Below are 57,671 nucleotides of genomic sequence, written 5' to 3'. Positions count from 1 at the left end.
TGATTTCTGTATTGGTTTGCCGAATGGAGCTTACGGTTGCGTCGAAGGGGATGCCATTCTTTAAAATATGTTTGATTTCCCGATTATCCTGGAACGATTGCCTGATGACCATGATGGCGAGCAGGCAAAGCGGCAAAGAAACGAGGATGACGACAACTAGTGAGATGCTTTCACCGGTACTCACGAATCACCAACTTTCATGGATCATGATAGACGCCGCTTTCTAATATTTCTGGGCGTATTTAATACTATGAGAAGCATAGCATAACAGATACCATATGGAAATATTTCCAAGGTCTTATAATGGAATAGGTACTTTGGGAACTGTAATAGCAGCAAACGGTCTGTTTTGTTCCAAATAAAAAGGCTGTTCCGTAAGGTCATGTGACCTGGAACAGCTTTCTTGCTGATTTGCGAGCTTTTCAGCATGCCGTAAGGGCGGCTAAAGGAAGGTCGTCTTTTTTATAAAGCTTTGGGCGAGATGGTCGGCATTCAGATCCCTGTCGTTTTTCTTGTAGTTTTCAAGCACATCGATTACATAATCGTCATTGTTGGAACGAAAAATAAACTGCTCTTTGTTCTCGATATGTACATCATGGCCGCATTGCTTCAGGCACTCCTCGTAATCCTGAACCGTTGGCTGCGAATTTTCTTCCAAGTAGATGAGTCCGGTTAACAGCTTCGTTTCCGCGCCATGAACAACCTTGAAATAGACAGTATGTTCCTTTTTCATACAGGTTCATTCCTCCTTAGCTTCATAACGAATGCTTTGTTATTATATATTATGCTCTACAAGCAGCGCGGAAACATGCATATTGTGAAAGCTTCTTGAAAGTCTTGCGATTGCTGCATGCAGTAAAGGAAGGAACACTATGTGATCGAGGAGGGGATCAATGATGAGTATTCGACTCCAAACGGAGCTTTGTAAAATATTTCAGATACGCTATCCGCTGTTTCTAGCCGGGCTGGCAGGGGGGCCGTCCACGGTTAAGCTGGTGGCCGCTGTGTCGAATGCCGGCGGTCTTGGCACGCTGGGCGCCGCCTACATGGAGCCTGATGCGATTCGCGATGCGATTGAGGAAATTCGTAAGCTAACGGACAAACCGTTTGCCGTGAATCTATTTGCTGTTCAAATGTCCGATTGCAATGCGGGAATAGAGGGAGCCCAGCTTGAGCTGAACCGGGCCCGCGACGCGCTTAACATCCCTCACGCCGCTATGGAGCCTATTGAAACGCCGGATCGTTTTGCGGAGCAGATCGCGGTATTATTGGAGCAAAAGGTGCCTGTCATTAGTACGGCATTCGGCGTGCTGCCGGAACCGTTTATGCGTGAAGCCAAAGCGGCCGGCATAAAAGTGGTAACGATGGCCACTACCGTTCATGAGGCGCTCCTTGCCGAGCAGTCGGGCTGCGATGCGGTTGTTGCGCAAGGCAGCGAGGCAGGCGGACACCGGGGAACGTTTGATGTATCTATCCATCCGATGGGCGCGAATATCGGCACCTTTGCGCTGGTTCCGCAGGTGGTCGATCAAGTGAGAATTCCGGTTATAGCAGCAGGAGGCATAATGGACGGACGCGGCCTTGTTGCCGCCCTTGCTCTTGGCGCGCAGGGCGTACAGATGGGAACGCGGTTTCTGACAGCGGTTGAATCCGGCGCGCATGCCGCTTACAAGCAGGCATTGCTGGGAAGCACGGAAGAGAGCACTGTTATTACTAAAGTCTTCTCCGGTCGTCCAGCCCGAGGCGTCCGCAACGAATTTATTAGGCAATGGGACGCGAGCGGCTTAGAGCCGCTGCCTTTCCCTACGCAAAATACGGCGACAAGAGATATTAGAAGTGCAGCCGCCCAGCAAAGCAATGCGGACTATATGTCCCTTTGGGCGGGCCAGGCGACAAGGCTGCTCACCAATGGGCAAAGCGCAGAAGCTATCGTTGCGGAGACGATGGAGCAGGCTCGTACTTTGCTGCTGTAAACATAAAAGCTGCGCCGTCCTCAGACGCCGCAGCTTTATGACCCAATTAACTCCGGGCAGGAGACGGTTTTTGCGGATATGCCCGGATACTGTCATTATTGCAAACCGATTAAGTAGATTTAAGCGAACTAATCCGAGCTGTTCCGAAAAACAGGGCCATTTAAGTTGATTTTGTCGACTTAAATGGCCCTGTTTGTAATTGTTTTTCAGAAAAGCCCGATTAAGTCGATGATATCGAGCTAATCGGCGGTCAATCATTTTAAAAACGAAATTAGATGCTCAAAATCGAACTAACCGACTTATCGAGCTAATCGTGCCAATCGAGCCAATCGATCTAATTGAACTAATCGATCCAATCGAGCTTCTAAGCGCAATGGCGGATGCCGGTAGATCAATCCGAGCTAATGCCGCAACAATGATGCAAGCCGCTTACGCTTTTTTCGCGAGTATAAGCTTCTAAACCTGCGTAACCTTAATGAGGTTAGTGGCGCCTGCCTGGCCGATCGGAACGCCGGCAGAGAGGACAATGGTGTCGCCTGCTTCAATCAGTCCGGTCAGCTTGGCATTGCGCGTTGCGGATTCGAACATTTCATCGGTTGTCGTCACGCTATCGCCTTTAACCGGGATAACGCCGGAGAGCAAGCAAATTTTTGGCAGCACATTGTCATGCTGTGTAATCGCGATGATCGGTGCCTTCGGACGGTACTTGGATACCATGCGCGCAGTAAAGCCGCTTTCTGTCGAAGTCAGAATCGCTCTGGCGCTCAGCTCAAGCGAGGAGCTGACGACGCCTTGGCTGATAACCTCGGTAATGTTCGTGCTTTGCTGTGATCTCTTTTTATCGAACTGCTCATTGTAATCGATCATGGATTCCGCTTTTTTCGCGATGGAAGCCATTGTCCGTACGGATTGAACCGGATATTTGCCGGCAGCCGTCTCACCGGAGAGCATCACAACGTCTGCGCCTTGGATAACGGCATTAGCAACGTCGCTAACCTCTGCTCTCGTCGGACGCGGGTTCACCTGCATCGATTCCAGCATGTGCGTAGCAACGATAACCGGCTTGCCAACCAGGTTGCATTTGTTGATCATTTCACGCTGCATCATCGGTACGTCTTCAATCGGCACCTCTACGCCAAGATCTCCGCGCGCCACCATGATGCCGTCGGAAGCTTCGATGATCGCGTCGAGATTGCTCATGCCCTCTTCATTTTCGATTTTGGAAATGATTTGCACATGTCCCGCATTCGCTTCCTCAAGAATGTGGCGGATTTCCAAAATATCCTCAGCTTTTCTGACGAATGAAGCAGCAATGATCTCGACATTATGCTGCATGCCAAAATGGATATGCACCACGTCGCGCTCCGTTACGCCAGGAAGCGTCGTTTTAATACCTGGCAGGTTGACGCCCTTGCGCGGCTTCAATGTTCCGCCGCTAACGATTTTGCAGCGAATGTCATTTCCGTCTACGGCCAGCACCGTAAGATCAACGAGCCCGTCGTCAATCAGAATCCGGTCATTCGGCTTAACGACAAGCGGCAGCTCGGCATAATTCACCGGCAGACGAGCCGCATCGCCCAGCACATCCTCAGTCGTTAGAATCAGCTCTTCGCCGATAACCAGCTCGCAAGAAGCTTCCTTCAGCTTGCCGATCCGTACCTCAGGACCTTTAATGTCCATCATAATCGGCACGAATGTGTTAAGCTCCCGCGCGGCTTGCCGTATATTATTCATTCGCATGACATGATCTTCTAATTCGCCGTGAGCCATATTCAGTCTGCCAACAGTCATTCCTGCTTGGATCATTTCTTTAATCGTTGAAACGGAGTCGCAAGCGGGACCCATTGTACAAATAATTTTTGTTTTAAGCATGTTGCAGGCCTCCTCGTTTTTTTCATTGTAACGCGAAAGCTCGAAAGAGAATGAGAACTATAGTATAATGAATGTACTATAGTACAGTTTTGAGGGGCGTTCATAATGATTGCAATTTCGGATGTACATCAGGACAACGGAGCGGATTGGTATGAGGAGGGAGAGAGGCGCAAGCTAACCTTTCACCTCTCGCTTGTGACCTACGGGAAATGTGTCTATTGGGTAAACGAGGAGAAGATTATTTTGGAGAAAGGCGATCTGCTCCTTATACCAAGCCATATTCCGTACTATGGAAAAAGCATTCCAACAGTCGTGCACACGAAGTATGCAGCCAATTTTCGTAAAAGCGCTTCGGAGCGCGGACTGCCCCTCCTTCAGCTGCAGGAGCCGCTTAAGCAAAGACTCGGCTGCTTTGAGGTTATTCAGGAGCGGTTCAAGGGGATGTTGACTCAATATAAGGAGAGACCCGCCTATTTCGAGCTGATGGCGGAGGCGCTGCTGACGGAGGTCTTAATTTATTTGAATCAGGAGATGGACCGCGGCATGATCTCCTCCGAGAAGCATCGGCGAGTGGACAGCATGAGGCAGTATATATCGACCCATTACCGCGAGAAGGTGACCAAAGAGGAGCTGGGGGATGTCATCAGCACGACGCCGAATTACGCTGCGACCTTGTTCAAAGCCGTTACCAACCAGACGATCAGCGAATACGTGCACAATCAGCGGATGAAGACGGCCGTCTATATGCTGACCGAATCGCAGCTTATGATCAGCGAAATCGCTGACTATTTGGGTTATAACGACGTATCCTACTTCTACCGCATCTTCAAGCGCAGCACGGGAAGATCGCCTTCGGACTTTTTGCATGAGCGGTCTTCAACGGTTTAAAGCGGGACTTTGCTATATTGACTATTCGGAATATTCGGATTACAATTTATCCAGAAATAGGCATTGACCAAAGACATGATTACCTGTACGGGCTGTCCAGAGAGAGAGGCCATGGCTGAGAGCTTCTCCAGCAACCGATTGCGTAATTACCCCTTTGCAGCCGTGTTATTGAACCCGCAGTCTACTTATGCGGCTGTAAATAACACCGTTTCATCCCCGTTACCGGATGCTCAATAAGGATCTTGCTCCAGCTAATGGTCTGGCGGTTAGCCAGTTGCATAAGCAGCAGATCGAATGAGGGTGGAACCACGAGCTGAACGCACTCGTCCCTTTGTGGAGAGATGTGTTTTTTTGCGTTCTACTAATTCGATCGGAGGCTGCATGATGAGTATTGCGATTACATTACCGGATGGAACAGTTAAGGAGTATCAGAAAGGAACGACTGCGGGGCAAATCGCCGAATCCATCAGTGCGGGACTCGGAAAAAACGCAGTGGCGGGTAAAGTGGACGGCAAGCTTGTCGACTTGAGCTGCGCTATTCAAGCAAGCTGTCACGTAGAGATTGTAACGCTCGAAGGAGCGGAAGGGCTTCAGCTTTACCGCCACAGCACAGCTCATGTCATGGCGCAGTCCATTAAACGCGTTTATGGGGATAAGGCTGTGAAGCTGGGGATCGGCCCCGTCATTGAAGACGGCTTCTATTATGATATCGACATCGAGAAGCCGTTGTCGAGCGATGATCTTGCCGCAATTGAAGCAGAAATGAACAAGATCATTCAAGAAAACCTGCCCATTAAGCGCCGTGAAGTGAGCCGCGAGGAAGCGGGGGAGCTTTTCTCACAGCTGGAAGAGCCGCTTAAGCTGGAATTGATCCGCGATTTGCCGGAGGACGCCGTTATTACGCTGTATGAGCAAGGCGAGTTTACCGATCTTTGCCGGGGCCCGCATTTGCCGTCGACTGGGCGGATAAAAGCGTTCAAGCTGCAGCACGTCGCCGGTGCCTACTGGCGCGGAAATTCGGACAACAAAATGCTGCAGCGGATATACGGAACGTCCTTCCCTAAGAAGGCGCAGCTGGAGGAGCATCTGCATCTGCTCGAGGAAGCGAAGAAACGTGATCACCGCAAGCTGGGCAAGGAGCTGGAGCTGTTCATGTTCTCTGAGGAGGCGCCGGGCATGCCGTTCTACCTGCCTAACGGAATGACGATTCGTATGGAGCTGGAGAGCTTTGTCCGCGAGCTGCAGCGGCAGCGGGATTATGAGGAAGTACGGACGCCGTTCATGATGAACAACCGGCTGTGGGAGCAATCGGGGCATTGGGACCACTATAAAGAAAACATGTATTTTACTGAAGTTGACGATACGACTTATGCGCTAAAGCCGATGAACTGTCCGGGGCATATGCTTATTTTCAAAAATAGCCTGCACTCCTACCGGGAGCTGCCGATTCGGATTTCGGAATTCGGCCAGGTTCACCGGCACGAGTATTCGGGGGCGCTGAGCGGCATGATGCGCGTGCGTACATTTTGTCAGGATGACGCCCATTTATTTGTTCGGCCTGATCAGATTGAAGAGGAGATTAGCCGTACGATTGCTTTGATCGATCATATTTACGGCGTATTCGGCTTCGAATACAAGATCGAGCTGTCGACGAGGCCCGAGGATTCCATGGGCTCCGAGGAGCTGTGGAATCAAGCGGAGCAATCGCTGCGCAGCGTGCTGGACAGCCGCAGCATTCCATATCGCGTGAATGAAGGCGACGGCGCATTTTACGGCCCGAAAATCGACTTCCACATTCTTGATGCGCTCAAGCGCAGCTGGCAATGCGGCACGATCCAGCTTGATTTCCAAATGCCGGAGAAGTTCGATTTGGCCTACATTGGCGAGGATAACAAGAAGTATCGGCCCGTCGTTATTCACCGCGCCGTGTACGGCTCGATCGACCGGTTCATCGGTATTTTGACCGAGCATTTCTCGGGCGCTTTTCCGCTGTGGATGGCTCCCGTTCAGGTTAAGCTTCTGCCTGTCTCGGAGAAGTATATCGATTATGCCTTGCAAGTTAAGCAAGCGCTGGCCGAAGCGGGCATTCGCACGCAGGTGGATTCGCGAAATGAAAAGCTTGGCTATAAGATTCGCGAAGCGGGGCTTGCGAAGGTTCCCTACACGTTCGTGCTGGGCGAGAACGAGACAAATACAGGTACAGTCGCGCTGAGGAAAAGGGGCAAGGGTGACCTCGGATCGCTGGCTATCGGCGAAATAACACAGCGTATCAAGGATGAGATTCAGGCTAAGTTATAATTGCGGCAGAAAGACGAGAGAAGTGAGCTATGTCCATTGATGTAATGGCATAGCTCGCTTTTTTTTATTTTGTGAAAGGGAGGTTAGCCTTCTCGGACGGGCACAGCTTTGCTTTCTGGGATGAGCTATATTGCAATTCCGCTTCATAGAAGCCGGTTTTGAGCAGACATGCGAGTCTATCTTGCACTGTTGCTCTGTAGAGACTCTAAATCGGAACCTATCGGATCGAGAAGGCCGGCTATATTGCGAGTGTGCAGAATAGCTCATTTCGTTAGCCTGAAAAAACAAAAGATCGTGCATACGTGCAATATAGCTCACCGGCAGTAGGCAGCAAGCAACGGCAACCGGCAACCGGCAATGCCGGGGAGCGAGAATAATAGACAATCTGCGAAACACAAAGAGAAGCAGCATCATATGATGAAGGGAATAGACCAATTAACGGATGAGCGCTGCAGGAAATAGGATATCTTAGGAGGGACTGCGGATGGCTATGTATCGAAATGTCCACGAGCTAATTGGCAACACGCCTCTTGCCCGGCTTAGGGGTTATACGCTGCCAAAAGGCGTGCGGCTGTATGCGAAGCTTGAGTACAAAAATCCGGGGGGAAGCGTTAAGGACCGGCTTGGCATCGAGCTGCTGAATCATGCATTCGCAAGCGGGCAATTGCAGCCCGGAGGTACCATTATAGAGGCTACGGCCGGCAATACGGGGATAGGGCTTGCTTTGGCGGCAATCGGACGCGGCGTATCGACGATCTTTGTCGTGCCAGACAAGTTCAGTACCGAGAAGCAGCAGCTAATGAAAGCACTTGGCGCGCAAATCGTGAATACAAAGGCCGAGCTGGGCATAACGGGCGCGGTGCAGAAGGCGGAGGAGCTTGTTAAGGAAATACCGGGGGCCTATTCGCCTAGGCAATTCTCCAATGCGGTGAACCCGGTAACTTATTATAAAACGCTCGGCCCGGAGCTATGGCGTGATTTGAAAGGCGGGATCGACGTTTTTGTCGCCGGAGCCGGCTCGGGCGGCACCTTCATGGGAACGGCCCAATATTTGAAGGAACGCAATCCAAAGGTGAAGACGGTTATAGTCGAGCCGGAAGGCTCGATACTTGGCGGCGGAGCGCCTGGTCCGCACCTGACGGAAGGAATCGGCGTCGAGAAGCTGGCCCCGTTCATGGACAGCTCGTATTTCGATGCGATTCATACGATTAAGGATGAGCATGCTTTTGCCAGGGTGAAGGAGCTGGCGCAGCTTGAGGGCATGCTTGTCGGCAGCTCATCGGGCGCCGCGCTGCATGCTGCATTGCTCGAGGCGGAGGCCGCACCTCCAGGCAGCCGTATCGTTACTATTTTCCCGGATGGCAGCGACAGGTACTTGAGCAAACAGATTTACAACGGGGGTGCTTAAGATGAGGCGGAAAACAAAGCTTATTCATGGAGGAAATCCCTTTGATCCGCATACGGGGGCGGTCAGCGTTCCGATTTATCAGGTAAGCACCTATAAGCAGGACGATATCGGCGTTCATAAAGGCTATGAATATTCGCGCACCGGCAATCCGACGCGTCACGCACTGGAGCAGTATATTGCCGAGTTGGAGGAAGGTGCAAGAGGATTTGCTTTCAGCTCGGGAATGGCGGCTATCCACGCCGTCTTTTCGCTGCTGAGCACGGGGGATCATATTATTTTGACCGATGATGTGTACGGGGGAACGTACCGGATCGTCACGAAGGTATTGAACCGGCTCGGCATGGAAGCGACCTTCGTAGATACGACGAATCTGGAAGAAATCGATAAAGCGGTTCAGCCAAATACGAGGGCGCTGTTCGTAGAAACACCGACGAATCCGCTGCTTAAAGTTACGGATATTGCGGCAGTGGCCGGCTGGGCCAAGGCCAGGAACCTGCTGTTTATCGTCGATAATACGTTTAGCACGCCCTACTGGCAGACGCCGATTGCGCTTGGAGCCGATATTGTGCTGCATTCGGCAACGAAGTATCTTGGCGGCCATAGCGATGTAGTCGCCGGTCTGGCCGTGGTGAACAGCGATAAGCTGGGCGAGGAGCTTCATTTTGTGCAAAATGCAGTGGGCGCCGTGCTTGGACCTCATGATTCATGGCTGCTTATGCGCGGCTTAAAGACGCTTGGCCTCCGCATGGAAGCCCATGAGGAAAATGCCCAGGCAATCGTCTCCTATTTATATTTATCGGGAGTCCCGGGTATTAAGAGCATCCATTATCCCGGTTTGCCCTCCCATCCGCAGCATGAGCTGGCTAAACGGCAGGCACGCGGCTTCGGCGGCATTATTTCATTTGACGTAGGCAGTGCGGAGAGAGCTTCCGAAGTGCTCAAAAAGCTGAAATATTTTACGCTGGCCGAAAGCTTAGGAGCCGTGGAGAGCCTCATATCGGTACCCGCGAAAATGACGCATGCCTCGATCCCGCGCGAGAGGCGGGAGCAGCTTGGCATTACCGACGGCTTAATCCGCATTTCGGTCGGCATCGAGGATAGCGAGGATCTGGTAGAAGATCTGAAGCAGAGCTTAAAATCATGAAAGAATGGGCATTTATGGCTGAATAAGCTGGAGCGTGATCAAGCTCAAATCTCAATTTTGGAGAAACACGTCAATTACAAGCGAAATTTAATAAAATTGGGAAGGATTGTGAACGGTCAAGCTAGAATATTGGTACGTACAACAATATTGATGCTAGCCTCCTGGAAAGGTTAATTGGTACAAGATGATGAATAACGATAGAATCAAAGAAGCACATAACAAATGCCGGCTGCAGGGCCTTGATCCTGATGAGCTGCCTATTCATACAGAATGGTTTTCCGGTACGGAACTGGAAGCGCAGCGAAGCCATTATAAAGAAGCGATCGAGGTTATCGGTTTTTTTGTCGATAAATTTCTTTCCTCTGTATCCGGTGATCCTTTCTTCGTCGCGATTTCTGATAACGAGGGTTATATTCTGGAATTCAAAGGCGACGCTTCTATTATTAGCACAGTGCGTCAGCTGGGGATTACAGAGGGAGTGCGATTCTCGGAAGAGCTTGGTCCCAATGCGGTCGATTTCAGCTTACGGTACAATCAGCCTATTCAGCTCAAAGGCGAGGATCACTACCATAAGGTGCTGCATGGGCTTGCTTGCTACACCGCTCCATTCCACAAGGAGGATAACGGCGAGCTGCTGGGTACCATTTCGCTAATGACCAGCATCCAATTCGCCCATCCTCATTTGCTTGCTCTCTTATGTACAATCGTCGATTCCATTGAGCGGGAGCTTCTGTTACGCAGACATAATACCCAGCTGCAAATACTGAATCAGGTTCTTCTGGAAACCAATTATTATGGTGTCATTATTACAGATGCGCTGGGCAGTATTGTGGAAATAAATGAAAATAGCGCAGTAATACTCGGTAATGCCCAGTACGGTAAGTTCAGCTTCTTAGGCAAGAGCGTGTTTGAATTGAGTATGATTGGAGACTATTTTGAACGCGTTATTGTGCATAGGGAGCCGTGTGTAGGCGTAGAGGTAGCGATTAATGTAAGAAATTCGCAAAATTATTATATACTCGATGTGGTGCCTGTGTACGATAATGAGCATCGGCTCACCCGGGTGGTAGGCAGCCTGCGGGACATCACCGAAATGAAGATGACGGAGGAGCTGCTGCGGAATACCGAGAAATTAGGATTTGCAGGCCAGATCGCAGTCAGCATCGCGCACGAAATTCGCAATCCGATGACTACGGTCAAGGGTATGCTTCAATTGTGCAGCAAAACGACCAATCCTCTCCACTACAACGTCATGATGTCTGAGCTGGAGCGTATGAATGCGATTGTAGGCGAGTTTTTAATATTAGGAAGGCCGCAGGCGGTTGAATATAAAGAAGAGCAATGCGTGATCATTTTGCAAGAGGCCATCTCCGTGTTTGAAATGCAATTCGAAATGAACGGCATCCGGATTCATAGTGAATTTGGAGATATGAAGTTGATTCGATGCGACCGTGATCAAGTGAAGCAGGTATTCCTGAACATTTTGAAAAATGCGTTGGAGGCTCTGCCCTTCGGCGGCGAGGTGAACATTCGGCTGGATGTCGTTGATGGCTACCAGCGGATTCGGTTTACCGATAACGGCGTCGGAATGACGGATGAAGTACTGCAGCGCATCGGGCAGCCCTTTCATACGACAAGACCAGACGGAAACGGCCTCGGCATGATGATCGTGGATAAAATCGTTTCTTCGCATGAAGGCCGTCTGGCCATATCGAGCGAATTAGGCGTCGGGACGACGGTAGAAGTATTGTTCCCCGGCATATAAAGAATTAGAGACGACGGCCCTATGCGGTACTAAGCCGATGAGGGCAGCTGTTAAGCGTCTTAAATGAAAGCGCGCCATCGACTTCCGAGACGCGCTTTCTGCTGATTTCAAATCATTCAATTCACGGCTAGCTGCGCGTCGACCTTTGCGATCATGCTCATCGTTTGCTGCTCGTACGCGTATATTTTTTGCTTATGGTCGTTAATCTGCTTCATATAGGCGAGCATCCTCGTAAAGGAGCTTAAAGCCGCTGTCGAATCCCCCTTTTTAACCACTTGGTTTAAAATAGCGGCTTCGGTCGTAAACTGTTGTTTTGTACGGCTGATGGAGCTTTTTGATGCTTTGATTTTCACCTTAACCGGGTCGATCTCACTCAGAAGACCCCGCAGCTTCTTTATGGTCTTAGCGGCGTTTGCTTTTGCAGTCTTAAGCGCCGCTTCCTTGCTGCGAATATCCAGCTTGGCAAGCTGGACGGCCGCCTTTGCCGTTTCAACCTGCGGCTTAAGCAATCCGATCAGTGTCTTGTCCTTGAATGACTTCGCGATGCTCAGCTGCTGGTTCAACGAATCATAGAGGATGAATAAGGGCTCATATTTCTGTTTAGCCTGTGTTACGGCTGCCTCAAGCCTCCGCAGCTTCTCTGCGTCTACTTCTTTTATTCGCTTGCGCGTTGTGAGGATAGCTTCCTCATTCCGGTAGTGAAGATTGTCTATTCTCGTATCCCAGTCGGCCGACTGCTTCTGTATGGTTTGCAGTTCAGCGTATTGCGACGACAGCTTGGCAGCTGTCGCTTTATCCGCAGCTCCTTTCATTTTGTCAAAAGCGGTTTTGGCCGTAACGCTGAACTCGAACGAAGCGGCGGCAATGGCAGCGGGACTAACAAGCGCGAGTAAGAGGACGAGCCCGATTGCGGTTAATCTTGAAAGTGAACGCATGATTTATGAAGCCTCCTTTGGCATGGGCAAACAACGCAAAAAAAGCACCTGCAAGATAGGCGTCATACGCCATCTCTTACGGGTGCTTCCATCGTAAGCCGTGCTTATTTAACTGATTTCTACCAATATACAGGATGCTCCGGGCCGCAGTCAAGCCGTCCGGCGAGCTACAAGGCTAACGATCTGGCATACTCTTCCGGCGTTTTGCCGATAATGGATTTGAAGTCCTTAATGAAATGCGATTGATCATAGTAGCCGAGATCGGCAGACAGCTTAAGCAGGTCATTATGGCTGCCGGAATCCATGGCCTCAGCCGCATTTTGCAGCCGATACAGCTTGATGACCCACTTAGGGCTAATTCCGACGTACTGGCTAAATAAGCGCTGGATCTTCCTTTTGTTTATATCGAATAAGCCGCAGAGCTGCTCCACCTTGGTCAGATCAGGATCTTCGAGAATACGCGCGATCATTTGATTAATGACATTAATCGCTTCATCCTGTTCGGGAAGGCGCTGCAACAATAACGATTCCGTCAGCGCGATCATGCCGGCCGGCTTAGTTTCGGACTTAAGCTGCTGCTCGTAGCCTACTGCATCTATACCGAAAACAGACTCAACAGATAGGGCTTGATCCGTAAGCGTGGAGAGCGGTGATTTAATAAAGGGATAGAACCCTCCGGGCTGAAATTTTACGCCGAACACTTGTCCTTTGCCTTCAATTTTCTTCGTATACATACGGCTGGCGACGCCATAAATGCCGCTTCTATGGTCTTCCATAACCATATTGACACATGGATTCGGAACGACGTCCTGCAAATAAGGGGCTTGGCCTTCCAAATCCCAGCTCACGATCCAATAGTGCTTCACGAAATGCTGGAGCGGTCCGGAGGGAGCATGGCGCGTAAGCTGAAATTTTTTTTCGCCCTCGCTTAGCTGTAAAATGCCCATGCTGCGCTTTTGGTCCGTTGCTTTCATATATGAATCTCTCCTATCGGTCGATTTGTCGCGTTTTTACAATACCAGCCATTCGAATAGCATTATACTGCAGATAGAAACAAATGGAAGTTTGCTTGAAAATAGAAGATAGAAGGAGTGTATCACATGGAGTTTAAATATGAGTTTTATATCGGTGCAGCGCCCGAGCAGGTGTGGGATGCGTTTGTATCGCCGGAAGGAACGCGTCAAACGTTTTTTGGCTGCGTCATTCATTCTGCTTTCGAAGCAGGAGCGTCCTTCCAATACGTCGGCCCTGGTACGGATGGCGATGAGACCGTACATGTTTACGGTACTATTTTAGCATATGAGCCGAATAAAATGTTTAGCGTCTTGGAACATCCGGGCCCTTCGTATAGTCCGAATCATGCGGAGCTGGAATCCACCATTACCTTTACGCTAGAGGCAGTCGGGGCAACAACCAAGCTTGCTCTGATCAATAATAAGTTTACTGAAAACCATCCGTCGCTGGAAACGGTCGACAGCCAGTGGTGGATGATTCTAAGCAATCTGAAGACTTACGTCGAGACGGGCAAAGGTTTGGACTTTGGCTGGTAAGCATTAGGGGGAAATAGATAGCATCGGCAGCCGCTGATGCTATTTTTTGTTTTATTCTGCGAGTAGTGATTTCTTTTCTGATCATGATTCTTTATACTGTATAAAAAGGACAGGCGTCGTTTGTCTGCAACTACGGATAGGGGAGAAGACAGAATGAGCTATAAAATCGTTTTTTTTGATATCGACGGAACGTTAATCAATGAGCAGAAGGAAATACCGGCGGATACGATTAAAGCCATTGCGGAGCTGAAGGAACGCGGCATTGAGCCGGTCATCGCAACGGGCAGAGCGCCTTACTTTATTAAGAAGCTCGCTGAGCAGCTGGGTATCGAATCATTCGTATGCTTAAATGGCGGCTATGTCGTGTACAAGGGAACTCCGCTTTATAAACGCGAGATTGAGAAGAGCCGTCTGGAGGCGCTCGTCAAGGCAGCCGCAGAGAATAATCACGGTCTCGTATTTGAAGGAGAGCACAGCTTCTTCGCCGATAAAGAGGATCATCCTTTTATAATAGAATCGGTTAATTCGTTAAAGGTCGATTTGCCTGGCTACAATCCGGAGTTTTGGAAGACAGATGAGATCTATCAAGTCTTTCTTCACTGCGAGAGCCACGAGGAGCACTTGTATGAGGGTCTGCATTCCGAATTAAAGCTCATTCGCTGGCATCCGCAGGCTATTGATGTCCTGCCAGCCGGCGGCTCGAAGGCGCAGGGGATTGAAGCGCTGCTGGAAAAGCTGGGCCTTACAGCTGCCGATGCCGTTGCCTTCGGCGATGGACTGAACGACAAAGAGATGCTGGAGACAGTCGGCTTCGGAGTTGCCATGGGCAACTCGCATCCTGAGCTGCTGCCATTCGCTAATTATGTGACAACGCATGTCGACGAGCAGGGCATCCGGAACGGTTTGGTAGAAGCAGGGTTATTGCAAACCGTATAAGTAGGAGAAAGCGGCTTTCTCAAAAGCGTTAATTTAACTTTGATCGATAATGAAAAGATAAAGAAACGGCGGTGCAGGAGGAGGTTCCTGTACCGCCGTTTCTTTTGATCGAATGCTGTTTCTTAAGCAGCTTCCATTAACCTGTTATTTCGTTACCTCTGGTTTAAGTTTGCTCTGCTGGTCTGACCAGATATTAAGTTGTTTTTGCTTCTCTTTTATCACTTTCGCAATCCCGGCTGCCCGGAGAGCGGCACGGAACTCGGGGAGCGTAACATCAGGATCTAAGGTTCCGGTTTCCAGTCCGTCCTGATATTGATCCAGGACAGCCTGTATAGCTGATATTTCGGTGCGAACGAGATCGGCGTTAAAGGAAAATCCTAATGCCTTGGATTGTTTAGCTTCTTGATTAAAAAGAGCTGTTTGCTCCCAAATATCAGGCTTATATGATTCCCAGATATAAGTGAGGAATTGATTGCCCACTTCGTAATTACTAAACCAATATCCCACGTTGCGTATATTCTTGCCGGCAGGATAAGTTATCGTTTGATTCGCTACCCTAATATAATGTTTTCCCTCGATCCCATAGTTAAGTAAATTTAAAAGACTTGCATCTGAATACAGCAGATTAATCAATTTCATTCCGATGTCAGGATGTCTGGAATGAGCGGCCAAACCCATGCCAAATCCCTTGATCGTGTCTGAAGTCATAATAGAATCGGTTAAAGGAATTGCAACCATCTCCATCCCTGTTAACCGGGACTCCTGTTCTTCCACACCTGGTTTTACCGGTGAGAAATAAGCAAAACCTGACCCCGCTTTAATCAGCTCTCGACCATTATCTGTACTTATTGCTGCATCCTTTGGGATGTATCCGGCGGTATACCATCGGTGTATTCGGCGGATATCCTCTTCATATTGATCGGTATCGAAGAGATTAACAACCTTCAGACTATCTGTATCGTTTGGAAGTACGCCAAGTCTATCTCCAAGGGAATCATACCAACTCCTCATTACATAATAAATCGAAGGATTGTGTAATGGAACAAGGGGATAGATGCCTGTTTCCTTGGATTTAATTGTTCGAAAAATTTCTTCTAAGTCGTCTAACGTACGTATTTCTTCCGATTGAAATTTATACTTCTCCATCAAGTCCTTACGCATGATAATGCCATAGCCGGCAGCCCAATCGCGGATACTGGGGATAGAGTAAAGCTCGCCGTTTACATCAAGGATACTCAATAGTTCAGGCTTGATTGAACGTTGGATATCCGGCGCATATTGGCGAATCAACTGGTTTAAGGGTAACACATAACCTTTTTTTATCATGCTGTTGTTGATCGGTGAATTCATAGTTACAAATAAATCAATCGCTTGTTTTTTGAGCATCATAAACTGAATCTGCTGGTAATAACTATCCTTCCTGAGAGGGAGCAGGCGTATTCGTGCCCCCAGCTTCTGCGAGACCAGCCGATTGACTTCTTTTTCGACTTCCTGCAAATCAGGGCTTGGCTGATCTTCTCTGAAAGCGAAGACGATTTCAGGTAATTCATCTTTTACCGATGGAGCTGGCGAGCGTGTGCTTCGGACAATGGAACAACTTGACATGACGAGTAAAATCATGATCAGACAAGCAAAAAAAAATGGATATTTCAAAGATTTTGTTACCCACTCCATAATTGTCACCCTTTTTTCAAGGTAAAGTTACGACTCTGCTGACGGTATTCCAGAGGACTTATGTCCATATGCTTCTTAAATTGTTTTGAGAAATAGGAAAAATGGGGGATGCCCACGCGTTCACCAATCGTACTGACTGGAAAATCGGTCTGAAGCAGAAGTTTTCGTGCCGCCTCTAAACGTTCCTTCATTACGTAATCAAGGATGGAAAATCCCGTTTCCTTTTTAAAGATTCTGGCCAAATAATCAGGGTTTAAATATACATGATTTGCGATTTGTTTCCTTGTCAGGTCTTGGTCCAGATTGTCGGCTATATATTTCTTCACATTACTGATCACATTTTTAGTTTCTTCCGCCGAATGCATATGAAGGATGGATTGCTTGATCAAGTGATGAATCCACTCTTGCAGGTGAAAGACAGAGCGGGTGGCGATTGAAGCATATTTGGCAAGCTCAGGTTCTGCGAAGATCAAATGAGCTTGTAATTCCTTCAACTGCAGGGTGTAAAAAACCATTTGAAGGAAGTCATGATAAAAGCGTTCCAGATAGGCTTTGTCTACTCGGCCTTCTTTGGATATCTTGTCCCAAAACTGTCCGAGCTCCGCCTCCAGCAGTTCCTCATGGCCGGCCTGCAGCAATTCCTGCCAATAAGACATCGAAGGTACGGAAAGCTCGAAGACATCTTCATGTCCGTATTCATAGTAGAAGTGTACTTTATTTCTGGACCATACCTGGTTTTGAGAGAACTCATTCAAATTCTTCAGCATGTTTGGTAATTCGTGAATGGCAACGGGTGCGCCAATAAAGCAAGTCAAGTCGCAGTAGAAATATTGATTACAGGAACTGATGTAAGTGAAGCAGGCTTCAGCGAGCTGCTCTGTATTCAAGTCCTCCATATCCAGCATTAGAATGCTTGCGAATTCCCCATTATTTAATTGAATCGTTTGACCATTCCCCGTATATGCCGTTAAACACTCGTTGGCTGCATTAATGAGCGCATATCGCAGGATCATCTCTTCTCGTTCGGTCCACTTTCTGTACCAACGGTCAACCCGTATAAGCACAGGAACAAACAAATGATCAAGCAGGTCTTTCAGCGCCAAGTTTTGTGCGGCCTCGCGGATATAATCAGGGCGGGCGGGAATATTCTCGTTAATCAAGTCGGACCAAAAACGCTCAATAAGCTGCGGCTGGTATTTATTCCATAATTCATATGCTTCCTGATAGGTTTGATGGAATTGCTGCTCCCGGGATCTAAGCAGCTGTTCAGCGGCTTTATGAATAGCACCCTCCAGTTCTTCCGTAGTGGTAGGTTTGAGCAAATATTCGATACTCCCAAGGTGGACGGCCTCTTTGGCATAATGAAAATCGGAATGACAAGTCAGGATAATGCACTGCGTAAGCGGAGAATGCTCCTTAACCCATGCCATGAATTGAAGGCCGTTGATTTCCGGCATCTCAATATCACAGACCAAAATATCGATAGGAAAATTAAGAAAAATTTCTTTCGCTTGATTGGCATGAAGGGCGGTATGAAGGACCGATATCCCAAGTTTCTCCTGGTCCAGTTCAGCTTCTATACCTCGTATGGCATGTAATTCGTCATCTAGTATCAGTAATTGCATCCCGCGGCGCCCCCTTTTTCTAGTTCGTCTTGCAGTAATTGAATCATGATGTGGGCACCCGAAGTTGTCCCGTTTGTAATCGTTATGCTGGAATGAAAAGGCTCAGCCAGACGGATCCTGCGTTGGGCATTCCATATCCCGATATGCTCTCCCTGCTCATTGTCAATAAGCGTTTCTTCTTGAATTCGAGTTAGTATGTCTTCCGGAAAGCCTTTGCCGTTATCTCTTATAGAGATGTGAGTGTAGGTTCGCCCTTCATGCTCAAGGACAGCTGCTTCAACCGCGATATGAAGGGGCTGATTCATGACGAACCCGTATTTAACGGAATTTTCAACAAAAGGTTGAATAATAAGCAGCGGAACGAAATGGCGGAGAACGGCTTCCTCAGCGGAAATGGCAAAGGTTAACCTTCCGGGGAAGCGCATCTCCTGAATTTTTAAATAGTTTAGGATATGATCGAGTTCATCCTTTACATGGACTTGAGACGTGCTGCTGCGAAGGGTATAACGGAAATATTTGACCAGGTACATTGTCATTTCCTTAATTAAGTTATAGTCCTGCACCCTTGCAAGATTATAGATAATGTTTAAAGAGTTTAAGAAAAAATGAGGATTCACCTGGAACTGCAAATGCTTAAGTTCGGCCTTTTGATGATTCAGCTGTTCTTCATAAACGTTAATTTTTAAGGTTTCGATTTGATTAACCATGTTGTTGAATGTTCTGTTCATAAGCTCAAATTCAAGTGAGTTCGATTTATGGTTGATTTTCGAATCCCAGATGCCAAATGATACCCGCTGCATGGCAGTGACCATTTTTCTTATCGGTGTCAGTATGATTTTGCGAAGTAAGACCAGGAATAGAAGAACCAGAACAACCGCTCCTGCCGAGACGATGGAAAAAACACGCTGCCAATAAGGCAGTTGTTCCAATATGGAGCTGTCGAGTATTAATGAGACAAGATTGAAATTTCCTTTCTTGGAAGCAGTGCCGATCAGTAAGTAGCGTTGATCGGTTCCCGTTAACTTATACGTGCTGTTTCCGAAATCTAAATCCAGATTAGCGTCTCCATGGATAAAATCCATATCATTCATGGGGAGATTTTGATCTGTAGTGAGTAACGTTTTTCTACGCTCCGAATGGCTAATGTCTTGGAGTGGAATCAGCAGTTGGTCCGCTCTCACCAGCGCCCCGATATAAACCCCCTCCGTGTAGAGGACGCGATATAAGAAATAATGCTGCTTGAAATTCAAGACAGACCAGTTCCCCTGATTCCAATCGAGTGTCCTATTGTCCTCGAATAGATGTCGTATTTCTGCTGTGATCAATTCTCGGTCAGCGAAGGAATAGGCTCTTAGTGATGTCTTCAGCAAATCATCATTGGCCGGGGAATAAATGAAGAATACGTCAACTTGATTTATGCGGCTTCGGTCTGCCTTTAACTTATTGTACATTCTTATCTTCGCTTTATTATAGTCTTCATGGTTATCGCCTTCCCAAAGCCGAAGGTATATCAAATCTGTTTCTTGTACGGCCATGGAATATAAGTATTGATCCACTTCCTCCAAGCTGTGGTCAATTTGGTTCATAAAAAGCTCTATCGTTGTTTGGTGAGTGACGGCGGTTTGATTTCGGACAACTTCGATGGCATAAAAATTGCTATAAATTAGAAGGGATATTAAGGGGACAATGACGACAATAAATCCCGCAACAAGCTGGAATCGAATGGAGCGGAACAGCTGCTTATGACGTTTGATCATGCTGTGGCCTGCCTTTTGCGAAGAATGTCTTTGACATTAATATAATCGAAATCTGTGCAAACCAATATGAGAAACTTCAAAGAAGTCGGATTTGTGATAATTTTTATACCGGATTGTAATAGTTGCAGGTGAAAAAATAGCTTAAAGTCCTTAACGATACCACGGAGTATTATTCCCAATAGACACTCGATTTATAGGGGGCTTAATCGTATTCGCAATAACCCCTTTAGTTAATGAAGGAGGAACTTATAGATGTACAATCTGCTGCTTATCGATGATGAAATGGATGTACGGGAAGGACTGCTGCATGAGATCGATTGGGAGGAGCAGGGCTTCACGGTCGTGGCTACGGCGGAGAATGGGCGGGAAGCGATGGAGCTCATTGAGCGGCTCACGCCGGATGTCGTGCTCACGGATATCAGCATGCCGTTTATGGATGGGCTTACGCTGTCCGAATGGATTCGCCGCGAATATCCGAACACGAGGATCGTGCTGCTCTCGGGGCTCGACGAGTTCGAACATGCGCAGAGGGCGATTAAACTGGAGGTCGAGGAGTACGTCCTAAAGCCTTTCGACTCGGAGCAGATCATGCAGACGCTGGCCAAGGTAAAACAGCGGATCGATGCGGAAATTGCAAAACGCGAAGATATGGCCCTGTTGCGGGAGCATTACCGGACGAGTCTGCCGGTGCTGCGCGAGACGTTCCTCGCTTCACTGCTCTCCCGTAAGCTGCCCCACAGCCAGATTGCCGAGAAGGCGCGAACATATGGACTGACGCTGACAGGTTCCAGTTATATCGTGTCGGTCATCAGTCTGCAGCATTTTGATGGGCAGGCGGATGCCGAGCCGGGAGAAAGACGGATCAGTTCCCTTCGGGGCTCCGGCGATCTCGATCTGCAGCTGTTTGCCGTCCTCAATATTGCCGAAGAGTTATGGGACAAACAGGGGATGGGACGTGCTTTTATTCATCAGGACCATATCGTCTTAATCTCGATCTCGCCGGAGGCGGACCACAGCAGGCTAATGAAGAAGACGCTCGGGGTGCTCCAGGATGCCATCACAAAAATCGACTGGTTCTTGAAGCTGACGGTTACAATCGGCGTGGGGGAACCGGTCACGAAGCTGGCCGAGCTGAAGGAAGGCTATGAAGGGGCGCTGCAGGCACTCGACTACCGGGTGCTTGAGGGCAGCAACCGGATTATCTATATCGGCGACGTTGAGCGGGGGTTCGTCAATCATCTCCGCTTCGATGAGCTAAAGGAGCAGGAGCTTACCCGCTGCCTGAAGGTTGGTACGACGGAAGAAGTGTGCAAAGTCGTCAATCATCTGTTCGACGAAATTGTTCGTACGGAGGCTTCCTACAAGGACTATCAGGTGTATGTTATCGAGATGCTGACTACGGTGCTCAAAGCGGCCAAGGACGCCGATGCCGATCTGGATGCATTATTCGGCAGCAATGTGAGGATCTTCACGGAAATCGAGCAGCAGGATTCTCTGACCGCGACGCGTGAATGGTTCGTCAAATTGTGCACGAAGCTGGCGCAGACAATTAGGAGCAGTCGTCAGCATTCGTACAAGCAGCTCGTGCAGCAGGCAATCGATTATACGAAGGCCCATTATGCGGACAGCAATATCTCGGTTAACCAGGTATGCAGCTATCTTCATATTAGCGCGGGATATTTCAGCAGTGTATTCAAGAAAGAGACGAATTTAACGTTTGTCTCCTATTTGATAAATATACGGATGGAAGCGGCTAAGGAGCTTCTCCGAACAACCGAGCTCAAAGCGTTCGAGGTTGCCGATCGCGTCGGCTTTTCCGATCCGAACTACTTCAGCTTCTGCTTCAAGAAACAGGTGGGCATTTCACCCAAAGAGTACCGCAATTGTGCCGTAGCGGGATGATCATGGATGCTCAGATCGAATAAGTCGGTTTTGTGATAATTCATATACCGTATCGTAATAGTTGGAAGAGGAGAGCAGCCATTATGATTGAGACCGGATATAGATTCATAGTGAATGAAGGCATGATTTGTAATTTACATTATATCCTAATTAACTTCTAAAGATGGTGAATTGATGACTTCTGATAAATTACCCGACTTTGAGGAACTGAAATATGTTTGCAAATTAATGTTTGACTACTTTCAAATTCCTGTTTATTTAATAAATCAACATGGAGAGATTGAAATTGATTTTTCTGCTGATTATTCAACCGCTCCTTTATATACAAGTAAAACAGAGTTGATTCAACAACTGCTTCGACAAAACGATCCTTTTGATTTTCCTGTGATCAGAACGACAAAATATCTGGAAAGCTTTATTATGATCCGCTCTCAAACTGTCTTTGTGGGGACCGTTATTATGGGACCAACCCGTTTTTTGGAGATGTCGGAAGAGAGTTTGCCTGGGCTCATGAACGATCATCATATGCCGATCCAATACAAAGACGATATGTTTCATTATTATCGAAGAATTCCGGTCATTAACAAATTGAAATTAATTCAAATAAGTTTGCTGCATTATTACTTGATTTATCATCAACAGTTGGAAGAGTCGGAGATTATCCAAAAGAACATGATGTTGGAAAATGAACCTTTTGAAATTGAAATCAAGGTCGATCTAGAATTATCCAGACAAAGGGAATATCATTCATTCCATCATGATCCACTGGATGATATTCAATTCCAGCAATGTATTAAGGAAGGAAATAAAGAAGGGTTAATTCGCCATCTTAATACATTTATCCCTAAACCGGGCGTTTTATCGAAAAAAAGCCATCTGAGAAACCAAAAAAACCTGGCGATTTGCAAAATAACAGTTGCCACACGCGCTGCGATGGAAGGAGGACTGCATCCGGAGGTTGCCTTCACCACGAGTAATTTGTACATCCAGCAGCTAGAAGAGTTAAGCGAAATTAATAAAGTATCCAATCTGCTGTTTGAATGTTTATGTAATTTTGCGGATAGTGTGAGTCAATGCAAGGAACAAAAATACTCTAAAGCGATAACTGTCTGTCAAAACTATATTTTCAAGCACATGTATGAAGAAATAACACTTTTGCAGCTTGCTGAAATCGTAGATTTACATCCGGCCTATTTGTCTCAATTATTTAAGAAAGAAGTCGGAATGCTTCTGAGTGAATATATTCAACGTGAAAGACTCGAGGAAGTGAAGAAATTATTGATTTTATCCGATTATTCCCTGGGGGAGATTTGCACTCGCCTCAATTTTTATGACCAAAGCTATTTTACCAGAATTTTTAAAAAGTATACGGGTGTAACTCCTAAGAGGTATAGAGATTTACATGTAATTTAGTACAAGGGCGTCTATTAAATCATCTAAAAGTACAAAAACATAAATAAATTCCTATAGAGCATTCGGAAATTAATTTATTATTAGCAATGTTACAAAACGATAATTTTTTAAAAAAAGGAGGATCAAATTTTACCTTGGCCCGAAGTCTGCTGTAGTCGTCAGATTTCATTGGAAAAAATTTGAAGGAGGAATAACTAATGAAAGTGTCGTCAATTTCTACTGTACGTCGTCTTCTTATGTCAACCGCTATTCTTACTTTAGCCGTCTCGCCTTTTAGTTCCGCCGCTTCGGCTGAAGTCAATCAGGATCGTCCTTGGATGAATACATCCCTTTCCGCAGAGGAGCGTGCCCAGCTGCTCGTTGACAAAATGACAATGGAAGACGAAGTCGATTTTATTACCGGTGACGTGGATTATAATTACGGATTTCACAATAATGGATTTCCTAAATATGGAATTCCTGAATTGAGAATGGCAGATGCAACGATCGGCGTTCGTATCGGGAATCCGTCCATACAAGACAAAAAAGCAACTTCCATGCCGGCCGCGATCGGACTGGCAGCCACTTGGGACACGGATACTGCCAAAAAATACGGAGAGCTAGTCGGGAATGAAGCTTTCAATACAACCCACAATGTATTGCTCGGGCCTGCCGTGGATATTGCCAGAGGTCCTTTCGGCGCGAGAAACTTTGAAGCTTTGGGTGAAGATCCGTTGCTGAGTGGCCAAATGGGGACAAATTGGACAAACGGATTACAAAGCCAACATGTAATGGGATCAGCAAAACATTTTACGGTATACAATCAGGAATTGAACCGTTACAGTTATGATGCTCAAATAAGCAAGCGGGCACTCAACGAAATTTATGCAAGACCATTCGGAGATGTCATCAAAAATGCGGGTATCGCCAGTGTCATGAGTTCCTATAACCAGATTAACTCTGTAAATAATAGTGACAGCGCAGATATCCTGACCAACTTATTGAGAGGCAATTTGGGCTTTAAGGGCTTTGTCATGAGCGATTACTACTCCGTTAAAACGACGGTAGATTCACTCAAAGCGGGTATGGATATGAATTTACCCGGAGATCCTGGGTCAACATGGGGGAAACAATTGCTGGACGCCGTGAAAAGCGGCAAAGTCAGTGAAGACTATGTATCTCAAGCCGCATATCGTATTTTAAAAGAAATGTTTGAGAAAGGACTATTCGAGCACGCTCCGCAAAACATTCAAATTGACGCAAAAGCACACGGAACCGTTGCAAGACAAATCGCTGCCGAAACAATGGTTCTTCTTCAAAACAAAAATAACGTCCTGCCGTTGAAAACCAATCAAATCAAATCCATTGCTGTTATCGGACCGGATGCGGATAACGCTTCCGCTCAGGGAGGCGGCAGTTCCCTTGTTAATCCAACCTATACGGTAAGCCCGCTTGAAGGGATTAAAAACCGTGCAGGCAATAACATCAAAGTAGAATATATTGCAGGAACAGATCCAATCACCGCAGGAGATCTTATGCCTGGACCGGAGCCAGTTCCATCCGCTTTCTTGAAGCCATCTGCCGATGCAACACAACATGGCCTGAAGGCAGTATTTTGGAATAATGATAGCATGGAAGGAAACCCGGTCTTTGAATATGTACCCCAGCAAGTGAACTGGCAAACGGGAATCTATAACTTCGGCGGATTCTCTGCTAATTCTCCCAAAATTGAGAAGCTTCCAGGCTCTTTGACTTACGATAGTTCCGCTCGATATACCGGGGTCATTAACGTGCCGAAGACCGGAGATTACACGCTCTCCACGACAAGCTATGGTTCCAGTAAAGTAGTTCTGGATGGAAATCTAATTATCGACAATGCGGGTTATGATCTTCGTACGATGGTTAAAACTGTAGAGAAAACGGTTAGATTAGAAGCCGGTAAAAACTATCAGGTTCAGATTGATTACAAAACGGATTATCCTGCTTTCCCTGGACGGGATAGAGGCGGTAAGCTGCGTTTCGGCTGGAAAGCCGCGGATGATGTTGTAGACAGTAATATTGCTGCAGCGGTTGAGTTGGCGAAAAAATCCGATGTGGCCGTCATCGTAACAAGAGACTTTCAAAGCGAAGGCGATATCGACCATGCCGATATGAAACTTCCGAATAACCAAGCTCAACTGATCAGAGAAGTCGCCAAAGTGAACAAAAACGTTATTGTTGTCAATGAAACCGGCAATCCGGTCGAAATGAAAACTTGGAAAGATAACGTTGCTGCCATTGTTCAAGCCTGGTACCCAGGACAAGAACAAGGGAATGCGATTGCCGATGTATTATTCGGGGATGTGAACCCGTCCGGTAAATTGCCTGTAACTTTCCCGACGGATGTGACTCAAACACCGGTATCCTCGCCAGATCAATATAGCAGAAGTGTGTCCAAATTTACGGAAGGTGTCTTTGTCGGATACCGCGGATATGAGAAAAATGGTATCAAACCGGCATTCTCCTTTGGACATGGTCTTTCTTATACAAGCTTTGACTATAAGAACTTAAAGGTTACTTCTTCGAAAAAGTCGGAAGAACCTGCATTTGAAGTAACATTAGACCTGAGAAATACAGGAGCTGTAAAAGGCTCTGAGGTCGTGCAAGTGTATGCCGGCCAGCTGCCGACAGAAGTAGAGACTGCTCCGAAACAATTGGCCGGTTTCCAAAAGGTTGAATTAGAGCCTGGCAAACAAACCAAAGTAACAGTTAAGCTTGATCCAAAATCTTTCTCTTATTTTGATGAAAACAAGAACGAGTGGGTAATGCCTGCCGGTAAAGTACCTGTCTATGTAGGAAGCTCCTCCACAGATATCCGTTTGGAAGGTAGCATTACGATTTCCCCCGAGCAAAGCGAATACAACAAAGTTCTTCTTGCCAATGCGGGGTTCGAAAGTGGCAACACGACCGGATGGTCGCAGTGGAGTAACGTAAATAATGCGCAGAATGTGGATCAGGAATTTCTGTACACAGGAAACTACAAACTGACACATTGGTCTTCGTCAGCCTATAAGCAGTTAACGAGCCAAGCGATAACAGTTCCGAACGGAACGTACAAGTTGACCGCTTGGGTACGTTCCGGCGGCGGCCAAAACGAATTGAAACTATTCGCCAAAAATTATAGCAAAGGCAATGACGAAGTAAATGCTGTCATTGGTTCCAGTCCGGTCAGCAACTGGAAGCAATATACGATTGAAAATATTCGTGTCACAAACGGGAAAATCGAAGTCGGCGTATGGTCTGATGCTAAAGCCAACCAATGGGCGGCATTCGACAACTTTGAGCTGACAAGACAGTAAACTCAAATTAACCTTCCAGAGTTCTTAGCAACATGTTTTTTTGAAGACCCTCATTACAGAAGATAATCTTTAATAATCAGTACCCCACAATAATAATTATTGTGGGGTACTTTTTTCGTGAGAACCAACTTAGGATCAAAAAAGCATATGACTCAGACATTTGTATTAATGAGACAAGATGGAAATTTCCTTTCTTAGATGCAGTACCGATCAGTAAGTAGTGTTGATTAGTTCCCGTTAACTTATACGTGCTGTTCTTGAAATTGATCCACTTCCTCCAAGCTGTGAAATCGAGCAGCAGGATTCTCTGACCGCGACGCGTGAATGGTTCGTCATTGTGCACGAAGCTGGCGCAGACCATCACGAGCAGCCGTCAGCATTCGTACAAGCAGATCATTGATGCTCAGAAGCATTCAGATGAGAAGAGAATAGAGCCTTCTCCGAATAAGTCGGTTTTGTGATAATTCATATACCGTATCGTAATAGTTGAAAGAGGGGGAGTAGCGTTATGATTGAAAGCGGATACAGATTCATAGTGAATGGAGGCAATCAAGGTAGGGTCGTTCCCCGGCGGAAAACGGGGATACAGAAAGAATCGTACAGGTTTTCAATTTGCTAGAAACTCAACTAGGAGGTATTAACACTATGTCCCGAGCACCAAAAAAGGTTTTACCAGTATTGCTTACCATGGCATTGGCTACTTCATTTTTAGCCATGACTCCCCCTAATGTTTCATTTGCGGCTGCGGCTGCATCCGTACCGGGATTGATTGAAGCGGAGTACTTTACTACGGCTCCCAATTTCACCAGTACGATTGGAACAAGTCAAACCGCCAGTGAGGGTCTAGCTCTCCGCCGCGTTTTAACAGGCGATACGTTCAATTATTTGATTGATGCCGCTGCTGCGGGCACTTACAAGATCGTTGTCCGTTATGGAGCATCCGTATCGGAGACTGAATCTTTCTCATTGAGAGACAGCACAGGCAAAGTGCTTTATACCTTTAATACGCCTGCGACCGGCGGGGTTTATAATTGGAGCACTATGACAGGGTATGTGACTCTTCCTGCGGGTGAGCAAACCATTTCGTTATATTGCCAAAAGGGCGATTACAATATTGATTCATTCCAATTCACGCCAGTGACCACGGTGTCTGCGCCTACAGCCAGTTCCGCACCGGGCACTTACGCTTCTACGGTAAATGTAGCGCTTGCCGATGATATTCCCGGCGCACAAATCTACTATACGACGGACGGATCAACACCGGCGGTAACAAGTGACATGAACGGTGCCTATCGTCCGGGGAATGGATCGACCCTATTATATATAAATCCGATCGCGGTTGCTTCGGCTGCCACAATCAACGCAGTCGCTGTCAGAAGCGGATTGGAAAACAGCAATGTTGCGGCCTTTACTTATGCCATTGATCCTAGTGCGAAGGCGGCGGCGCCCGTGGCATCCCAAGTTTCGGGGACATACGGGGGCACGCAAAGCGTAACTTTGTCTTCAGCATCCTCCAATGCGAAAATTTATTACACGACGGACGGCACTACGCCTGCAACTTCCGGAACGGGGTCCATAAAGCTGTACAGCTCCGCGATTTCCGTCAGCGCCGGCACTACTTTGAAAGCGATTACGGTTGCGGATAGCTTGAACAACAGCGATGTGGCTGAATACACGTACAACATTACTACTTCAGCTCCAACCTCCGATATTGCTTCCGGCGTATCGATTCCGGATGGAGTGAAAGCATCCTTATCATCCACATCGGCGGGAGCAAAAACGTATTATACAACGGATGGCAGCGATCCCACCGCTTCAAGCAAGCTTTATACGGGACCGATCAGCCTGACAAACAGTATGGCTTCCAATAAGCAAATTACCATTAAAGCGATTTCCATCACGTCAAATTTGGGAACTAGCGGTATTTCGACGTTTACCTACACGATTGATTCTTCTCTTGTGAAGTTAAACGATGCGGCTTCCATTCCTGGCGTCATTGGTTCAATGACACTGCTGGAGAAGGCGGATCTGGTTAGCGGAAACGGTGTGGTCCGTATCCCTGGAGCCGCCGGCGCATCCAAAGCCATCCCTAGATTGGGTATTCCGGGAACCACGTCTGTGGACGGCCCGGCAGGCGTCAGAATTTCGGCGCATCCGGAAGGATGGGTTGATTCTACCGGCAGCCAGACAACCCGATTTGCCACACAGTGGCCTAACGCTACAGCCCGTGCGGCGACCTGGAATACGTCTTTGGAGCATTCTCTCGGCACGGCGTTCGGCAGAGAAACCCATTATTTCGGTGCGGATCTGTTGCTGGCTCCGGCTGTCAATCTTCACAGAAGCGTGTTAAATGGAAGAAACTTTGAGTATTATTCGGAAGACCCGGTTCTTTCGGGTAAAATGGCGGCAGCAGAGATCAACGGAATTGAATCTCAAGGCGTCGGCGCAACGATCAAGCACTTCTCGTCTAATGCGCAGGAGACCCAGCGCAGTAACGGCATCACGAATATAAGCCAGCGCACCCTCAGGGAAATTGAGCTGAGAAGTTTTGAAATTGCAATCAGAGAATCCCAGCCGATGGCTGTGATGACCGCTTATAACCACATCAACGGTGTGAGCACGGCGCAAAATCCGGAATTGTTAAATACGGTGCTGCGTGATGAGTGGGGCTTCAAAGGGTTTGCCATGACAGACTGGAACGGCCAAGGCAATGCTTCCTATTGGGCCAAACAACCCGGCAATAACCCCTATTCGTCCAATCTGAAAGCCGGCTTGGACATTGGAATGCCGAACGGCGATGCAAGCAAAATCATCGAAGGAGTCAATTCCGGCTTCCTCACGACGGCTGAACTCGACAAAGGCGTAAAAAACATTCTTGAGTTTGTTGTCACTTCGCTTTCTTTCAAGGGTGAACCGGCCAATACAGAACCGAACCCATATGCGGAGCAGCATGAAGCGATTGCTTACCAAGAGGCTGTTGAAAGTATGATCCTTCTTAAAAACAACTCCGTCAACAATAAACCGGCGCTTCCGTTGACAAGCGGCAGTATTACAACCATCGGACGGGCATCGACGGATATGGTGCGCGGCGGCGACGGCAGCGGCGGCGCCAATATCGACACTACAAAACTATTGCAATTGCCGCAAGCGCTAGCGGCCATTTATAAAGGCGGTTCTGTTATCGATACGTCTAAAAATGGCTATCCGCAAGTGCCAAGTGTGTTGCCGATTGGCGGGTTTAGCACCACCGGAGCCAAAAACGAGGTGCAAATCTCGGAAAGCCAGATGGACGAACTCATACAAAATACAGGAAGCATGATCATGACCATCGCAAGGGGTTCGTCTGAAGGCTCTGATATCAGGAAGTCCAAAGGCGCCTATTACATCAGCGATGCGGAAAGAGACTTGATTAACAAAGCTTCTGCGAAAGCCCGCGCCGCAGGAAAACCGTTTATCGTCGTCCTGAACATCGGGGCTCCGATTGAAATGGAGAGCTGGGAAGACAAAGCGGATGCGATTCTGCTCGGCTGGGAACCGGGTACGGTTCTTGCCAAGCCGGTTGCCGCTGTATTAACCGGAGCGGAAAACCCGTCCGGTAAGTTGCCGACAACCATCCCGGTTGATGTTACAGGGAAAGACAGCAAAGGGCACCTTTATTCACCGGCTGAAGACTTTGGACAAACGAACGGGCAGGGCGGCGTAACCTATAATGAAGGCATTTATAACGGCTACCGTTATTATGACACATTCAACGTGCCTGTATCCTATGAGTTCGGTTTCGGTAAAAACTATTCGACGTTTGACTACAGCAATTTGAAGCTAAGCTCTCCTGTATTTAAAAAGGCCAGCGATAAGTTGAATATCACTGTCGTTGTAAAGAACACTAGTGCTGTAACCGGCAAGGAATCGGTTCAGATTTACGCAGGAGCTCCCGGTAAATCCATGGACAAACCGGTGAAGGAACTAAAAGCATTCGGCAAGACGAATAATCTTGCAGCCAACGCGTCGCAAACGCTGAACTTTACGCTTGATGCCAAGTCGCTTGCTTCCTACGATGAAGCCCGGGATGCATGGGTGGTGGAACCGGGTACCTATGTGGTCTATGCAGCGGCTTCCTCCAAGGATATCCGGCAGGCAGCAACCTTTACGGTTCCTAAAGAGATCGTTGCCGAGACTGTTCATGACGTGCTTAAACCGAAAGTCCGGATGAACTTGATCAAACCGGCACAAACCGGTAACGTAACAAGAGCTGAGTTTATCAATATGCTTATGCAAGCATTAGATTTGGCTGATGAGAGTGCTGACAGCACGTGGAGTGATGTAAAGAAAGGGACCGCGTATTATGGTTCAATAGCGGCAGCGCAGAAATTTGGTATTGTGAAAGGCAAAGCGGACGGGAGCTTTGGAGTTAATGAATCTATTTCCCGCCAGGATATGGCCGTTATTATTTTTAGAGCAGCAAAAATGTTAAATGTAAAACTGAAGGGCAGTGGGGCTGTCTCTCCATTTAAGGATAACGATGATATTGCTTCATATGCGAAAGAAGCTGTATCCGCCCTTCAAAAGACTGGAGTTATTAACGGTATGAACGTCGGGTTGTTTATGCCAAAGGGCCAAGTTACTAGAGCCCAAGCAGTAATCATTATTTATAGATTGGCTAATATTGCGAAATCATCTACTACTGCTTAAAAGCACTAATAACAGCACTAAGCTAAGATCACGAATATTAACGGCTGCCGCGAGGCAGCCGTTCTTACGTTATGCGGGAAGCGCGGCCGACTGGCCGCGTCTTTCATCCGTACAGATACCACACCCGAACCGAGGCGGAGATGGTCAGCTCCCCGGGGGCGATTGGCGTGGCTGCGCTTTGCATATGCATGGCGGCTGCGAAGGGAATCGGCTGCGCTGCACGAGAAAGCTCCTGAACTTGGCTTGGAACCGCGGCAAGATTGACTCTAAGCGCAGCTGCGATCGTTTCGGCCTTTTGACGGGCATTGCGAACGGCTAGCGACAATGCCTCGTTCTCATAAGGGGTCGGATCGGCCAATGTAAACTGGACGCTCGTAACGGTATTTGCGCCGTTCGATACGGCCGTATCGATCACGATGCCGGTTTCCTCGACTTTATCGATTGTAATTTGCAGAAGGTGGGTCACTTTATAGCCTCGAAAGATCTGCTCCCCATCCTTGTAATCATATTGAATCTCGATCCGAAAATCATTCGTTTGCACATTCTCCTTCGGAATATTCAGCTCCAAAAGTGATTCGATAATATGGGTAACGATTTGCGCATTTTCGCTTTGGACGGTCTGCAGGACAGGTCCTTCCGTTATAGCTCCCAGCACGACCACTGCTTGGTCAGGTGCTGCATCAACCGTTCCATCACCCTGGACTTCGATGGTAAAGGGGCATTTTGCATGAATAGAGGCAGGCGCGTTGTCGTAGGAATAACTATACATCAGTGAACTCCTCTCTCTCATAAAAGGATTATAAATTTAATGTATATGAGCCGTACGAGCCCAAAAATTCGTATTTGGAGCGGCAGCTGCTTGATTTGGATCACTGCTCACAAAAAAATTTTTTACACGTACAATAACCTAATAGAAAATTGACCAGATGGAGGAAAACGACGGTGATACTAGTTGCGGGTAGTAATACGTTTGCGCTTAATCCGTTCACGCTGTCAGAGCTGGAGAGAAGAATGCTGCTAGACAAGCAGAATAGCCGGGTCGTCTATCGCTATCCCTCTGCAGATGCGTTAGAATTTGAGCTGAAAATGCGGACGCATATCGTGGAGGCTGCCAAGGCGCTGTATGCGGGCGGGGTGAATTTCGCGACCTTTGCGACTTCAAAGAGCAATGAGCAATACTGGACGAGAACGGATAACGGAGGTTTCCGGCTCAAGCGAGGCGTGCGGCCCTCCGACGGAATTAACGATATTTTCATAAATGGGCATCTATACGGCTTTGAATGCGCGGGTGCAATCATCATTATTTTGTACAAGGCGGTGCTTGATACGGTTGGCGAAGCGGTGTTTAATGCTCATTTCCAAAACCTGTTTTTGCGGGATTGGCAGTATGACCGCGATCTGCGCTTAATTACGACTAATAATAAATATGAAGCCTATCCCGGCGATGTGCTTTATTTCAAAAATCCGGATCATGATCCGGAAACGCCGGAGTGGCAGGGCGAGAACGTCGTCATGCTGGACGACAATTTATATTTTGGTCACGGCATCGGTATCGAATCGGGTCAGGATATTGTTGCCGCGCTGAACCGGATGAGATGGGAAGGAAGCACCAGATCGGCTTATTTGCAGGATTTGGTCGTTTCCCCTGATTTCGAATATTTGCGCAGCCTTTCGATGAGAGACGCGCTGCAGGACGTTGAAAGCGTGGAGAGGCAATTTGGAATTGTCGCAAAAATAGGAGCAGGCACCTTTATCTATAAAGAAGTATTATGATAAAAATAAGCATGCATGGAAGCACCCGTAACGCGAGCGCAAGGCTTGCGCTTGCCGGTGTTTCTTTTTCTCGGTAAAGGGATATTGCGAGAGCTGGTCAAGGCTGCCGACCGTGTATGCGGCAAGCGAAGCTGGCGATTTAGTCTGAAGCCGGGTACACATTCATTAACGGAAAAGCTCCTGTTATTATCGTCGAAAAAATGCACCGAGCGGTTATATCGAGCTTCCAAGTAGCATATCGCATTCCGCGGCCATAACTGTTACTGTAGAAGATGAAGACACGCTCTGCGACGCAGCGACCTGCTGCGGAAAGCCCATTAGAAGCCTGTAGGTGAGCAATTAATGTTCTTAACTGTAAAGGCAGTAAATGAATTTTATTCTGAGCCTATAAATGGGGGGTTACTCTTATGTCATCGTTTAAAGCGCTTGTAATAAATAAAATAGATAACGAAATAATAGCAGAAACGAAGCCTGCCGAGATAAACGATCTGCCGGAGGGCGAGCTGCTCATTCAGGTTGCGTATTCCAGCGTAAATTACAAGGACGCGTTAGCTTGCACGGCAAACGGCGGCATCGTAAAGAGTTATCCGTTTATACCGGGTATCGATTTGGCTGGCACCGTCGTTTCCAGCCGGCATGAGCGGTTCCGGGCAGGGGATCAGGTGGTGGCGACCGGCTACGGGCTGGGGGTCAGCCACTTCGGCGGATATAGCGAATATGCCCGGGTGCCTGCGGAGTGGGTGCTCAAGCTGCCGCACGGCTTAACGATGAAAGAAGCGATGATACTTGGAACGGCGGGCTTTACGGCTGCTCTTTCCGTGTACGAGCTTCAGCAAAACGGAGTTCGCCCGGAGGACGGCCCTATTCTGGTCACGGGAGCCACGGGAGGCGTAGGCAGCGTAGCTGCGGCGATTGCGGCAAAGCTCGGTTACGAGGTGGAGGCGAGTACAGGAAAGCCGGACAAGCATGACTATTTGCTCGGGCTGGGCGTGAAGCGAATCCTGGCAAGAGAGGAGTTCACAGCCGGTTCGAAGCGGGCGCTGGATAAACAGCTGTGGGCGGGCGCGATCGATTGTGTCGGCGGCGAAACGCTGTCATCGATCCTGCCGAAAATCCAGTATGGCGGCGTCGTAGCCGCGAGCGGATTAACGGGCGGCTCGGAGCTTTCGATGACCGTATTCCCTTTTATTATTAGAGGGGTCCGGCTGATCGGCATCGATTCGGTCATGGCGGGGATGGAGAAGCGAAGCAAGGTATGGGAGCTGTTAGCTGGTTCCTATAAGCCGCCTCTATTGAACGAGCTGTGCGAGGAAATCGGGCTGGAACAGATAATGGACCAGGTTGCTATTCTATTAAAAGGGCAATCCAAGGGCCGAACGATTGTTAAGCTCTAGAAGAAAGGGTTAGACGAATATGGATTTTCAGCAGCTTATAATGCTTATTCCTTGGCTGGAGCAGGTTCATCTTTATCAAACGTCGCATCAGCTTAAGCTTGAGGAAAGCCAGCATGCTCTTCTTATCGTACGGCGCGGCCACGTTACGGTCACGACAGAGGGCAGGGATGCTGCCGTCTGCACGCAAGGCTATGCTTGTCATCCGACTTACGGCACTTCTCGTAGGCGTTCAATTGGCGTTAGCGGGCCTGCTTACCCAGCTCATTACTAGAAATCCGTTAGTTTCACCACATTTACTAGGGATACATGCGGGAGCTTCCCTGGCGGTAGTTGTCGCTTTAATTACGTTCTCGGGCTTCTCGTTAACCCATTCGGTTTTATTCGGCTTCGCCGGCGCAGCATGCGGTGTTTTCTTCGTATGGCTATTGGCCGGTTCGCAGCAGAAGCAGCATGTCCAGCTTACGTTAGCGGGTATTGCGGTTTCGCTGCTGCTCACCTCCTTGACGGAGGGGCTTACGATCTTGAATCAGCATTCTACCGATAGCATGCTGTTCTGGCTCGTTGGCTCGGTCGATCATGCCTCATGGGCGGAAGTGCGGACGATTACGCCATTTGCCATGATAGGCTTTGCCGTGTTCATGCTTATGATTCCATCGATTAAGCTGCTGGCGATGGACGATGCCGTAGCGGTTGGCTTAGGAGGACGCATTGCTGTTATTAAAGCGATATGCATGCTGCTTGTCATTGTGCTTGCCGGATCGGCGGTTGCCGTCTGCGGGCCAATTGGCTTCATCGGGCTGATCGTTCCGCATACCGCTAGGCTGCTCGTTGGCGGCAGGCATCAATGGCTGATTCCGTTAGCGGCGCTCATTGGTGCCGATATTATGCTCCTTGGCGACTGCTTAGGGCGCGTTCTTATCATTCCGCGGGAGGTTTCGGCCGGTATTATGACTGCTATTATCGGCGCTCCCTATTTTGTTTATTTGCTGCGTCGTGCCCGCGTACGTAATGGATAAAGCGGCGGCCGCGGCTGGAGACAAGGGGTTAGTCTCGATTCAATCTCCGGGAGCGGAATTGCTTGTATTGAAAATAGATGGTGCAGCCGATGCAATAGCCGAGTATGGCGCCGAGCGCAGCGGCTCCCATCATGCCGGCAATAATATAACCGGCAGCCGGCCAGCCGAGCGCAAAGCTAAGCAGCGATAAGGTGAGAAAGGCAACGCCTAGTGCGTTGTTAAAGCGCTGCAGCTCGGCTGCTTCGGTTCCGGCTGAAGCTGCTTGGCGGGAGAGGAATGGACGAGCGGAAAGGATAAACAAATTTGCCTTCAGACCGAAGATGAGCCCGGCGGCCTGAATGATCAACAGTGCGGCGATGAGCCAAGGCCATTGAAAGGCAATTGCGATGAGGAGCACGGTGACGATGCCGACCTGATTACTGCGGACGTACGGAATCGGAATCTCCTTCATTTTAAATACCAACTTTCCTTATTGGATTTGTTTAATTTAATAGTAATGAACCGCAGGCGATTTGGCAATATAATATTCGGATGGAGAGAAATCATGCGTCTTTGTCGGCCGGCTCTAGTAACAAACCTATCATTAACGCTAATATTTGTGGGAAAATTAGAAGTTGCACTTTATGAGTTTTTGTGTGGTCAGGCTATCAATGCCCGCCGTCGATTCGCTCTATATCTACCACGACTTCGAGTCGTTGTATGTTTGTTCCTTGATAAATGCCTTTAACCGGGACGATATCGCTGTAGTCACGACCTTTTCCAAGCGTCACATATCGCCAATTGATTTTTCCATTACTGGTAGGGTCAAAGCCCAACCAGCCGATTAACGGAACATAAGCTTCTACCCATGCATGGGAAGCATGCCGGAAAATGGGGTCATCGGCGTTTAGATCGCCTAGAAATTGATAGCCGCTAACGTATCTTGCGGGAATATGAAGCATCCGGCAGAGAGTGATCATGAGATGAACGTAATCTTGGCAAACTCCCCGTTTCAGCCTCAATGTTTCTTCGACTGTGGTACTCACTTGGGTCGCATTTGCGTCGTAGGTGAAATTGGTATGGATGGCATGGGAGATAGCTTCAAGCAGCTGATAGATGCTGCCTGCCTGGTCTTCATCGATCGTCATATTCTTAAAATGCTTTAGTTCCGCCGAAATGCGTGTATAATCGGTTTCGATCAAATACTCGGCATACTCGTTTTGAAATTTTTCCTCATTTAGGATCTCACGTTCCACCGCATAGGGTATGCGATTGGTTTCGGGGTTTTCCTCCTCATCCGTTTCCATGATGGAACACGATTTAATACTAAGCTGAGAGTGAGGGGACGGAACAGAAAAGTAATGCGCGGTGTTACCGAAGTAATCCTCGTACTGAAATAAGGTAACCTCGGGCTCAATGGTGATCGAATGGGAGTGGCATGTCTGGCGGTCATCCGTTCTCGGCGTGAGACGAATCTCATTGACACTCTCTGCCACCGCTTCTTGATAGGTGTAGTGGGTTAGATGGCATACCTGCAGCTTCATGCTCCGGCAACCTCCTCTTGAAAAAAAGTTTTTGAAATCGAATATCCCAGTTGGTTACAGGACTGTAACAAATCATGAAGTAAATCGGACCCGCCATGTCCGGAATGCCTATCGTCAAGACCGTCAAGAATCGCTTTGACTGACAATAGTGTGTAATCGTAATCATCCTGCTTAATTACTTTTAGATAACTTTCTAAAGAAGTTAATGCAAAATGGATGGAACGCGGAAAGCCGGGATTGAATAGAAGAAATTGTAAGACTTTTGCAAATGTAACGTCATTTGCATGAAATTTGCGGAAGGCTTCATAGCCGCCGACCGACTTCAAGAGCACGATCATACGATGATAATTGTTCTGGTCTTGCCTATAATCGTTGTCATTCAATAAGTTGGCAGAGATATTGTGAAGAATACGCGCCGTGTTTTCAGTCCGCTCCAAGTATTTGCCGGCTTGGATAAAATTCCATTCCTGTCCCCGAGTCATCATAGAATCGGCTGCGCCATTAAAGAGCAAGACCCCTTCTCTTACGCGCTGATAGAACATATAGGGGGATTGCAGCATCATTTTATGGACATCCTGGTCTTTGAGCCAGAGATAAAAGGAATTCGCGGTTTCCCACAGCTCGCCCGGAAGAAGCTGGCGAAGCGTCCGGATATTACTTCTTGTTTGCTGAATGAGGGAATAGATGGAATTACTGTTCGAGCTCTCAAAGGTCAAGAAGTGGAGCGCGTTCCGTTCATTCGCAATGGAGTGATTGGACTTAAAGCTGGAGACGTCCCCGATAGCGGCCACCAGCTTCTCCCATACATAGTCCTGATCGTATTGATTTCCTCTTATCTCATGGCGCATATGATAATTGACATCGATCAACCTCGCGTGATTTTCGGCCCTTTCCATATAACGGCCTGTCCAGAATAACAATTGCGCAAAACGATTCATCATAGTTGGTTCACCTCATTAGTAGTAGTCGATCGTTGAAAAATTAGACAACCCACGTATCCTTCGTGCCGCCGCCCTGCGAGGAATTCACGACTAGTGAGCCTTGCTTCAGCGCTACCCTTGTCAGTCCGCCGGGAATGACATGGGTTTCTTCTCCCATGAACACAAAAGCGCGCAAATCAATATGCCGGGGCGACGCTTGGCTGCCGGTTAAAGAGGGACTGCACGACAGTTTTATTGTCGGCTGCGCGATATACCGCTCCGGGTTTTCTTTAATCTTGGATGCGAATGTTTTCAGCTCCTGATCGGAAGCGGATGGGCCGATAAGCATGCCGTAGCCTCCAGAAAGCGACCTTTCTTTTACAACCATCTGAGACAGGTGGGTAAGCACATATTCCTTCTCATGCGGCCTCGATAAAATATAGGTGGGTACATTTTTCAGGATCGGTTCTTCATTTAAGTAGTAACGGATCATATCCGGAACGAAAGCATACACCGCTTTGTCATCTGCAACCCCGGTGCCCGGAGCATTGGCAAGCGCGACGTTCCCCGCACGATAGGCATGCATCAGTCCCGGTACGCCGAGTAAAGAATTAGGATTGAAGACGAGCGGATCCAGGAAGTCATCGTCAATCCGACTGTAGATGACATCGACCTGCCGAAGCCCCTGCATGCTTTTCAAATATACCTTTTGGTCGATGACCGTCATATCTCTGCCTTCCACCAGTTCGATCCCCATTTCTTGAGCAAGGAACGTATGGTCATAGTAGGCAGAGTTATGGATACCGGGAGTCAGCAGCACAACAAGCGGATCCGGTTTGGCATTTGGGGCCAAGCTGCGCAGCCCGCTTAGTAAAGCGTTCAAGCCCTGATCGATATCGCGCACCTGATAGTCGAAGAACAGCTCAGGAAAGAGGTTCGTCATCAAGGAACGGTTTTTGTAAACATAGGATAAGCCCGAAGGCGTCCGCAAATTATCTTCCAACACATAAAACTCGCCTGTTTCGCTGCGTATGATATCGATCCCCGACATAGGGATATAGGCGCGGTTCGGGATATCCAGGCCGATCATCTCCGGACGGAAATAGGGATTGGTGACGATCAATTTCCTTGGAATGATATCATCCTTCAAGATATTCTGCTCATGATAGACATCCCAGATGAAGGTGTTCAAAGCTTGAACCCGTTGTTCCAGCCCACGTTCAAGCAGCGCCCATTCATCGGAAGTAATGATCCGTGGAATCATATCGAAAGGAATCGTACGCTCCAGGCTTGTATCGCCCAGGTTGTCGCTATTCAACGTAAACGTAATGCCCTGTGTAACCATATGGGATTGCATCAAATGGTTCCTTTTGTTGAGCTCTTCAATTCCCATATTCGAGAAACGGTGAAAAACTTCGCCGTAGGGGAACCTCACATTGCCGTGCGAATCAAACATTTCATCATAAAATGCAGAGCTGCCGTAAGGGGTAAACAAGTGTTTGCGTTTTGGCATCAGCATGGCCATGACTCTTTCCCTCCCAATTTCTTCTCAATTTCTCGCCTTATACAGTGTCACTTTATATCACGAACTGAGAACATGCTTAAGTATAGGGGAAGGAAATACCGTGTGTATGTCGAAATCACACCTGTTAATTGTGACGTTTTTGTGACTGGATAAAAAGAGAACCGATAGATATGTTGAGTAAATGTAAACTTATGTAACAAATAAAGTGAACTATAGTGACGGTGAGGAAAATGGAGCGTTTCGTAGAATTAGGCAGGAGAATTGGTTTTCCGTGCGGATTTCCCCCGATTTGGCGCTTTGTCAAAGAAAATGGCCTGAGATATGATAGGAACAGGTTGAATATCAGCAAGGCAACGGCGCCCTTTACGAAGACAACGATGTCTCTATCCCATTGGATAGGGACATTTTTTTTTCATCATAAGGAAGAATGCGAGGGAGCCACACCACAAAAGAGGATAATGGCGGTGTACAAATGAGATTTACGATCGGGAAAAAAATAGTTACAGGGTTTTTAACAGCGGCCGTTTTGCTCGGCGGGGCAATCGGAATCTCTCATTACTTCATGGACAAAATAAACGATTCGTATTCGGATTTAATCAACCGGCGGGTCACGATTCTAAATGCAACCAAGGATATACAGGTTCTGTCCCTTCAGCAAACCAACGGTTTGCGGGGTTATTTGTTGACGAAAAGCCCGGCATTTATAGATGATTTTGAATCGGCGAATGAACAATTAAATGAACGGATTACACGGACGGAAAGCCTTGTGACCCAACCGGAAAGTAAAGAATCGGTGAGAAAGCTCGAGATACTTAACCGGCAGTTCAAGGAGAGATATGAGCATTTGCTCACTATTTACGAGGAGAACCGGGATCAGGAGGAAGCATTAAATTATTTCAAAACGAATGTTTTACCTGTGGGTACCCAGCTGGGGCCGCTGGCTAAATCCATTATGGATACCCAGCAGCAGATACTGAGCGAAGGAACGAAAAACAATACGGAAATGGTCAATCAAGTCAATGAAGCCACCAATCTATTAAGCATTGCGGCCTTTATTTTGACCCTGTCAATCGGGCTGCTCCTATCGCGGCACATCACGGGTAATTTGTCTAAAATCACGAGAATTATGGCAGGTGTGACTTCAGACTCCGGCTCAAGAACAAAATTGCCTCGGATCGAGGTCCGTTCTCAAGATGAAATTGGGGAAATCGCACATTCCTTTAATAAGATGGCGGCCGCGATCGAAGCCTATTCCATTCATGAGCAGGAAAAGAGCTGGCTCGACACCAACATCGCCGAAATGGCCACGATGTTTCAGGGGATTCATGATTTGGAATTGTTGGCGCACCTTTTCATTACCAAGATTACGCCGATGACCGGGGCAAGTTGCGGTGTGTTCTATATCAAACAGGGCACCGGGGAACGGCAGCGTCTTCACATGCTTGCCGGCTATGCGAATAATCGCCAGCATGCCGGCCTCGAGGGCTTTCTTTTTGGAGAAGGGCTTGTGGGGCAATGCGCCTTAGAGAACAGGACGATCGTGCTAACCGATATTCCGGAGCATTATCACCAAATTGTTTCCGGTACCGGCTCGGCAGCGCCGTCGAATCTGATGATCATGCCGGTTGAGTTTGAAGGGCAGGTCATAGCGGTCATTGAGCTTGCCTCCTTTACGAAGATCAGCCCAACCCAGCAAATCTTATTACAGCAGGTTCTAAAGCATGTCGGGATTACGATTAACAGCATCGCGGGACGCATGCAGGTGGAGAAGCTTCTGCAAGAATCGCAGGCTCTGACGGAAGAGCTGCAGAATCAGTCCGAGGAGCTGCGCCTTCAGCAGGAGGAGCTCAGGAGGATCAACGGACAGCTGGAGGATCAGTACAAAAACTCCGAGCAAAAGACCAAGGAGCTGCAGCAAACGAAATTGGAGCTGGAGGAAAAGGCCGGTCAGCTTGCTCTCAGCTCCCAGTATAAATCGGAGTTTCTGGCTAACATGTCCCATGAGCTGCGAACGCCGCTTAACAGCTTATTGATTCTCTCCGGCCTGCTTGCGGGTAATTCCGAAGGCAACTTAAAGGAGAATCAAGTGAAATTCGCCGAAACGATCCATTCATCGGGAAATGACCTGCTGCATTTAATCAATGACATCTTGGATTTATCCAAGGTCGAGTCCGGAAAAATCGAGATCGTTCCCGATGAAGTCAGTTTAACGTATATTTGTGATTTTGCGGAGCTTGAATTTATCCAGGTTGCGGATCAGCGGGGCTTGAAATTCACGACAGAAATAGAGGACGGCCTGCCGGCCACCATTTGTACGGATACCCATCGATTAATGCAAATACTGAGGAATTTACTGGTCAATGCTTTTAAATTTACCGAACACGGCGAAGTGGCGCTTCGTATCCATCACGCAGACAAAGAGTCATTAGCGGATCATAGTGAACAAATCCATTTGGAATCGGCTGTCGCGTTTTCGGTTACCGATACAGGTATCGGCATTCCATGGGAGAAGCAGAGCCTGATCTTCCAAGCGTTTCAGCAAGAAGATGGAACGACAAGCCGAAAATACGGCGGTACGGGACTGGGGCTTTCGATATGCCGTGAGCTGGCTCATTTGTTAGGCGGCGTCATTGCAGTCAACAGTGTTAAAGGAAAAGGAAGCACATTCACGCTGCTGCTGCCGGGCAAGGGAGCGGACGTGCAGCCGGAGGTTCATATTTATCATGAAGAGGCCGCGGCCGCTCACGCGGATTTCTCCGAGACGGAACGGCAGATACCGGCGCTGCCGCATGAGGAGGCGCTATTCACCGGCAAGAAAGTGTTAATCGTTGATGACGATATGCGTAATATCTTTGCGATCACTACCGCTTTGGAAAGCAAGAGAATGAAGGTGGTGTTTGCTGAGAACGGCAAGGATGGCATACGGGTTCTGCAAGAAAATCCGGATATCGACCTCATCCTTATGGATATTATGCTGCCGGAAATGGACGGCTATGAAGCGATGCGTACCCTCCGGCAAATGCCGAAGTATCAGCTCTTGCCCATCATCGCGCTTACGGCGAAGGCTATGAAAGAAGATAAAGAGAAATGCTTGGAGGCTGGAGCCTCGGACTACATAAGCAAACCTGTGAGCTTGGACCAGCTTTTCTCGTTAATACAGGTTTGGCTGTACAGACAGGTGGGGTAGTGAAATGACTATGATGAATGAACCTTTTGATAGAATGCTGATGAGTGAACCGGAAGAAGTCGACGATCTGGAGAAGATTGAAATCGAGCTATTTCTGGAGGCCCTTTACCGGCATTATGGATGTGATTTCCGCAACTATGTGTCCCCATCTATTCGCCGCCGAATTTGGTACCGTATCTATGCCGAAAATTTAACGACCGTATCCGGCCTGCAGGAGAAGGTCCTGCATGATCGCCGGATGTTGAAGAAGCTGCTCGCGGATTTCTCCATCAATGTGACAGAAATGTTCCGTGACCCGAGCTTTTTTATGAATTTCCGCAAAAAAATCGTACCGCTGCTCAAAAACTATCCAAAGATCCGGATTTGGCACGCGGGCTGCTCGACAGGCGAAGAGGCCTACTCGATGGCTATCCTTTTGTACGAGGAAGGACTTCATGACAAGACCAGAATTTATGCCACGGACATGAATGAGGATGTAGTGGAAGCAGCGAAAGTTGGCGCTTTCCCTCTCGAGAAAATGCAAACCTACACGAAAAATTATGTGAATGCCGGTGGAAAAAAAGCCTTTTGCGAATATTACACGGTAAAAAACGAACGCGCTGTTTTTCATCCTTTCTTGAAGGAAAATATTATTTTTGCCCCGCATAATCTGGCAGTCGACGGGTCTTTTAATGAATTTCATGTAATCATTTGCCGCAACGTCATGATTTATTTTAATAAAATACTGCTCAACCGTGTCCATGATTTGTTCTACGAAAGCTTGGTCATGTCCGGATTTTTGGGGCTGGGGAATAAAGAAAGTATAGCCTTTACGAGTCAAACCGAGTGTTATGAGGAGATGGATACGAATGAAAAGCTTTATCGGAAAATCAAGTAGCGGCGTTCAAAAAGTAAATATTCTACTCGTCGATGACCGTCCTGAAAATTTGATCGCTCTCGAAGCGCTGCTGGATTCTCCCAACTATCGCTTGTTTAGCGCAAACTCCGGCGAGGAAGCATTAAGGCATGTCCTGTCCGAGAATTTTGCGGTCATACTGCTCGATGTGCAAATGCCGGGTCTAAACGGTTTTCAAACGGCAAGCCTGATAAAATCGCGAGAAAAATCAAAGCAAATCCCAATTATTTTTATAACCGCGATCAGCCAGGCTGTGGAGCATGTCAAGCATGGCTACACCGTCGGCGCAATCGACTATATTTTCAAGCCGTTCCATCCGGAAACCTTAAAAATGAAGATCGAAGCGTTCGTGAAAATGCACCAATATCAGGAGCAAATTAAACTCCAGAACGAATTGCTGAAGGCGATCGGTGAAACGTCCAGCGATACGATTGTGACGACCGACGAGGAAGGTGCGATGCTGACGGTCAGCCCAGCAGCGGCAACTATGTTCGGCTATCTCCCCGAGGATTTGATAGGGTATCACATCGACAGGCTTGTACCGGCCTTGTTTTCCTGTTTTTCAGACGGGAAAGCGTTAATGGAGACCACCGGCTTGCGAAAGGACGAAGGCCGGTTCCCGTGCGATGTCCAAGTCGGTGAAGCCAGCATTGAGGATCGGCGTATTGTCGTCTTTTCCATCCGCGATGTGACTGAGCGCAAGATAATGGAGGAGGAACGCTTCCGTAAAATTTTCGATGCGATGCCAAGCTTAGTTTCCCTTAGATCGCTGAAGGACCGTAGATACATCAATGTGAATAAAAGCCTGTTGAACATGGTCGGCTATCGTCAAGACGAGGTCATCAACCAAACGGAGGACGTCCTCTCCTATATTTTCGATTCAAATGAGTCGGGGATATCAGAAGAGATGTCCGAACTGCAAAAGCCGTCTAAAAATGTGAGGATTAGCTATATGACGAAATCCGGCGATATGCGGGAAGGTTTACTGTCAACCGAATTGATGCACATCCACGGCGAGCCTTGCTTGCTCAGCGTCATAACCGACATTACGGACCAGCTGCTTTTTGAGAAGGAGATGGTCCGGCTGGATCGCTTGAATTTGACGGGAGAAATGGCCGCCGGCATTGTGCATGAAATCCGCAATCCAATGACGACGGTAAGGGGGTTTTTGCAATTGTCCAAAAGCCGTCCGTCCTCGGAACATACGGATATTATGATTGAGGAGCTGGACAGGGCGCATAATATCGTGACGGAGTTCCTCGCCGTTGCCAACACGAACCCGACCAATCGTAAAGTGAAACAGCTGAATGCCGTAATCGAGGTGCTGTTTCCGTTAATTCATTCAAAGGCGTTATGTGCTAATCATGATATCCGACTTGAACTAGGACAATGCCCTTCCCTGCAATTGGATGAGAAAGAAATTCGCCAGCTGCTGCTGAATTTGGTGCTGAATGGCTTGGACGCGATGCCATCCGGTGGAACGTTAACGATCAGAACCTATAAGGAGGGAAATGAGGTAATCTTAGAGGTACAGGACCAAGGCTGCGGAATCAAGGAGGAGCTGATCCAGAAGCTGGGTACTCCGTTCTTCAGTACAAAAACAAACGGAACCGGGCTCGGCTTATCCGTCTGCTATGGTATTGCTAAGCGGCATGATGCGGTCATAAAGGTTAAGACAAGCGAGCAGGGAACGATCTTTCTTGTGCACTTCAGACTGCATCCCTTAATGAAATAGAGAAGAGAGGGCTTGTGTTACGTTTAAGATTATTCGCAGGGAATCGTCTATACCGAATGATGAAATGTTAAAGACGCCGCGCATCCCAAAAACTGGGACGCGCGGCGTCTTTTTAATCATTGATTCAGTCACTCCGAAAAACATGTAAAATATTTTTTTGTTAACATTAATAGATATAGTTCGACAACTATCTACTATTTTCACTTTTCATATATAATAGACGCATATAACTTAAGAACTAATTTTTATAATGATAGGTCTAATGGCCTGTGAAGCAAAATAGAAAGTGAATAGGGGGATATTGTGCGAATTAAGCTTATACATATGATTGCTTTGCTGACGGCCGTGGCCGTGTTCCTCATGTATAGAGGGGCGCTCGATACGATGGACTATTTTTTCCAGGACCGGTTTATGCAGAAGGAGAGCGCTGCGGATACCCGGATCGCTATAATCGCCATCGATGACGAAAGCGTAAACGAATTTGGAAGCTGGCCTTGGAATCGCAGCGTTCATGCCCAGCTTATCGATATGCTCGCCGAAGGGAAGCCTGCGGTTATTGCGTTGGATGTAACCTTTCCCGTACCCTCGGCAGACGACACATCATCGGATGAGGCGCTGGTCGCCGCAGTAGCGAATGCGGGCAATGTTGTCATGCCTGTGTATGGAACGTTCGCTCCATCTGCGAAGCAAGGCGCGATTGAAGCGCTGGACATGTCAGAGCCATTCCCGGCGCTTAAGGAAGCGGCCGCAGCGGTCGGGCACATCAACACGATACCGGATCGCGATCGCGTCGTGCGTAATTCCTTATACAGCTTTACGGATAAAGGCGAGCGGGTGGAGAGCTTTTCTTGGGTTGTTTACCGGATGTTCATGGAACGTATGGGCAAGGCCGTAAATGAGGATATGCTTCCGCTCGACTCGTTTGGCCGGTTCCACATCCCATATACGGGACGGCCTGGACAGTATGAGGCCATCCCGTATTCCGCTGTACTTAGCGGCGAGGTGCCAGCGGATTATTTTAAGGATAGAATCGTGCTGGTCGGCCCTTACGCAACGGGATTTAAGGATGATTACCTTACGCCGCTGCAGGTGAAGAGTCCGATGTATGGGGTGGAGATACATGCAAATATCATTCAGGCGCTGCTCGAAGGGGATCTCAAACATGAGCTTGACTGGAAATGGAATGCGCTTATTATGCTGCTAGCGGCGGCGCTTGCCTGCTTCCTGTTTCGAAAGTGGAACATGGTTATTTCCTTCATGGCCGTTGCGGCAATCATTGCATCGTTTATATTAGGGAGCAGCTATCTGTACGGCCATGGACTAATCATCTCGATTGGTTATGCGGTTCCGTTACTCATCGTCAGCTGTATCGTCGTCGTTAGCTTTCATTATATGGAGGAGCTGCTGGAGCGGCGCAGAGTGACGGACATATTCGGCAGGTACGTTGCTCCGGAGGTTGTGAACCAGATTTTGAAAAATGGCGAGGAAGGCTTGAAGCTTGGCGGAACACGCCGTGAGTTGACCGTTTTGTTCGTTGATATCCGCGGCTTTACGCCGCTCTCGGAGCGGGCGGAGCCGGAGGAAATCGTAGAAATATTGAATGAGTATCTCGATCTTGCAGCTAACTGCATCTTTAAGCACGACGGGACGCTGGACAAGTTTATCGGGGATGCGGCGATGGCGATTTTTAACGCGCCGCTGCTTCTGAAGGATCATCCTATGCGGGCTGTGGAGGCGGCTTGGGCGATGAAGGAAGGCTCGGCTGCGCTCGAGCGCAAGCTGGTCGAACGGTTCGGCTTTGGCGTTAAGTTCGGCCTTGGCATTCATACAGGTCCGGCCGTCTTCGGCAACATTGGCTCGAAGAGCCGGATGGACTATACCGCAATCGGCGACACCGTGAATACGGCTGCAAGGCTGGAGAGCAATGCGAAGCCGGGGCAAATTATTTTGAGCGATGCGGTTTATCAGGCGGTTAAGGATCGTATCAAGGCCGCTTCTCTTGGCGAGATCAAGGTGAAAGGGAAAGAGCAGGGCATTTCTATTTATGAATTGGAGGGGTTAAAATGAAGACTTTAAAGCTGTTTTTCGTCACCCTGCTTGTCATGGCGCTCATTTTGCCGACTTCCGTCTTTGCGAAGGATACGGACAAAGCGGGCAAATTGACGGCCGTTACCGGCAAAGCGGAAGTGAAAAAAGGCGGCGGCTCCAAAAAGTTTAATGCTTTTAAAGGGATGGCCATCACGCAAGGCGACACCATTATGACCGGCAGCGACGGCAAGGTTAAGATGGATTTGGATAGCGACAAAGAGGTGACGATCGGCACCAATACGACGCTTGTCGTCAGTGAGCTGGTTAAGAGCGCCAAGGCGCTGGGCGGGAAGACAAGCCTCAGTCTGCTGAAGGGCAAGGTGCTCGTTTCCATTAAGAAGAAGCTGGACGGAGACTCCAGATTTGAGATCGAGACGCCGACCGCGATTATGGGCGTTATGGGGACGGAGTTTACCGTTAGATATGAAAATGAAAAAAGCTACGTCGGCGTGTTTGAAGGCGCTGTGAAGACCAACTATGGCGAAGGGCTGCAGGACGAGACAATCGTTACACCTAACGAGCAGCTGCAATTGAATGAAGAGGGAACAGGCGGTAAAGAAAATCTCGATTATCGCGACCTCCCGCTTGTGGGCTTGAAGCATTATCTTCAGCTGTTGGAGAAGGAGCCTGATGCCGACAAAAATTTAATTAATCAAGTAAAACAAGTAATCGAAACGAAAACAGAGGCGGAATCTGCAGAAGCTTCTAACAATAACGGAAGCTCGCAAACCAACTCCAGCATCATATACGAGGATCAAGAGGGACAATCGGGCGATGGCGGCAATTCCGTGACACCGACAGCAACGCCAACGGCGACACCGACACCGACAGCAACGCCAACAGCGACACCGACAGCAACACCGACACCGACAGCAACGCCAACAGCGACACCGACAGCAACACCGACACCAACAGCAATGCCAACGGCGACGCCTATTCCAAAGCCGCCTGAATTAGACGTCGCAGCCTTTTACGGCAATCTTGGCTCATACATAATAAATGATAAAAATTTTGTTTTGCCGTTTACGACAACACTTGCTTACAATGGCGTAAATACGGCGTTCCCTGCCGATGGCTCGCAGGTCGTTAAATTTGAGGTGTATCAGGAAGCTGCGGGCGCATTCATTGAAAGCAAAAGTATGGTTGAGACGGTTAAACGTGATCTTCACCATTCCAATCGGTTAGTTGTTACATTATCGCAGGCCGTTCCGTATGGCTCTAAAATCCGCTTAACGGTTCGAGCGGACAAATTGAAAAGTGCGGAAACAAACGATATTCAAACCGAGGACCAGGTAACGTCAAGCGAGCGTGCAGGCCAAGGATTTACGTTTAAGTTTGACCGGGAAACGATACCGCTTGAGTTTATACATGAGGCCGATGCGGCGGACAGCTACCAGAATCTATCGTTTTCCACGCTTGGCTACCATATACCGCTAGTTCCAGAAATGGATAACTCGCCTGACATTACGATAACCAAAGTTTGTCCCGACGATGGGAACGAAGGAGAGAAAACGCAAGCAGGAAGCGAAGAAGCATCAGAATGCCATCCAAACGTTATCCATAATGTGAATGGGATTTTATTATTAAGCATGATTGAGAATAAAGCGGAAGTCAGCCTGAATACCTCCTATTTTAAAAGATTCGAACCAGCTTTGTACCAAGTGCGCGTTAACTTTAAAGATGATAACGGCCTCGAGATTGATGGTCATGTAGACATTCAAATAAACGTAAGGCGGTTTAATCCTCCTGTCGCGCTGAGTTCCCAGGCGCATATGACGGATGATCATACCTTAATACTGCCATTTAGCACGAATCTGATGCTGTCTCCGCTTCCGTCCAATCTGGAAGATTTTATAGCTGTCAGTGTCTATAACACTCGGACTGAAGTTCCAGTTTTGACAGGCGGCGGCACGGCTTATCCGCCGATTTATGATGTTAATATTTTGAATGCAGCCATTGATGATAATGATAAAGCGCAGCTCATTGTTACATTGGGGGATGCTGTTGAATACGGCTCGCTGGTATACGTACATGTAAAACCAAATATGCTGCTCAATGCAGATAACAATGACAGGCAAGAAGCATCGCAATTTTTTAACTACATGTATCGGTCTGAGCTTTCAAAGAACACTGTTAAATTCATTCATAAGTCACCCGTATCGGATGACGTAGAAATTATGATTAATAGCCGCGGGAATGAAATAGGAGATTTAATTTTGCTTCAGGCTTGTTATGGGGGCGATAACTCTTGCAGCGGTTATGAGTCTCCTTCTGAGTTAGAGAATGGGTATGGGATCGCCAAGGCTGGGCATGTAATGAAGCTGACGCTCAAAGGAGTTTATTTTAGTAATCAAGATGCATCGTTATTGCCGTATTGGCTCATTATACCAATCTTGAAAAACGGAGAGGAAATAGATGTGCTTTACATAGAAATCACGGTCTATTCACCACTTCAATGATCAAACAGCGAAAGGGGCAGTCATGTGAAAAGCAGATTTCGATTGCTGGCGGCAGGCGCGGCGCTTGCAGCGGCGCTTACTGCGGCTAACTTAACGGTATACGCGGCAGCGGAAGGGTCATCTGAAATGACGGCGGAAGACAGCGCTGCGGTAATGGTGAAAGTGTTCGGCAAAGTCAATCAGCCATGGGGGCTGGCTGCTTCGCCGGATGGCGGCATCGTTGTCGTCGGCTCGGAAAGCAACCAAATTAGCAAGTGGCAAAATGGGCGGCTAACGCCCGTAACGATTCAGACTAAGCCGGGTTACTTTGATGGTACGACCGCGGCCTCAAGCTTTTATCATCCGACTTATTCGGTCGTGAACAGCAAGGGTGTTATTTATGTCAGCGATACGGATAATCATGTTGTGCGCAGAATCGTTAATGAGCGGGTGTACACGGCTGCCGGAAACGGCATTGCGGGCAATAAAAACGGTAAATTCGGAGAGGCGCAGTTTAACGCTCCGACCGGTCTCGCGCTGGATGCCGATGACAATGTCTATGTTGCCGATTCGTTAAACCATGTCATCCGCAAAATTACGCCGGAGGGTATTACGTCTACCTTTGCCGGGGCGGCTGGCGAAACGGGCGGGTACAAGGACGGCAGCGCAGCTGAAGCGCTTTTTAACGAGCCGATGGGACTTGCGTTCGATGAGAAGGGCGGTTTGTATGTTGCGGACAGCGGCAATCATTTAATTCGTTATATTCATGAGGGCAAAGTGACGACAATTGCCGGCAAGCCGACAGCCGCCGATGCGCTTACCGGATATATGGCAGGCGGCTACGCAAACGGTTCGGGAGGCGATGCGCGGTTTAACCGGCCCCGCGGGCTTGCTTATGCCGATGGCGTATTATTTATTGCTGACAGCCTGAACAACCGGATCCGCGCTTTACAAGCTAATGGGAAAGTGATTGCGATTGCGGGCCGGAGCGCACCGGGCGATACGGTTGGTGCGGTTGATATCGCACAATTTAATCAGCCGTCCTCCTTGCTCTATACGGCGGGTAAGCTGTACGTTGCGGATACGATGAACAACAGCGTGAAGATGCTTGAGGTTGATCCGAAGTCGCTTAAGCCGAATAGCACAAGAGAGGAGTTAATTGCCGGTACGGAGCTGCTGCCAGCGGGCAAGGATGTTCAAGTTTGGCTGGAAGGCAAGCAGGTGAAGTTTGCTGCTGCGCAGAAACCATATAAAAGCGGAGACAGAACGTATCTTCCTGTCAGAGCTTTGTTTGAAACGTGGGGGGCGGAAATCAAGTGGAATGCTGTCAAGAAGGAGGTGCGCTTAGCCAAGAAGGGCTGGAAGCTTACGCTCAAAGCTAATGCAAAGCGTACAGTCGTTCTGAACAAAGGTGTCATGTACGTGGAGGCCGTTTATTTAGAGGACGCGGCATCATTCCTAATAGCTCACGACGACGAGTTCAATGCTATTATTATAAGCAGCGGGCCATAACAAGCCCAGCAATTTATTCTTGGAACGGAGGCTGTAAAATGACTTTAGGAAGCCATTTGCAAAATAACGTAGACCGTTTCTCCGGATTCGAAAATGATTATGATCAGTATCGGCCGAAAGCCCCGACTGCGGTTGTCGATATTTTGACCGGCTACTTGGGCAGGACGCCAAGCGTTGTGGCTGATGTCGGCTGCGGCACCGGCTTGTCCACCTTTGTCTGGAATAAGCATGCCCAGCGGATCATCGGCATTGAGCCAAACGACGATATGAGAAGCAAGGCGATTGCCCGTTTGTCTGAGCTGACGGATGCCGGGCACATTTCTTTTGTCAAAGGCTATTCTGACAAGCTTGCCCTGGATGCGGAGAGCGTGGATGTTGTGACTTGTTCACAATCCTTTCATTGGATGGAGCCTGTCAGCACGCTGCGTGAATTTGCCCGCGTTCTGCAACCGGAAGGGCTATTCGCGGCGTATGATTGCGACTGGCCGCCAACACTGCATTGGAACGTTGAGATGGAGTACAAGCAGCTTATCGACCGGTCCGAGGCGATCATTGCCAAGTATATTGCCGAGAAAAACAGGGCAAGCAAACGGGATAAGGAACAGCATCTAACCCGAATTAGAGAAAGCGGCCTATTTCGTTTCTCGAAAGAAATCGTATTTCATAATATGGAGTCATGCGATGCAGAGCGCTATATCGGTTTGGCACTCAGCCAAGGCGGCGTTCAGGCTGTGTTCAAGCTTGGCTCGTCGGAGCTGGACAAGCCGCTTCAATCGTTCCGCAGCAGCGTGGAGCACTATTTTGCGGGAAGAACGCTGGATGTGATGTTCAGCTACCGGATGAGGCTGGGCGTGAAGTGATAAGGGAGCTCAAGACGGATTAAACAAGCAGGCAGCCAGCGCTAATTAGGCAAAGGCTGCTTGTTTTTTTGTTATTTTAAAAATAGCGCTAAAAACAAGCGGGGACGATTCTAGGAAAGAATCGGAATATGGTAAGCGGAATTGGCTCTTATGAAATGGGTTTCATAAATTTCCATCATCTGTTATCATGGAAACAAGAAACAACGTCAAGGGTGGATCATGATGAAAAACATAACGATTTACGATATCGCGAAAGAAGCGGATGTTTCGGTATCGACGGTTTCACGGGTCTTAAACAGTACGGCGCCCGTCAAGGCCAGTACGAAAGAAACCATAATGAAAATTATTGAAAAATATAAATTTCAACCGAATGCTATGGCTAGAGGCTTAATCAAAAAGGAATCAGGCACAATCGCCATGATTGTGCCTGATATTACGAATCCGTTCTTCCCGGAAGTGTTCTGGGGATCGGAGAATGAGGCGAGGGAGAAGGGTTACACCTTTTTCTTATGTAATACGGCGGGCGAATACAGCAGAGAATCGGAGTATTTGTCGATTTTTCGTGAAAAAAGAGTAGAAGGCATTATCTTTGTTGGAGGCCGCATCAATCTGGCGAACTGCCAGCCTGAATTAGTGCAAGAAGTAATGGAAGTGGCTGAAGGGACTCCAATTGTCCTCGTAAACGGAAATCTCGCCAAAAGCGGTTTACACCGTATTTATACCGATGAAGCAGCCGGGGCCGCTATGTCGACACAGCATTTAATTGATCTGGGCCATAGGGATATTGCGTTTATTGGCGGTTTGGACTTTATGACGACTACCAATCAGAAGGTGAAGGCGGTCAAAAAGAAGCTGGAAGAACATCAGTTAAGTTTGCGCAAAGAATGGCTTCAATATGGCGAGTTTTCGATAAAAGCAGGACGTGAACTCATGAACAAGCTTTTGGATGGAGCGGAAAGGCCTACGGCTGTGATCTGCGTGAATGATTTCACGGCCATCGGTGCAATGAAAGCAGCAACGGAACGTGGTCTGCGGATCCCGGATGATATTTCAATTGTCGGTTTTGATGATTCGCCGTTGTCCACTGCCGTTATTCCCGAGCTGACCACAGTGACACAGAATACTTATGAGCTGGGCAGGCTTGCGGTAGAAAGAATTTATCAGATCATTAATGGGATACCGGCGAAAAGAAATACAGTCCTGCAGCCTGAACTTATTGTTCGGCAGAGTACGGGGAAAGCTCCGCAAAAAAATGAATATTGACTGTTTATGGAATGTGGGAATATAATTAATTTCAGATTAATGAAACCCCTTTCACTAAAGGGAGAAGTTCAAAAAATAGAGCCCGCAAACAGCGGGTATTATTTTTGAATTTATTGAAACCCATTTCATGAAATGGGTTTCAATAAATCGGATAAGCGGTATGCAGCAGAAACACATTTGCGGGGACTTTCTTTTATAGCAGCTAGTAATCGTTTACAAACTAAACTGCAATGCAATTTTGAAGGGAGGTGAGGCTAATCAAAGTAAGAAGGTAACTTCGCATAGGAACTAAATTTGTGGAACAAACAAGACATCCAGACTTTCAGGAGGCGTAATTTACACGGTGCAATGAATCGTTAATCTTATAAGGAGAGATGTTAATATTGCTAAAGTTTGTCAGGGGTAACTACAGTAAATTCGTTCATTCTGGAATCAAAACAATATACAAATTTCGATTGATACACTTTAAGTAAGGGGGCAGTTATTAACGTATGAAACCATTAAAGAAATTTACAGCTACACTTCTCACTTGCACACTTTGTTTGGGTCTATTCGGAAGTGCTGTGAGCGCCGAAATGGCTGCTGAAGAGAAAAAGCAGATCGATGCAGCAGTCTCCATCGATGCATCAGTGAAGTATCAGAAGATCGACAACTTCGGCGCATCCGACGCATGGTCAATGGAGCAGCTCGGAGCAAACTGGACGGATGAGAATAAAGCACGCGTTGCCGACCTGCTCTTCTCAAGAGATAAGGGTATAGGTTTGTCCAGTTGGCGCTTCAATATTGGAGCGGGCTCGACGGAGACAGATGAAGCGATTATAACGAATCCGTGGCGGCGCGCAGAAGCGTTTAAATCATCGGCAGACAGCGATTATGATTGGAGCAAGCAAGCGGGGCAACAATGGTTTCTTGAGGCAGCTAAGGACCGGGGTGTCGATACACTGATTGCCTTCGTCAATAGTCCGCCTGTCTGGATGACAAAGAACGGTCACGCACAGCCGGACTCCACTGTCGGTTCCACCAACTTGAAAGACGGATACGAAGACGAGTTTGCTGCTTATATGACTGATGTGCTGGAGCATTTTAAGTCAAAAGGCTTTGAATTCGACTATATAAGCCCGATTAATGAGCCTACTTGGGATTGGAATAAAGCCGGGCAGGAAGCCAATCGGTATAATAACGACGACATGAAGCGTGTCATACTCGAGCTTTACCGTCAGCTTAAGGAAAGAGGCGTATCCGCTCAAATCAGCTCGCCTGATGGAGTGGAAATCACTGCTTTGCTTGATGATGAAGTCTATAAGAGCTTCGCGAACAAAGAGCAATATTCAGGCGGCGCCAATAGCCTTGGAGTCGGCAAGTATCGCGAATATATTAAGGATCTGCTTGGCGACCCGGAACTAAAGGAAGCGATCGGGAATAAAATTGCCTCCCATTCGTATTGGTCTGATTATAGTAACCCGGGAGACGACCGTCTCGGTAAATTGAGAGACCTTCTGTCTGAGAACCTGAAGAAATATGATTCTTCCGCTAAATATTGGATGTCTGAATATTGCATTCTCGGTTCCTATGGTCCTGGACGCGATCTAGGCATCGACCCCGCTCTTTATGTTGCCCGTACCATTCATTTCGATCTGACACATGCGAATGCGGCGGCGTGGCAGTGGTGGACAGCTGTTTCCACAGAAGATTATAAGGATGGTTTGATTTACACGGATTTTAAAACAGCGGGGGATGAACAGAATATCCTCGCCTCGAAGATATTGTGGGGATTAGGCAATTACAGCAAATTCATACGTCCAGGCGCAGATCGCATCGCACTTACGGGATTGGATGAAGAAGCACGGAGCGGATTGCTGGGTTCTGCCTACAAGGATGATAATGAAAAGACGGTAACAGCTGTCTTCGTAAACGACAGTGAGGAAGATAAACGAATCAAGCTATCCGCTGCGGGATTGGCTAAGAACGACGCTGTATTCATGCTGAAGCCTTATATTACCTCGGCCGATAAGGATTTGGAAAAAGGCCGGAATGTGCCTGTTCAGGCGGATGGAACGTTTGAAACGGTTATTCCCGCTCGTTCAGTTGTGACGTTATACGGAGATCTGGTGAAGGCGAACAAGAAGCCGGATGCCCCGGAAAACGTTCAAGTAAAACCAACGAATAAAGGTCTGGAAATACAAATTACAGCTCCAAAAGGCGCGTATGAATATGAAGTGGCATATGGGGAGAAAAAAGGCAATCGGGAGCGCAAACTGACGGTGGCAGCTGATGATGTCATCACTCTTCAGAATCTGGAAAATGGTACCGAGTACTATGTTACCGTTCGAGGAGGCAATAAAAATGGTTTTGGACCTCCGTCCAAGCGGGTATACGGAGTACCGGAACTCCAGGCCCCGAATGGTGTAACGGCCATTAGTACCGATGGAGGTTTTACGGTCAAGTATGACGCTGCAACTGGTGTTCCTGCGTATCAAGTCCGCTACGGATTGCAGCCGGGCAGTTATGATCAAAAACAGGCAGGCGAAGCGCCTAAAGGAGCCGTTCAAGTTGAAGGGTTGATAAATGGCGAAACCTATTATGGGATCGTGGAGGCGGTTGACGGTGATCATGTCAGCCCTCCATCAGCCGAGTTTCAAGTCATGCCCGATATTGCTGCTCCCAAGAAAATCATCGGCATTGCAGGCAATAACAAAGTACATCTGGAAGCGACACCGGTAAACGGCGCATTAGGGTATACCTTTCAAATTGGCTCTGAAACACAAACTATCACTACCATAAAGAGTGATAAGAATGCAATAGAACTGGACGGCTTAACCAATGGTGCACCAATAACTGCTCGTGTATCCACTATTGGAACAGGCGGAAATGGCACCGGATTCACTGAGGCGATCGTAACACCGAAAGCCGAGGAAGTCCGGTTAGAGGACAACTTTGATACGAGCGACATGACACGTTATCAACAGGACCTTAGCAAATGGCTCATAGAGGACGGTTTGTTAAAACACGCTTCCGGTGCAGATAATCAAGGTGAAATTAGCTTAAATAGTCTGAAACTGATTGACGGTACAATAACAGCGATAGCAAAACACTCGACAGCAGGAGCGGATTGGGGTATCGTTTTCCGCGGCAGCAGCTATGACAAAGGGTACATGTTCGGCTTCGAGAACGGCAATTTGTTCATTCGCAGAGACGGACAAAACTTGGCCCCCTCCATTCCTTTCTCTGCGAAACTGGATGAGCTTTATCAACTTGAGGTTCGTCTAAAAGGGAAGCAAATCCAGGCATTTTTAGACGGAAAACTGGTATTTGAAGTGACGGATACAACCTACACAAGCGGACGTGCCGGTCTTCATAGTTGGGGTGATGCGGAATTTGCTTATATTAAAGTTGCCCGTGAAGCGAATAGCATCATGACTAAACCTGAAATTTATCAGGTGAAAGAAGGCGATCGGCAGGTTGCGCTGAAATACAGCGAAGTTGACGGCGCGGAATCCTATACGATCAAATATGCGGCGTTAACTGGAGATGACACGACTCCAGTCGAACTGTCTGCAAATCCGGGTTCAACGATAGTAACCGGTTTGGCAAGCAACGTTTCATATTTATTTACGGTGATTGCGAGGCGTGGCTCAGAGGAAGCGATATCGGAACCGATTACAGCAACGACCATCGGAAGCTCGGATAACGTTCTATTCTATGTGGACGCTGGCGATGGAACGCCTTCCCAGCTTGAGTCTGGCGAGAAGTTCGGCTCGCTTCAGACGTTGGAGGAACAGCCGTATGGAAGCGACCCTATTACAGGTGTAAAATGGGGGTACGAAGCCGATGGCGGACTGACTTGGGCTCACACCTCACCTACTGAGGCTTACCAATCGATCCGTCAATACGACGGTAATGAGAACGGCAAGGGCCTTGCTTACCGTTTTCAAATACCGAATGGTACTTACAAGGTTAAAGTCGGGTTCTTTGATCCATGGAAAGCAAGTGACCGTAAGATGAATCTGACCATTAATGGCGAGACGAAACTGACTGATTATGTAATCGGCGATAAACAGGAAGAGAAAACATTTGATAGTATTGAAGTGAACAACGGAGAACTAATTGTGAAGGTCGTTAAGGCAGGCGGATCTAAACCGATGTTAAGTTACATCGTGGTGGAACAGTAATAGCTGGAGCTTGCCGCTAAACTAGCCGTTCATTCAAATGATAGCTGTGTTAGAAGCGGTTAAGCACAAAATGTTGCAAAAATAAAGAAACGGCGGTACAGGAAGTTTTGAACTGAACCCCGTCAAGTAGACAGTACAAATAACAAAAATCAATTAAGCGGCCTTGGTCCTAAATTCCATCGGACTGAGGCCGTTTAGTTTTGCTTGTAACCGTTCGTTATTGTAAA

At 47.9% G+C, this 57,671-nt stretch carries 38 protein-coding genes (1 of these 38 running past the window's edge); 24 read left to right on the top strand and 14 right to left on the bottom strand.

The genetic code is table 11. The features are described from left to right. Positions 1 to 184, bottom strand: the beginning of a protein-coding gene (locus AC0YNZ_RS19355; protein ID WP_475828159.1) for a hypothetical protein. It extends 191 nt beyond the left edge of the window; 184 of the gene's 375 nt are visible here — the first part of the coding sequence; it begins with the start codon at positions 182 to 184; the stop codon falls past the left edge of the window. A gap of 258 nt (positions 185 to 442) precedes the next feature. Next, positions 443 to 733 carry a hypothetical protein gene (locus AC0YNZ_RS19350; protein ID WP_475828158.1) on the bottom strand — a complete coding sequence of 97 codons (291 nt, stop codon included), beginning with the start codon at positions 731 to 733 and terminating at the stop codon, positions 443 to 445. A gap of 163 nt (positions 734 to 896) precedes the next feature. Between AC0YNZ_RS19350 and AC0YNZ_RS19345 the strand changes: the two genes are divergently transcribed. Next, complete coding sequence (locus tag AC0YNZ_RS19345; protein ID WP_475828255.1) at positions 897 to 1,973, top strand: NAD(P)H-dependent flavin oxidoreductase; 1,077 nt, start codon at positions 897 to 899, stop codon at positions 1,971 to 1,973. 456 nt (positions 1,974 to 2,429) lie between these two features. Here the strand turns inward: AC0YNZ_RS19345 and pyk are convergent, their stop codons facing one another. Then, entirely contained in the window at positions 2,430 to 3,845 is a 1,416-nt protein-coding gene (gene pyk / locus AC0YNZ_RS19340; protein WP_475828157.1) for a pyruvate kinase, read from the bottom strand. Positions 3,846 to 3,950: 105 nt separating this feature from the next. Here pyk and AC0YNZ_RS19335 point away from each other — a divergent pair, with 105 nt between their 5' ends. From AC0YNZ_RS19335 to AC0YNZ_RS19315, 5 genes are all read left to right on the top strand, one after another. Beyond that, a complete protein-coding gene (locus AC0YNZ_RS19335) occupies positions 3,951 to 4,733 on the top strand; it encodes an AraC family transcriptional regulator (RefSeq protein ID WP_475828156.1) in 783 nt (260 codons plus the stop codon). 384 nt (positions 4,734 to 5,117) lie between these two features. Next, positions 5,118 to 7,031, top strand: a complete 1,914-nt coding sequence (thrS, locus tag AC0YNZ_RS19330) for a threonine--tRNA ligase (protein ID WP_475828254.1) — start codon at positions 5,118 to 5,120, stop codon at positions 7,029 to 7,031. Positions 7,032 to 7,515: 484 nt separating this feature from the next. Beyond that, entirely contained in the window at positions 7,516 to 8,439 is a 924-nt protein-coding gene (locus tag AC0YNZ_RS19325) for a PLP-dependent cysteine synthase family protein (RefSeq protein ID WP_475828155.1), read from the top strand. A 1-nt stretch (position 8,440) separates the two neighbouring features. Further along, positions 8,441 to 9,583 carry a bifunctional cystathionine gamma-lyase/homocysteine desulfhydrase gene (locus tag AC0YNZ_RS19320; protein WP_475828154.1) on the top strand — a complete coding sequence of 381 codons (1,143 nt, stop codon included), beginning with the start codon at positions 8,441 to 8,443 and terminating at the stop codon, positions 9,581 to 9,583. A gap of 184 nt (positions 9,584 to 9,767) precedes the next feature. Then, on the top strand, positions 9,768 to 11,348 hold the full coding sequence (locus tag AC0YNZ_RS19315; protein ID WP_475828153.1) for an ATP-binding protein: 1,581 nt from the start codon (positions 9,768 to 9,770) through the stop codon (positions 11,346 to 11,348). A gap of 116 nt (positions 11,349 to 11,464) precedes the next feature. On the opposite strand, the gene AC0YNZ_RS19310 is transcribed toward AC0YNZ_RS19315, so the two are convergent. Then, complete coding sequence (locus AC0YNZ_RS19310; protein ID WP_475828152.1) at positions 11,465 to 12,283, bottom strand: hypothetical protein; 819 nt, start codon at positions 12,281 to 12,283, stop codon at positions 11,465 to 11,467. A 167-nt stretch (positions 12,284 to 12,450) separates the two neighbouring features. Beyond that, on the bottom strand, positions 12,451 to 13,257 hold the full coding sequence (locus AC0YNZ_RS19305) for a DUF6597 domain-containing transcriptional factor (RefSeq protein WP_475828151.1): 807 nt from the start codon (positions 13,255 to 13,257) through the stop codon (positions 12,451 to 12,453). Positions 13,258 to 13,383: 126 nt separating this feature from the next. On the opposite strand from AC0YNZ_RS19305, the gene AC0YNZ_RS19300 reads away from it, so the two are divergent. Next, positions 13,384 to 13,833, top strand: a complete 450-nt coding sequence (locus AC0YNZ_RS19300; RefSeq protein WP_475828150.1) for an SRPBCC family protein — start codon at positions 13,384 to 13,386, stop codon at positions 13,831 to 13,833. 153 nt (positions 13,834 to 13,986) lie between these two features. Then, positions 13,987 to 14,769, top strand: a complete 783-nt coding sequence (locus AC0YNZ_RS19295) for a Cof-type HAD-IIB family hydrolase (RefSeq protein WP_475828149.1) — start codon at positions 13,987 to 13,989, stop codon at positions 14,767 to 14,769. 144 nt (positions 14,770 to 14,913) lie between these two features. On the opposite strand, the gene AC0YNZ_RS19290 is transcribed toward AC0YNZ_RS19295, so the two are convergent. Genes AC0YNZ_RS19290 through AC0YNZ_RS19280 form a run of 3 tightly spaced genes read right to left on the bottom strand, consistent with a single transcriptional unit; the run spans position 14,914 to position 19,825 of the window. Then, the gene (locus AC0YNZ_RS19290; RefSeq protein WP_475828148.1) at positions 14,914 to 16,443 is read right to left on the bottom strand and encodes an ABC transporter substrate-binding protein; all 1,530 of its coding nucleotides are present in this window, start codon (positions 16,441 to 16,443) and stop codon (positions 14,914 to 14,916) included. Between the two features lie 5 nt (positions 16,444 to 16,448). After that, positions 16,449 to 18,068 carry a response regulator gene (locus AC0YNZ_RS19285; protein WP_475828147.1) on the bottom strand — a complete coding sequence of 540 codons (1,620 nt, stop codon included), beginning with the start codon at positions 18,066 to 18,068 and terminating at the stop codon, positions 16,449 to 16,451. Further along, positions 18,056 to 19,825 (bottom strand): sensor histidine kinase, encoded by a 1,770-nt coding sequence (locus AC0YNZ_RS19280; protein WP_475828146.1) that lies wholly within the window; start codon positions 19,823 to 19,825, stop codon positions 18,056 to 18,058. Before AC0YNZ_RS19280 ends, AC0YNZ_RS19285 begins: the two co-directional genes overlap by 13 nt. Positions 19,826 to 20,077: 252 nt before the next feature. Between AC0YNZ_RS19280 and AC0YNZ_RS19275 the strand changes: the two genes are divergently transcribed. From AC0YNZ_RS19275 to AC0YNZ_RS19260, 4 genes are all read left to right on the top strand, one after another. Then, positions 20,078 to 21,727: a response regulator gene (locus AC0YNZ_RS19275; RefSeq protein ID WP_475828145.1), complete on the top strand. Its 1,650-nt coding sequence runs from the start codon at positions 20,078 to 20,080 to the stop codon at positions 21,725 to 21,727. A gap of 174 nt (positions 21,728 to 21,901) precedes the next feature. Beyond that, positions 21,902 to 23,140, top strand: a complete 1,239-nt coding sequence (locus AC0YNZ_RS19270; protein ID WP_475828144.1) for a helix-turn-helix domain-containing protein — start codon at positions 21,902 to 21,904, stop codon at positions 23,138 to 23,140. 197 nt (positions 23,141 to 23,337) lie between these two features. Beyond that, a complete protein-coding gene (locus tag AC0YNZ_RS19265; RefSeq protein WP_475828143.1) occupies positions 23,338 to 26,457 on the top strand; it encodes a glycoside hydrolase family 3 C-terminal domain-containing protein in 3,120 nt (1,039 codons plus the stop codon). A gap of 645 nt (positions 26,458 to 27,102) precedes the next feature. Next, a complete protein-coding gene (locus AC0YNZ_RS19260; RefSeq protein ID WP_475828142.1) occupies positions 27,103 to 31,146 on the top strand; it encodes a chitobiase/beta-hexosaminidase C-terminal domain-containing protein in 4,044 nt (1,347 codons plus the stop codon). A gap of 103 nt (positions 31,147 to 31,249) precedes the next feature. On the opposite strand, the gene AC0YNZ_RS19255 is transcribed toward AC0YNZ_RS19260, so the two are convergent. Next, positions 31,250 to 31,915 (bottom strand): SIMPL domain-containing protein, encoded by a 666-nt coding sequence (locus tag AC0YNZ_RS19255; RefSeq protein ID WP_475828141.1) that lies wholly within the window; start codon positions 31,913 to 31,915, stop codon positions 31,250 to 31,252. Positions 31,916 to 32,088: 173 nt separating this feature from the next. Between AC0YNZ_RS19255 and AC0YNZ_RS19250 the strand changes: the two genes are divergently transcribed. From AC0YNZ_RS19250 to AC0YNZ_RS19240, 3 genes are all read left to right on the top strand, one after another. After that, positions 32,089 to 32,919: a protein-glutamine gamma-glutamyltransferase gene (locus AC0YNZ_RS19250; protein WP_475828140.1), complete on the top strand. Its 831-nt coding sequence runs from the start codon at positions 32,089 to 32,091 to the stop codon at positions 32,917 to 32,919. Positions 32,920 to 33,326: 407 nt separating this feature from the next. Beyond that, a complete protein-coding gene (locus AC0YNZ_RS19245; RefSeq protein ID WP_475828139.1) occupies positions 33,327 to 34,313 on the top strand; it encodes an oxidoreductase in 987 nt (328 codons plus the stop codon). Between the two features lie 167 nt (positions 34,314 to 34,480). Beyond that, complete coding sequence (locus tag AC0YNZ_RS19240; RefSeq protein WP_475828138.1) at positions 34,481 to 35,329, top strand: FecCD family ABC transporter permease; 849 nt, start codon at positions 34,481 to 34,483, stop codon at positions 35,327 to 35,329. Positions 35,330 to 35,357: 28 nt separating this feature from the next. Here AC0YNZ_RS19240 and AC0YNZ_RS19235 read toward each other — a convergent pair whose 3' ends face one another. The 4 genes from AC0YNZ_RS19235 to AC0YNZ_RS19220 form a co-directional block, all read right to left on the bottom strand. Further along, on the bottom strand, positions 35,358 to 35,780 hold the full coding sequence (locus tag AC0YNZ_RS19235; RefSeq protein WP_475828137.1) for a DUF4395 domain-containing protein: 423 nt from the start codon (positions 35,778 to 35,780) through the stop codon (positions 35,358 to 35,360). Between the two features lie 196 nt (positions 35,781 to 35,976). Beyond that, complete coding sequence (locus AC0YNZ_RS19230) at positions 35,977 to 36,852, bottom strand: transglutaminase family protein (protein WP_475828136.1); 876 nt, start codon at positions 36,850 to 36,852, stop codon at positions 35,977 to 35,979. Next, positions 36,849 to 37,793 carry an alpha-E domain-containing protein gene (locus AC0YNZ_RS19225; protein WP_475828135.1) on the bottom strand — a complete coding sequence of 315 codons (945 nt, stop codon included), beginning with the start codon at positions 37,791 to 37,793 and terminating at the stop codon, positions 36,849 to 36,851. The genes AC0YNZ_RS19230 and AC0YNZ_RS19225 overlap by 4 nt, the downstream gene beginning before the upstream one ends. A 40-nt stretch (positions 37,794 to 37,833) precedes the next feature. After that, on the bottom strand, positions 37,834 to 39,297 hold the full coding sequence (locus tag AC0YNZ_RS19220; RefSeq protein WP_475828134.1) for a circularly permuted type 2 ATP-grasp protein: 1,464 nt from the start codon (positions 39,295 to 39,297) through the stop codon (positions 37,834 to 37,836). 472 nt (positions 39,298 to 39,769) lie between these two features. Here AC0YNZ_RS19220 and AC0YNZ_RS19215 point away from each other — a divergent pair, with 472 nt between their 5' ends. The 9 genes from AC0YNZ_RS19215 to AC0YNZ_RS19175 all read left to right on the top strand — a co-directional run bounded on the left by AC0YNZ_RS19215 (position 39,770) and on the right by AC0YNZ_RS19175 (position 57,444). Next, positions 39,770 to 42,484, top strand: coding sequence for a response regulator (locus AC0YNZ_RS19215; RefSeq protein ID WP_475828133.1), 2,715 nt, complete (start codon positions 39,770 to 39,772; stop codon positions 42,482 to 42,484). A gap of 13 nt (positions 42,485 to 42,497) precedes the next feature. Beyond that, positions 42,498 to 43,361 (top strand): CheR family methyltransferase, encoded by an 864-nt coding sequence (locus AC0YNZ_RS19210; RefSeq protein ID WP_475828253.1) that lies wholly within the window; start codon positions 42,498 to 42,500, stop codon positions 43,359 to 43,361. Next, positions 43,333 to 45,114, top strand: a complete 1,782-nt coding sequence (locus AC0YNZ_RS19205) for a PAS domain S-box protein (RefSeq protein ID WP_475828132.1) — start codon at positions 43,333 to 43,335, stop codon at positions 45,112 to 45,114. Before AC0YNZ_RS19210 ends, AC0YNZ_RS19205 begins: the two co-directional genes overlap by 29 nt. Positions 45,115 to 45,417: 303 nt before the next feature. After that, positions 45,418 to 47,181 carry a CHASE2 domain-containing protein gene (locus AC0YNZ_RS19200; protein ID WP_475828131.1) on the top strand — a complete coding sequence of 588 codons (1,764 nt, stop codon included), beginning with the start codon at positions 45,418 to 45,420 and terminating at the stop codon, positions 47,179 to 47,181. Continuing rightward, positions 47,178 to 49,661: a FecR family protein gene (locus AC0YNZ_RS19195; RefSeq protein ID WP_475828130.1), complete on the top strand. Its 2,484-nt coding sequence runs from the start codon at positions 47,178 to 47,180 to the stop codon at positions 49,659 to 49,661. The genes AC0YNZ_RS19200 and AC0YNZ_RS19195 overlap by 4 nt, the downstream gene beginning before the upstream one ends. Positions 49,662 to 49,685: 24 nt before the next feature. Further along, a complete protein-coding gene (locus AC0YNZ_RS19190) occupies positions 49,686 to 51,152 on the top strand; it encodes an NHL domain-containing protein (RefSeq protein WP_475828129.1) in 1,467 nt (488 codons plus the stop codon). Positions 51,153 to 51,190: 38 nt separating this feature from the next. After that, positions 51,191 to 52,012, top strand: coding sequence for a class I SAM-dependent methyltransferase (locus AC0YNZ_RS19185; protein WP_475828128.1), 822 nt, complete (start codon positions 51,191 to 51,193; stop codon positions 52,010 to 52,012). Between the two features lie 222 nt (positions 52,013 to 52,234). Further along, positions 52,235 to 53,275: a LacI family DNA-binding transcriptional regulator gene (locus tag AC0YNZ_RS19180; protein ID WP_475828252.1), complete on the top strand. Its 1,041-nt coding sequence runs from the start codon at positions 52,235 to 52,237 to the stop codon at positions 53,273 to 53,275. 491 nt (positions 53,276 to 53,766) lie between these two features. Then, complete coding sequence (locus AC0YNZ_RS19175; protein WP_475828127.1) at positions 53,767 to 57,444, top strand: glycoside hydrolase; 3,678 nt, start codon at positions 53,767 to 53,769, stop codon at positions 57,442 to 57,444. Between the two features lie 153 nt (positions 57,445 to 57,597). On the opposite strand, the gene AC0YNZ_RS19170 is transcribed toward AC0YNZ_RS19175, so the two are convergent. Continuing rightward, positions 57,598 to 57,671: IS3 family transposase (locus tag AC0YNZ_RS19170; RefSeq protein WP_412678952.1), on the bottom strand; the 74-nt coding region annotated here is incomplete at its 5' end.

The organism is Paenibacillus sp. J2L1-98 (genome assembly GCF_056269405.1).
Note: the sequence above shows the minus strand (reverse complement) of the source record. Positions and strands in the feature narration are given on the sequence as shown.

Coding starts and splice junctions, on each gene's coding strand:
- AC0YNZ_RS19350 (WP_475828158.1), bottom strand. CDS start 733: ATGAAAAAGGAACATACTGTCTATTTCAAGGTTGTTCATGGCGCGGAA.
- AC0YNZ_RS19345 (WP_475828255.1), top strand. CDS start 897: ATGAGTATTCGACTCCAAACGGAGCTTTGTAAAATATTTCAGATACGC.
- pyk (WP_475828157.1), bottom strand. CDS start 3,845: ATGCTTAAAACAAAAATTATTTGTACAATGGGTCCCGCTTGCGACTCC.
- AC0YNZ_RS19335 (WP_475828156.1), top strand. CDS start 3,951: ATGATTGCAATTTCGGATGTACATCAGGACAACGGAGCGGATTGGTAT.
- thrS (WP_475828254.1), top strand. CDS start 5,118: ATGAGTATTGCGATTACATTACCGGATGGAACAGTTAAGGAGTATCAG.
- AC0YNZ_RS19325 (WP_475828155.1), top strand. CDS start 7,516: ATGGCTATGTATCGAAATGTCCACGAGCTAATTGGCAACACGCCTCTT.
- AC0YNZ_RS19320 (WP_475828154.1), top strand. CDS start 8,441: ATGAGGCGGAAAACAAAGCTTATTCATGGAGGAAATCCCTTTGATCCG.
- AC0YNZ_RS19315 (WP_475828153.1), top strand. CDS start 9,768: ATGATGAATAACGATAGAATCAAAGAAGCACATAACAAATGCCGGCTG.
- AC0YNZ_RS19310 (WP_475828152.1), bottom strand. CDS start 12,283: ATGCGTTCACTTTCAAGATTAACCGCAATCGGGCTCGTCCTCTTACTC.
- AC0YNZ_RS19305 (WP_475828151.1), bottom strand. CDS start 13,257: ATGAAAGCAACGGACCAAAAGCGCAGCATGGGCATTTTACAGCTAAGC.
- AC0YNZ_RS19300 (WP_475828150.1), top strand. CDS start 13,384: ATGGAGTTTAAATATGAGTTTTATATCGGTGCAGCGCCCGAGCAGGTG.
- AC0YNZ_RS19295 (WP_475828149.1), top strand. CDS start 13,987: ATGAGCTATAAAATCGTTTTTTTTGATATCGACGGAACGTTAATCAAT.
- AC0YNZ_RS19290 (WP_475828148.1), bottom strand. CDS start 16,443: ATGGAGTGGGTAACAAAATCTTTGAAATATCCATTTTTTTTTGCTTGT.
- AC0YNZ_RS19285 (WP_475828147.1), bottom strand. CDS start 18,068: ATGCAATTACTGATACTAGATGACGAATTACATGCCATACGAGGTATA.
- AC0YNZ_RS19280 (WP_475828146.1), bottom strand. CDS start 19,825: ATGATCAAACGTCATAAGCAGCTGTTCCGCTCCATTCGATTCCAGCTT.
- AC0YNZ_RS19275 (WP_475828145.1), top strand. CDS start 20,078: ATGTACAATCTGCTGCTTATCGATGATGAAATGGATGTACGGGAAGGA.
- AC0YNZ_RS19270 (WP_475828144.1), top strand. CDS start 21,902: ATGACTTCTGATAAATTACCCGACTTTGAGGAACTGAAATATGTTTGC.
- AC0YNZ_RS19265 (WP_475828143.1), top strand. CDS start 23,338: ATGAAAGTGTCGTCAATTTCTACTGTACGTCGTCTTCTTATGTCAACC.
- AC0YNZ_RS19260 (WP_475828142.1), top strand. CDS start 27,103: ATGTCCCGAGCACCAAAAAAGGTTTTACCAGTATTGCTTACCATGGCA.
- AC0YNZ_RS19255 (WP_475828141.1), bottom strand. CDS start 31,915: ATGTATAGTTATTCCTACGACAACGCGCCTGCCTCTATTCATGCAAAA.
- AC0YNZ_RS19245 (WP_475828139.1), top strand. CDS start 33,327: ATGTCATCGTTTAAAGCGCTTGTAATAAATAAAATAGATAACGAAATA.
- AC0YNZ_RS19240 (WP_475828138.1), top strand. CDS start 34,481: ATGCTGCCGTCTGCACGCAAGGCTATGCTTGTCATCCGACTTACGGCA.
- AC0YNZ_RS19235 (WP_475828137.1), bottom strand. CDS start 35,780: ATGAAGGAGATTCCGATTCCGTACGTCCGCAGTAATCAGGTCGGCATC.
- AC0YNZ_RS19230 (WP_475828136.1), bottom strand. CDS start 36,852: ATGAAGCTGCAGGTATGCCATCTAACCCACTACACCTATCAAGAAGCG.
- AC0YNZ_RS19225 (WP_475828135.1), bottom strand. CDS start 37,793: ATGATGAATCGTTTTGCGCAATTGTTATTCTGGACAGGCCGTTATATG.
- AC0YNZ_RS19220 (WP_475828134.1), bottom strand. CDS start 39,297: ATGGCCATGCTGATGCCAAAACGCAAACACTTGTTTACCCCTTACGGC.
- AC0YNZ_RS19215 (WP_475828133.1), top strand. CDS start 39,770: ATGAGATTTACGATCGGGAAAAAAATAGTTACAGGGTTTTTAACAGCG.
- AC0YNZ_RS19210 (WP_475828253.1), top strand. CDS start 42,498: ATGAATGAACCTTTTGATAGAATGCTGATGAGTGAACCGGAAGAAGTC.
- AC0YNZ_RS19205 (WP_475828132.1), top strand. CDS start 43,333: ATGAAAAGCTTTATCGGAAAATCAAGTAGCGGCGTTCAAAAAGTAAAT.
- AC0YNZ_RS19195 (WP_475828130.1), top strand. CDS start 47,178: ATGAAGACTTTAAAGCTGTTTTTCGTCACCCTGCTTGTCATGGCGCTC.
- AC0YNZ_RS19185 (WP_475828128.1), top strand. CDS start 51,191: ATGACTTTAGGAAGCCATTTGCAAAATAACGTAGACCGTTTCTCCGGA.
- AC0YNZ_RS19180 (WP_475828252.1), top strand. CDS start 52,235: ATGAAAAACATAACGATTTACGATATCGCGAAAGAAGCGGATGTTTCG.
- AC0YNZ_RS19175 (WP_475828127.1), top strand. CDS start 53,767: ATGAAACCATTAAAGAAATTTACAGCTACACTTCTCACTTGCACACTT.